51 protein-coding genes (2 of these 51 running past the window's edge) are annotated in these 57,671 nt (G+C 69.7%); 32 read left to right on the top strand and 19 right to left on the bottom strand.

What is annotated here, in order from left to right; all coding sequences use genetic code 11:
• On the bottom strand, positions 1-347 hold the 5' portion of the coding sequence (locus tag OHA58_RS32300) for an FAD binding domain-containing protein (RefSeq protein ID WP_405483130.1). The gene continues 646 nt to the left of window position 1, outside the view; the window shows 347 of its 993 coding nt (coding positions 1-347); its start codon is at positions 345-347; the stop codon falls past the left edge of the window.
• Complete coding sequence (locus OHA58_RS32295) at positions 344-883, bottom strand: (2Fe-2S)-binding protein (RefSeq protein ID WP_116500233.1); 540 nt, start codon at positions 881-883, stop codon at positions 344-346. Before OHA58_RS32295 ends, OHA58_RS32300 begins: the two co-directional genes overlap by 4 nt.
• A 279-nt stretch (positions 884-1,162) precedes the next feature.
• Between OHA58_RS32295 and OHA58_RS32290 the strand changes: the two genes are divergently transcribed.
• Positions 1,163-1,741, top strand: coding sequence for a TetR/AcrR family transcriptional regulator (locus OHA58_RS32290; RefSeq protein ID WP_405483128.1), 579 nt, complete (start codon positions 1,163-1,165; stop codon positions 1,739-1,741).
• 43 nt (positions 1,742-1,784) lie between these two features.
• On the opposite strand, the gene OHA58_RS32285 is transcribed toward OHA58_RS32290, so the two are convergent.
• The 4 genes from OHA58_RS32285 to OHA58_RS32270 all read right to left on the bottom strand — a co-directional run bounded on the left by OHA58_RS32285 (position 1,785) and on the right by OHA58_RS32270 (position 4,677).
• Positions 1,785-2,273, bottom strand: a complete 489-nt coding sequence (locus tag OHA58_RS32285; protein ID WP_405483127.1) for an STAS domain-containing protein — start codon at positions 2,271-2,273, stop codon at positions 1,785-1,787.
• Positions 2,274-2,723: 450 nt separating this feature from the next.
• Entirely contained in the window at positions 2,724-3,392 is a 669-nt protein-coding gene (locus OHA58_RS32280; RefSeq protein WP_405483126.1) for a DUF305 domain-containing protein, read from the bottom strand.
• Between the two features lie 86 nt (positions 3,393-3,478).
• The gene (locus tag OHA58_RS32275) at positions 3,479-3,940 is read right to left on the bottom strand and encodes a DUF6153 family protein (RefSeq protein WP_405483125.1); all 462 of its coding nucleotides are present in this window, start codon (positions 3,938-3,940) and stop codon (positions 3,479-3,481) included.
• 176 nt (positions 3,941-4,116) lie between these two features.
• Complete coding sequence (locus tag OHA58_RS32270) at positions 4,117-4,677, bottom strand: NAD(P)H-dependent oxidoreductase (RefSeq protein ID WP_405483124.1); 561 nt, start codon at positions 4,675-4,677, stop codon at positions 4,117-4,119.
• 125 nt (positions 4,678-4,802) lie between these two features.
• On the opposite strand from OHA58_RS32270, the gene OHA58_RS32265 reads away from it, so the two are divergent.
• The gene (locus OHA58_RS32265) at positions 4,803-5,456 is read left to right on the top strand and encodes a TetR/AcrR family transcriptional regulator (protein WP_405483122.1); all 654 of its coding nucleotides are present in this window, start codon (positions 4,803-4,805) and stop codon (positions 5,454-5,456) included.
• An 84-nt stretch (positions 5,457-5,540) separates the two neighbouring features.
• Here OHA58_RS32265 and OHA58_RS32260 read toward each other — a convergent pair whose 3' ends face one another.
• The 3 genes from OHA58_RS32260 to OHA58_RS32250 all read right to left on the bottom strand — a co-directional run bounded on the left by OHA58_RS32260 (position 5,541) and on the right by OHA58_RS32250 (position 7,812).
• Positions 5,541-5,756 (bottom strand): hypothetical protein, encoded by a 216-nt coding sequence (locus tag OHA58_RS32260; protein WP_405483120.1) that lies wholly within the window; start codon positions 5,754-5,756, stop codon positions 5,541-5,543.
• A gap of 159 nt (positions 5,757-5,915) precedes the next feature.
• The gene (locus tag OHA58_RS32255) at positions 5,916-6,854 is read right to left on the bottom strand and encodes an AraC family transcriptional regulator (RefSeq protein ID WP_405483118.1); all 939 of its coding nucleotides are present in this window, start codon (positions 6,852-6,854) and stop codon (positions 5,916-5,918) included.
• Positions 6,855-6,888: 34 nt separating this feature from the next.
• Complete coding sequence (locus tag OHA58_RS32250) at positions 6,889-7,812, bottom strand: NADP-dependent oxidoreductase (protein WP_405483117.1); 924 nt, start codon at positions 7,810-7,812, stop codon at positions 6,889-6,891.
• Positions 7,813-8,184: 372 nt separating this feature from the next.
• On the opposite strand from OHA58_RS32250, the gene OHA58_RS32245 reads away from it, so the two are divergent.
• From OHA58_RS32245 to OHA58_RS32225, 5 genes are all read left to right on the top strand, one after another.
• Entirely contained in the window at positions 8,185-9,315 is a 1,131-nt protein-coding gene (locus tag OHA58_RS32245) for an NADH:flavin oxidoreductase (RefSeq protein ID WP_405483115.1), read from the top strand.
• 278 nt (positions 9,316-9,593) lie between these two features.
• Positions 9,594-10,190: a hypothetical protein gene (locus OHA58_RS32240; RefSeq protein ID WP_405483114.1), complete on the top strand. Its 597-nt coding sequence runs from the start codon at positions 9,594-9,596 to the stop codon at positions 10,188-10,190.
• Positions 10,187-10,861 carry a hypothetical protein gene (locus OHA58_RS32235; protein WP_405483113.1) on the top strand — a complete coding sequence of 225 codons (675 nt, stop codon included), beginning with the start codon at positions 10,187-10,189 and terminating at the stop codon, positions 10,859-10,861. The genes OHA58_RS32240 and OHA58_RS32235 overlap by 4 nt, the downstream gene beginning before the upstream one ends.
• Complete coding sequence (locus OHA58_RS32230; protein WP_405483112.1) at positions 10,861-15,510, top strand: putative T7SS-secreted protein; 4,650 nt, start codon at positions 10,861-10,863, stop codon at positions 15,508-15,510. The genes OHA58_RS32235 and OHA58_RS32230 overlap by 1 nt, the downstream gene beginning before the upstream one ends.
• Complete coding sequence (locus OHA58_RS32225) at positions 15,510-15,932, top strand: hypothetical protein (RefSeq protein WP_405483110.1); 423 nt, start codon at positions 15,510-15,512, stop codon at positions 15,930-15,932. Before OHA58_RS32230 ends, OHA58_RS32225 begins: the two co-directional genes overlap by 1 nt.
• A gap of 130 nt (positions 15,933-16,062) precedes the next feature.
• Here OHA58_RS32225 and OHA58_RS32220 read toward each other — a convergent pair whose 3' ends face one another.
• Positions 16,063-16,842: a GntR family transcriptional regulator gene (locus OHA58_RS32220; protein ID WP_405483108.1), complete on the bottom strand. Its 780-nt coding sequence runs from the start codon at positions 16,840-16,842 to the stop codon at positions 16,063-16,065.
• A 204-nt stretch (positions 16,843-17,046) separates the two neighbouring features.
• On the opposite strand from OHA58_RS32220, the gene OHA58_RS32215 reads away from it, so the two are divergent.
• The 5 genes from OHA58_RS32215 to OHA58_RS32195 all read left to right on the top strand — a co-directional run bounded on the left by OHA58_RS32215 (position 17,047) and on the right by OHA58_RS32195 (position 23,345).
• Positions 17,047-18,402 (top strand): MFS transporter, encoded by a 1,356-nt coding sequence (locus OHA58_RS32215; protein ID WP_405483107.1) that lies wholly within the window; start codon positions 17,047-17,049, stop codon positions 18,400-18,402.
• Between the two features lie 46 nt (positions 18,403-18,448).
• Positions 18,449-19,537, top strand: a complete 1,089-nt coding sequence (locus tag OHA58_RS32210) for an alcohol dehydrogenase catalytic domain-containing protein (protein WP_405483106.1) — start codon at positions 18,449-18,451, stop codon at positions 19,535-19,537.
• Between the two features lie 2 nt (positions 19,538-19,539).
• Positions 19,540-21,063, top strand: coding sequence for a mannitol dehydrogenase family protein (locus OHA58_RS32205; protein ID WP_405483105.1), 1,524 nt, complete (start codon positions 19,540-19,542; stop codon positions 21,061-21,063).
• 81 nt (positions 21,064-21,144) lie between these two features.
• On the top strand, positions 21,145-22,359 hold the full coding sequence (gene manD / locus OHA58_RS32200; protein WP_405483104.1) for a D-mannonate dehydratase ManD: 1,215 nt from the start codon (positions 21,145-21,147) through the stop codon (positions 22,357-22,359).
• A gap of 392 nt (positions 22,360-22,751) precedes the next feature.
• Positions 22,752-23,345: a TetR/AcrR family transcriptional regulator gene (locus OHA58_RS32195; RefSeq protein WP_405483103.1), complete on the top strand. Its 594-nt coding sequence runs from the start codon at positions 22,752-22,754 to the stop codon at positions 23,343-23,345.
• A gap of 1 nt (position 23,346) precedes the next feature.
• On the opposite strand, the gene OHA58_RS32190 is transcribed toward OHA58_RS32195, so the two are convergent.
• A complete protein-coding gene (locus OHA58_RS32190) occupies positions 23,347-25,392 on the bottom strand; it encodes a discoidin domain-containing protein (RefSeq protein WP_405483102.1) in 2,046 nt (681 codons plus the stop codon).
• Between OHA58_RS32190 and OHA58_RS32185 the strand changes: the two genes are divergently transcribed.
• From OHA58_RS32185 to OHA58_RS32145, 9 genes are all read left to right on the top strand, one after another.
• The gene (locus OHA58_RS32185) at positions 25,280-25,834 is read left to right on the top strand and encodes a transposase (protein WP_405483101.1); all 555 of its coding nucleotides are present in this window, start codon (positions 25,280-25,282) and stop codon (positions 25,832-25,834) included. The genes OHA58_RS32190 and OHA58_RS32185 overlap by 113 nt on opposite strands.
• A gap of 358 nt (positions 25,835-26,192) precedes the next feature.
• Positions 26,193-26,522, top strand: a complete 330-nt coding sequence (locus OHA58_RS32180) for a hypothetical protein (RefSeq protein ID WP_405483099.1) — start codon at positions 26,193-26,195, stop codon at positions 26,520-26,522.
• Positions 26,523-26,574: 52 nt separating this feature from the next.
• Positions 26,575-28,032: a hypothetical protein gene (locus OHA58_RS32175; RefSeq protein ID WP_405483097.1), complete on the top strand. Its 1,458-nt coding sequence runs from the start codon at positions 26,575-26,577 to the stop codon at positions 28,030-28,032.
• On the top strand, positions 28,029-28,538 hold the full coding sequence (locus tag OHA58_RS32170) for a hypothetical protein (protein WP_405483095.1): 510 nt from the start codon (positions 28,029-28,031) through the stop codon (positions 28,536-28,538). The genes OHA58_RS32175 and OHA58_RS32170 overlap by 4 nt, the downstream gene beginning before the upstream one ends.
• 902 nt (positions 28,539-29,440) lie before the next feature.
• Positions 29,441-30,733, top strand: coding sequence for a helix-turn-helix domain-containing protein (locus OHA58_RS32165; protein ID WP_405483094.1), 1,293 nt, complete (start codon positions 29,441-29,443; stop codon positions 30,731-30,733).
• 16 nt (positions 30,734-30,749) lie between these two features.
• Positions 30,750-31,505, top strand: a complete 756-nt coding sequence (locus tag OHA58_RS32160) for a toll/interleukin-1 receptor domain-containing protein (RefSeq protein WP_405483093.1) — start codon at positions 30,750-30,752, stop codon at positions 31,503-31,505.
• A complete protein-coding gene (locus tag OHA58_RS32155) occupies positions 31,502-33,511 on the top strand; it encodes a hypothetical protein (protein WP_405483091.1) in 2,010 nt (669 codons plus the stop codon). Before OHA58_RS32160 ends, OHA58_RS32155 begins: the two co-directional genes overlap by 4 nt.
• Complete coding sequence (locus tag OHA58_RS32150; protein ID WP_405483090.1) at positions 33,508-34,590, top strand: hypothetical protein; 1,083 nt, start codon at positions 33,508-33,510, stop codon at positions 34,588-34,590. Before OHA58_RS32155 ends, OHA58_RS32150 begins: the two co-directional genes overlap by 4 nt.
• Positions 34,591-34,608: 18 nt before the next feature.
• Positions 34,609-35,052, top strand: coding sequence for a hypothetical protein (locus OHA58_RS32145; RefSeq protein ID WP_405483088.1), 444 nt, complete (start codon positions 34,609-34,611; stop codon positions 35,050-35,052).
• A gap of 333 nt (positions 35,053-35,385) precedes the next feature.
• Here the strand turns inward: OHA58_RS32145 and OHA58_RS32140 are convergent, their stop codons facing one another.
• Entirely contained in the window at positions 35,386-35,811 is a 426-nt protein-coding gene (locus OHA58_RS32140; RefSeq protein WP_405483086.1) for a YjbQ family protein, read from the bottom strand.
• Between the two features lie 132 nt (positions 35,812-35,943).
• Between OHA58_RS32140 and OHA58_RS32135 the strand changes: the two genes are divergently transcribed.
• From OHA58_RS32135 to OHA58_RS32110, 6 genes are all read left to right on the top strand, one after another.
• Positions 35,944-36,027, top strand: a complete 84-nt coding sequence (locus OHA58_RS32135; RefSeq protein WP_350495123.1) for a putative leader peptide — start codon at positions 35,944-35,946, stop codon at positions 36,025-36,027.
• 147 nt (positions 36,028-36,174) lie between these two features.
• The gene (locus tag OHA58_RS32130; RefSeq protein WP_405483085.1) at positions 36,175-37,077 is read left to right on the top strand and encodes an ABC transporter permease; all 903 of its coding nucleotides are present in this window, start codon (positions 36,175-36,177) and stop codon (positions 37,075-37,077) included.
• Positions 37,050-37,832: an ABC transporter ATP-binding protein gene (locus OHA58_RS32125; protein WP_405483084.1), complete on the top strand. Its 783-nt coding sequence runs from the start codon at positions 37,050-37,052 to the stop codon at positions 37,830-37,832. Before OHA58_RS32130 ends, OHA58_RS32125 begins: the two co-directional genes overlap by 28 nt.
• 164 nt (positions 37,833-37,996) lie before the next feature.
• Entirely contained in the window at positions 37,997-39,040 is a 1,044-nt protein-coding gene (locus OHA58_RS32120) for an ABC transporter substrate-binding protein (protein ID WP_405483082.1), read from the top strand.
• A 2-nt stretch (positions 39,041-39,042) separates the two neighbouring features.
• The gene (locus tag OHA58_RS32115) at positions 39,043-40,224 is read left to right on the top strand and encodes an LLM class flavin-dependent oxidoreductase (protein WP_405483081.1); all 1,182 of its coding nucleotides are present in this window, start codon (positions 39,043-39,045) and stop codon (positions 40,222-40,224) included.
• Between the two features lie 70 nt (positions 40,225-40,294).
• Complete coding sequence (locus tag OHA58_RS32110; protein ID WP_405483080.1) at positions 40,295-41,419, top strand: NAD(P)-binding domain-containing protein; 1,125 nt, start codon at positions 40,295-40,297, stop codon at positions 41,417-41,419.
• 63 nt (positions 41,420-41,482) lie between these two features.
• On the opposite strand, the gene mltG is transcribed toward OHA58_RS32110, so the two are convergent.
• On the bottom strand, positions 41,483-42,346 hold the full coding sequence (mltG, locus tag OHA58_RS32105; RefSeq protein ID WP_405483079.1) for an endolytic transglycosylase MltG: 864 nt from the start codon (positions 42,344-42,346) through the stop codon (positions 41,483-41,485).
• A 91-nt stretch (positions 42,347-42,437) separates the two neighbouring features.
• Positions 42,438-44,252 carry an ABC transporter ATP-binding protein gene (locus tag OHA58_RS32100; RefSeq protein ID WP_405483077.1) on the bottom strand — a complete coding sequence of 605 codons (1,815 nt, stop codon included), beginning with the start codon at positions 44,250-44,252 and terminating at the stop codon, positions 42,438-42,440.
• 93 nt (positions 44,253-44,345) lie between these two features.
• Here OHA58_RS32100 and OHA58_RS32095 point away from each other — a divergent pair, with 93 nt between their 5' ends.
• On the top strand, positions 44,346-44,789 hold the full coding sequence (locus OHA58_RS32095) for a MarR family winged helix-turn-helix transcriptional regulator (RefSeq protein WP_405483076.1): 444 nt from the start codon (positions 44,346-44,348) through the stop codon (positions 44,787-44,789).
• 52 nt (positions 44,790-44,841) lie between these two features.
• Positions 44,842-47,760: an FAD-binding and (Fe-S)-binding domain-containing protein gene (locus tag OHA58_RS32090; RefSeq protein ID WP_405483075.1), complete on the top strand. Its 2,919-nt coding sequence runs from the start codon at positions 44,842-44,844 to the stop codon at positions 47,758-47,760.
• A 309-nt stretch (positions 47,761-48,069) separates the two neighbouring features.
• Here the strand turns inward: OHA58_RS32090 and OHA58_RS32085 are convergent, their stop codons facing one another.
• The gene (locus tag OHA58_RS32085; protein ID WP_405485289.1) at positions 48,070-48,390 is read right to left on the bottom strand and encodes a zinc ribbon domain-containing protein; all 321 of its coding nucleotides are present in this window, start codon (positions 48,388-48,390) and stop codon (positions 48,070-48,072) included.
• Positions 48,272-49,261, bottom strand: a complete 990-nt coding sequence (locus tag OHA58_RS32080; RefSeq protein WP_405483074.1) for a transposase — start codon at positions 49,259-49,261, stop codon at positions 48,272-48,274. The genes OHA58_RS32085 and OHA58_RS32080 overlap by 119 nt, the downstream gene beginning before the upstream one ends.
• A 406-nt stretch (positions 49,262-49,667) precedes the next feature.
• On the opposite strand from OHA58_RS32080, the gene OHA58_RS32075 reads away from it, so the two are divergent.
• Complete coding sequence (locus tag OHA58_RS32075; protein ID WP_405483073.1) at positions 49,668-51,158, top strand: Gfo/Idh/MocA family protein; 1,491 nt, start codon at positions 49,668-49,670, stop codon at positions 51,156-51,158.
• Positions 51,159-51,210: 52 nt separating this feature from the next.
• On the opposite strand, the gene OHA58_RS32070 is transcribed toward OHA58_RS32075, so the two are convergent.
• The 3 genes from OHA58_RS32070 to OHA58_RS32060 form a co-directional block, all read right to left on the bottom strand.
• Positions 51,211-52,596, bottom strand: coding sequence for a cation:dicarboxylate symporter family transporter (locus tag OHA58_RS32070; protein ID WP_405483071.1), 1,386 nt, complete (start codon positions 52,594-52,596; stop codon positions 51,211-51,213).
• A 190-nt stretch (positions 52,597-52,786) separates the two neighbouring features.
• The gene (locus OHA58_RS32065; protein ID WP_405483070.1) at positions 52,787-54,442 is read right to left on the bottom strand and encodes a peptide-N4-asparagine amidase; all 1,656 of its coding nucleotides are present in this window, start codon (positions 54,440-54,442) and stop codon (positions 52,787-52,789) included.
• A gap of 87 nt (positions 54,443-54,529) precedes the next feature.
• The gene (locus OHA58_RS32060; protein ID WP_405485287.1) at positions 54,530-55,276 is read right to left on the bottom strand and encodes a L,D-transpeptidase family protein; all 747 of its coding nucleotides are present in this window, start codon (positions 55,274-55,276) and stop codon (positions 54,530-54,532) included.
• Positions 55,277-55,463: 187 nt separating this feature from the next.
• Here OHA58_RS32060 and OHA58_RS32055 point away from each other — a divergent pair, with 187 nt between their 5' ends.
• Together OHA58_RS32055 and OHA58_RS32050 are read left to right on the top strand one after the other, a co-directional pair.
• The gene (locus OHA58_RS32055; protein ID WP_405483069.1) at positions 55,464-57,521 is read left to right on the top strand and encodes an ABC transporter transmembrane domain-containing protein; all 2,058 of its coding nucleotides are present in this window, start codon (positions 55,464-55,466) and stop codon (positions 57,519-57,521) included.
• Positions 57,518-57,671, top strand: partial view of an ABC transporter ATP-binding protein gene (locus OHA58_RS32050; RefSeq protein WP_405483067.1) — the 5' end (the start) only. Its footprint extends 1,637 nt past the window's final position; 154 of the gene's 1,791 nt are visible here — the first part of the coding sequence; it begins with the start codon at positions 57,518-57,520; its stop codon lies off the right edge, out of view. Before OHA58_RS32055 ends, OHA58_RS32050 begins: the two co-directional genes overlap by 4 nt.

Here is a 57,671-nt window from a genome sequence, read left to right as displayed (position 1 = left end):
CGCTGGAGCAGATTGCCGCCGACGGTGGCCATGTTGCGCAGCTGGCCCGAGGCGCCCGCGAGGACGGCCTGCGCGAGCATCGGGTAGCGGCGCCGCACGTCGGGATGGGCCGCGAGGTCGCTGTTGGTGACCGTCGCACCGATGCGCAGGCCGCCGTCCGGCGTCAACTCGATCTCGCCGAGCGGCAGTTCCCGTACGTCGACGAGCCGGGCCGGCCTCTCGACGCCCGTCTTCATCAGGTCGACGAGGTTGGTGCCGCCGCCCAGACAGCGCGCGTCGGGGTCGGCGTCGAGCAGGGCGACCGCGGCGGGCACGTCGAAGACGCGCTCGTAGCCGAACTCCTTCATGCGACTGCCTCCGTTCCGGCGGCGCGTGCGACGGCGTTGACGATCGACACGTAGGCGCCGCAGCGGCACAGGTTGCCGCTCATCCGCTCCCGGATCTCGTCGGCGGTCAGCGGTGGGACACCGGCCTCCGGCCGTACGTCGGCGGTGACAGCGCTGGGCCAGCCCGCCGCGTGCTCCTCGATGACGGCGAGGGCCGAACAGATCTGGCCGGGGGTGCAGTAACCGCACTGGTACCCGTCGAGGTCGAGGAACGCCTGCTGCACCGGATGCAGTCCGTCGGCGTCGGCCACCCCCTCGATGGTGGTGATCTCACGCCCCTCGGCGGCGACCGCGAGCTGCAGGCAGGAGACGGCGCGGCGGCCGTCGAGGAGCACGGTGCAGGCGCCGCACTGGCCCTGGTCGCAGCCCTTCTTGGTGCCCGGCAGATCGAGTCGCTCGCGCAGGGCGTCGAGCAGGGTGGTGCGGTGGTCGACGGGCAGCGTGTACTTCTCACCATTGATGTTCAGCGTGATGACGCTGGACGTCGATGGGGCCATGATCAGCCTTCTTTCGCTCATGGGGTGCGAGGGCTGTACGTATGCGAGGGGTGTGCGTAGAGGGAGAACTTCGGGATGGCGCGCCTGCCGCGCGCTCGTCGGCCGAAAGGCCGCTTGCGGTGGGCGGCGGCCGTTAACTCGAGCCGGATCTGCCGCTATGGTGGACCTAAGCGGACAAGTGTCCACTACGTCGAACCTAGCGGACACCTGTCCGCTTAGCAAGGGCGTACCGGTTCCTGGCACCGGCGTACGGATTCGTGATTCCCGGAAGGGGGACGCGTGCAGCCGAAGAAGGACGCGCCGCTGCGCTCGGACGCGCAACGCAATCGCGACCGCATCCTGGAAGTGGCGCTGGTCGAGCTGACGCAGTCGGCGGACGCCCCGCTGAGCGCGATCGCGAAGAAGGCGGGCGTCGGCCAGGGCACGTTCTACCGCAACTTCCCCAACCGCGAGTCCCTCGTCCTCGAGGTCTACCGCTACGAGATGCAGCAGGTCGCCGACGCCGCGTCCCAGCTGCTCGCGGCCCGCCCTCCCGACGAGGCCCTGCGCGCATGGATGGACCGCCTCGCCCAGTACGCCATGGCGAAGGCCGGTCTGGCGGACGCACTGCGTCAGGCCACCACGCGCGGCAGCCTGGCCGCCCTCGGCCACGGCCCGGTGACCTCCGCCATGTCGCTCCTGGTCAAGGCGAACGAGGAGGCGGGCACGATCCGCCCCGGGGTGACACCGGAGGACTTCGCACTCGCCATCGCCGGGCTCTGGCAGATCGACCCGCACGGCGACTGGCAGTCCCGCGCCGGGTGGCTGTTCGACCTCGTGATGGACGGCCTGCGCGCCGGTGCGCCGGGGGCCGCCTGAGGCGGGTGAGTCCCGCGTGTCCCCGGGCCGGGGCCGGGGCCCCTCAGGGTGAAGGAGGCCGGGGATGCGGGGGTCTGGGCGGCCCGTCGTCCAGTGCGCCGGGGCTCGTCACGGGCGGCCCGTCGTCCAGTGCGCCGGGGCTCGTCACGGGCGGCCAGACCGGCCGGTGCGAGGGAGGCAGCGACAACAGGGCCTGGCCGACGGACCGTTGGGCGGGGAGCAGATCGACACTGCCTGTCTGGGCGAGGAGTTCGGTCAGCCGGCGCCCCGCCCCGGCCAGGAGGAGCTTGCCGCCCCGGCGGTCCAGCAGCCACCGCATGGCCAGCAGACAGTACAGACCGCGTGAGTCGCAGAAGGAGAGCGCGGTGACGTCGAGGACGAGGTACGGGTGGCCCGCGTCGACGCAGGCACCGAGCGTGCCCAGGAAGAGTTCCTCACCACTCTGGTCGAGTTCGCCGCTGACCCGCAGCACCGCGCAGCCTTCGCAGCTCGCCAGCTCGGTGATCATCAAACGGTGGCTCTGCGTGGACATCGCACCTCCATCCGGCCGACGTACGAAGGCCCTTGGCGTCGAGCCTCGCACACACCGGCGCCGGTTCCCGAACCGGACGAGTGCCCCGGGTCGGCACGATCAGGCCGTGGCGGGTCCCGGTTCACGGTCGGCGCGGGTGCCGGGCGGCCGTTGCGGTGAGGGTCTCCCACCATGCCCCCGATCGCGCGTGCCGTCACGGGTCCGGCGGCGAGCAGCCCGTGCGTACACCCCGCCGGGGTGTGGCCGACAGCGTGCCCTGTCGGCCACACCCCTGGGGTGTACGGCGCGTCCACCCAGGGCGTTTGGCCAGATCTTTCAGACCTGTCAGCCCTTTCGGACCCGTCAGCTCTTTCGGATCCGTCAGCCCTTTCGGATCCGTCAGCCCTTTCGGATCCGTCAGCCCTTTCGGATCCGTCAGCCCTTTCGGATCCGTCAGCCCTTTCGGATCCGTCAGCTCTTGCCGAGCATCTTGTTCATCTGCTCGATCTCGGCGGTCTGCGCGGTCACCACGTCGGCGGCGAGCCGCGTCGCGGGGCCGTACTTGCCGTCGGACTTCTCGGTCCTGCCCATCGCGACGGCGCCCTCGTGGTGCTTGACCATCATCGCGAGGAACTTCTTGTCGAAGTCGCCGCCGGAGGCCTTCTTGAGCTCGTCCATGTCACTTGCGCTCATCATGCCGGGCATGGACGAGGACATGTCGTGGCCCATGCCGGACATGTCGGCGGGGACTTCCTCACCCCATGCGGTGAGCCAGCCGGACATGTTCTCGATCTCGGGGTCCTGGGCTCCCTCGATCCTGGCGGCGAGGCTCTTGACGTCCTTCGACGCGGCGCGGCCCTCGGCCAGTCCGGCCATCTCGACGGCCTGGCGGTGGTGCTGGATCATCTCCTTGGCGAAGGAGACGTCGGCGCTGTTGTGACCGTCGGCGTTGTTGCGGCCTTCTGCCTTGTCGTGACCGTCGGCCCGGGTCGAGGTGGCCGGAGACGAGCCGGATTCCTTCGCCCCCTTGTGGTGTTCCCCGGCCGGCTTGTCGCTGCCACAGGCAGCGAGTACCAGGGCGGCCGCCCCTGCGGTGGCGGCGACGGCGGCGCGGCGTACGAACGTGCGGTGTGCGGTCATGCGGAACTCCTGGTGCTGATCTTGGGTGAAGGGCTCGCGCGAGCGCGGCGCCGCCCCTTGGGGCGTGCGGTACCGCGCGGGCCGTTCTAGATCCGCAGGAGTTGCAGTTCCGAGAGTGACGGCGGGGCGCGGCCGCCGTCGGGGCCACTGCCGGCCGACGAGGTGCGGGCTTCCGGGCGGGCGGGGCAGGTGATCACGTCGGGGAACATCGCGGGCGCGACCACCGGGGGCCCGGCGACGGAGGCGGAGGCGCAGATCGAGTCGGCGTGCGCCATATGCCCGCCGCAGCCACCGTCGCCGTGGTCGCACAAGTCAGAAGCAGAGGCCTTGACGCCCTGCTGTCCGGGCCCGGCATGGTCACCCGCGTGTGCGGCGCCACTCGCGCCCATGGCGGACGCGGCCGCGGGGTGCATCTCGCTGTGGGCGCCTGCCGGTACGGGTCCCAGGCCGTGCATGCCGAGCAGGCCCAGGAGCACGGTGCCGACGAGCAGCCCGAGGAGCCGCAGCGTCAACTGCGGTCGCGCGGGCGGGCCGAGGCGAGTGGTCACCGCTGCATCGTAGGCAGAGAGGATGGGCGTGCGCGCTCCGGGGCTGCCACGGATCAGCCGTTCGTGGCCCGGCCGGGCTTCGTCCGGAACCCGTAAGGGCTCCCCCGGAACGGGAGCGGCCGGAGGCCCGGGACAGCCGTCGTCCCGGGCCTCCGGCCCCACTCGTGTCAGGAGCCTCAGGCAGCGGCGGGGGTGGCCTGCTCGCTCAGGCGGCCGACGACCTCGGTCAGCGCGGTCGCGACCTCGGAGTCGTCGGCGGGGTGGGTCTCGGCGAAGCGCGTCACGGAGCCGGGGATGGACAGCTTCACGTCCTCGAGCACCGCGGCACCGGCGATGCCCGCGGCCTTGCGCACGTCGTCCTGCGCCCACACGCCGCCGTACTGGCCGAACGCGGTGCCGACGACGGCGACCGGCTTGCCGGAGATCGCGCCGGCGCCGTACGGGCGGGACAGCCAGTCGATGGCGTTCTTCAGGACGGCCGGCATGGTGCCGTTGTACTCGGGCGAGAAGAGGAGGAAGGCGTCGGCCTGACCGGCGGCCTCGCGCAGCCGCTCGGCAGCGGCGGGGACGCTGCCCTCGACGTCGATGTCCTCGTTGTAGAAGGGCACGTCGGCGAGGCCCTCGAAGAGCTGGATGTCGGCGCCGGCGGGCGCGTGCTTGGCGGCGGCCTCGGCGAGCTGACGGTTGTGGGAACCGGCGCGGAGGCTGCCGACGAGGGCGAGGATGCGAACAGACATGGCATAACTCCAGATAAGGGCGTACGGATCTCATGCACGGTACAACCGGACCGAAGTCCGTTTAAAGTTGTACCACCTATCCGGACCGCGGTCCACTTGTCGGTTCCCGGCGCTACTCTGAAGCCATGACCGCCCCCATCCCTCCCCTCGTCACGACGTCCGGCACCCAGGGCGGACCGACCGACCTCGCCCTGACACCGGCGGGCGAGCGGCCCGCGCTGCGGGCGGACGCGGCACGCAACCGCACGCGCCTGCTGGAGGCCGCATCACGCCTGATGTCCGAGTGCGGGGCGCCGAACCTGACCATGGAGGCGGTGGCGACGGCGGCCGGGGTCGGCAAGGGGACGGTCTTCCGGCGCTTCGGCGACCGGACCGGGCTGCTCATCGCCCTCCTGGACCACCGGGAGCAGCAGCTCCAGGCGGCGTTCCTCTCGGGCCCGCCGCCCCTGGGCCCGGACGCGCCCGCCCTGGAGCGCCTGCACGCCTTCGGGCCCGCCCTCATCCGCCACGAGCGGGACCACCACGAGCTGATCCTCGCCGCCCGCACCGACCCCCTGCGCAACTACTCGGTCCCGGCGAACCGCCTGCGCCACACACACGTCAAGCTGCTGCTGCGCCAGGCGGGCGTGCGGGGCGACACCGATCTCCTCGCGCACACGCTGCTGGCCGCCGCGGACACCGCGCTCGTCCGCCATCTGACCGTCGAGCGGGGCATGCCGCTGGACCGCGTGGAGGCGGGCTGGCACGAACTGCTCGACCGGCTCACGCGAACGTCCTAGTCGACCGGCTCACGCGAACGTCCTGGTCGACCGGTTTACGCAAATGTCCTGCACCAGCGCGCGCAAGCCCCTATGGCTGACCGGTCACGAAGCCGTCCCCGGCCCGTCCGGGCCCCAGGAGTCGGGCCCCGCATCATGCCAGTCGATCAGTTCCGGGTCGTCGACGGCCGTGTCCGCCTCGGGAAGGCCCGCGGCGCGCAGGAATTCCAGGACGTCCAGCAGGTTGTAGGCGGTCCCCACGTCCTCGCCGCGAATCGTCACCCGCCGACCGCCGTCAGGCAGGGGCGGGTGCACGGTCACGGGCGCACCTTCGGCCATACCTCCAGAATGGTCCGGTCAACCCGAAAATGCACCCCCACTCGAACTCGCACTCGAAAACTCGGCCCCGCCTGCGCCGCCCCCGCGGCGCCACCCCGCCGGCGCCACCCCGCCGGCGCCACCCGGCCTGCGCCGCCCTGCCTACGCCGCTCTGGTCTGCCGCCGGTAGCCGCCCGGGGCGAGCCCGTACTCCCGCTTGAACGCCTTGGCGAAGGCGAACTCCGAGCCGTAGCCGGTGCGGGCGGCAACCGTCGTCAGGGGCGCGTCGGACTCCCGTAGAAGCCGGGCCGCCGTCGTCATGCGCCAGCGGGTCAGATACGCCATGGGCGGCTCCCCCACCAGCGCGGTGAACCGCCTGGCGAACGCGGCGCGGGACAGCCCGACCCGCTCGGCCAGCGCCTCGACGGTCCACTGGGTCGACGGGTCGCCGTGCATGGCCGCCAGCGCGGGCGCGACGGCCGAGTCGCCGAGCGCCGCGGCCCAGCCCTGCGCGGCGGAGGCGGGCTGGTCGTCCAGCCAGGCGCGCAGGATGTAGAGGAGCAGCGAGTCGATCAGCGTGGGGACGATGCCGTCCGAGCCGATCCGTGGATTCTCCAGCTCGGAGCCGAGGAGCTGGACCGCGGCGCTCAGCTCCGGGTGGCGCCCGTGCCGCGTCGGCAGGTGGACCACCTCGGGCAGTTGGCGTACCAGGGGGTGCGGGCGGCCCTGGTCCAGGTGGTAGTTGCCGCACAGCAGGCTGGTCTCGGGGCCGTCCCCGCCGAGCGTCACCGAGCCGATCGGCGACCCCTCCCGGAAGTGCTCGGCCGTGGGCTCCTCGGCCGCGCTGGACGGGTGGTCGGCGAGGATGTGGCCCCGCCCGTCGCGCAGGAAGACGACATCGCCGGGGCTCAGCGGGATCGGCTCCAGATGCGGGGCCGAGTCCTCCAGCGGGACCAGCCAGCAGGTCCCGTACAGCACCACGTGGAATCCTGCGCCGGCGACCGGGGGCAGGCGCAGGCCCCAGGGGGCGCGGCCGTTGGTGCGGACGGACGCCGGGCGTCCCGTGCGCATCGAGGCCAGCGCCTCGGTGAGGATGTCCATCCGGCCTCGCCCTCCCTGGTGCGGCCCGTCCCGGTCAGACCGTCAGGACAATCTTGCCCTGTACATGTCCCGAGGCGACCAGCTCGTGGGCCTTGCCCGCCTCCGCCAGCGGGAACGTCTCCTCGACGTACGGACGGATCGCGCCCGCGTCGACGAGTTCGGCGATCGCCTCGAGCGCGGCGTAGTCCGGCTCGACCGAGATGCCGGCGAAGCGCCGCCCGGCCGCCTCCACGCGCGCGGCGAGCTCCGGGTCACCGTGTTCCAGGATGCTGATGAGCACGCCGCCGGGACGCAGCGCCCCGAGCGACCGGTCCCCCTGGGCGAGCGAGTCGAGGACGATGTCGGCGTCCTTGACCACGTCGGTGAAATCGGTGGTCCGGTAGTCGATGACCTCGTCGGCACCGAGGCCGCGGAGGAAGTCCTGCCGGGCCGCGCTGCCTATGGCGGTCACATGGGCGCCCCGCGCCTTGGCGATCTGCACGGCGAAGTGGCCGACACCGCCTGCCGCCCGCTGGATGAGGACCCGGTCCCCCTCCTTCACGCCCGCGGCCTGTACGAGGCCCTGCCAGGCGGTGAGCGCCGCGAGGGGGATGGCGGCGGCGTGCACGTGGTCGACCGACGCGGGCTTACGGGCCAGCTGACGGGACGGGGCCGCGACGTACTCGGCGTAACCGGTGGCTGCGCGGGGGAAGAACGGCATCCCGTAGACCTCGTCGCCCACGGCGAACCGGCTGCCGGGCGCGGCCTCCTCGACGACTCCCGAGATATCCCAGCCGACGCCGAACGGGGGCTCGCCGAGCAGCGGGAAGGCGCCGGACCTGACGGCCACGTCCACCGGGTTGACCGCGCTGGCGTGCACCTTGACGAGAACCTCACCGGAGAGCGGCTTCGGCCGCCCGGTCTCGACGACCTCGAGAACCTCGGGACCGCCGAAGGACTTCTGGATCACTGCGCGCACGGTAACTCTCCCTGTTCCAGGTGGGGTTGAGGGCGCCGGCCCGGTGCCCCGCTTGATGTCCTCAACCCTAGGGAGATCGAATGAGCCGCTGAATAGCCTTCCGTCTCAGCTACATGTCCCAGCGTCTCGATGTCCGGGACCCCCGGGCATGCTCCCCCGGAGGGACACTCGCGCCGCCGGCCGGCGTACTGAGGAGCAACTCGCCTCGACACGCCTCAGCACCGCCGCCGACCCCCCCTCAGATCCTGGGGCCGTGGCCTGGATCACATGAGGACGAGGCTGACCTGCGGAATGTCATGGAAGCCGGAACGGTTGGCACACGCGGATTGCATGCTTGTGCACATACCGACTGGTACCTAAGAGGAGCACTCTGTGACTGACGCCGCGTCGCCTGTTTCCCGCGCTGCCGAGATCCTGTCCCGCCCTGTCGCCCTGAACGGTCTGAAAGTCCCGAACCGCATCGCGATGGCGCCCATGACGCGCATGTTCTCGCCGAACGGCGTCCCGGGTGAGGACGTTCGGTCCTACTACTCCCGCCGCGCCGCCGCGGGCGTGGGCCTGATCGTCACCGAGGGGACCTACGTCGGCCACGAATCGGCCGGCGAGAGCGACCGGGTGCCGCGCTTCCACGGCGAGGAGCAGCTGGCCGGTTGGGCGAAGGTCGCCGAGGACGTGCACGCGGCGGGCGGCACGATCGTGCCGCAGCTGTGGCACATCGGCATGGTGCGCCAGCAGGGCAAGCCGCCCTTCGCCGAGGCCCCGGCCGTCGGCCCGTCGGGCCTTCGCCTCGACGGCACCGAGGGTACGGGCAAGGCGATGACCCAGGGCGACCTGGACGACGTCATCGGCGCGTTCGCGCAGGCCGCCAAGGACGCCGAGCGCATCGGCTTCGACGGCGTCGAGGTGCACGGCGCCCACGGCTACCTGCTCGACCAGTTCCTCTGGGCCGGGACCAACCGCCGTACCGACGGCTACGGTGGCGACGCCGTGGCCCGCACGCAGTTCGCCGCCGAGATCGTCGCCGCGATCCGTGAGAACGTCTCCCCCGAATTCCCGGTCATCTTCCGCTACTCGCAGTGGAAGCAGGAGGCCTACGACGCGCGGCTCGCCGAGACCCCGGACGAGCTCGAGGCGATCCTCGGCCCGCTCACCGCGGCCGGCGTCGACGCCTTCCACGCCTCCACCCGCCGCTACTGGAGCCCGGAGTTCGACGGCTCGGACCTGAACCTGGCGGGCTGGACCAGGAAGCTCACCGGCAAGCCCACCATCACGGTCGGCTCCGTCGGCCTGGACGGCGACTTCATCCGCGCCTTCATGGGCGAGGGCTCCGCGGTCAAGGGCATCGACGACCTCCTCGACCGCCTGGAGCGCGACGAGTTCGACATGGTCGCCATCGGCCGCGCCCTGCTCCAGGACCCGGAGTGGGCGGCGAAGGTCCTGGAGGGCCGTTTCGACGAGCTGAAGCCGTATGACGCGGCAGCAGCGCTCAAGACCCTGAGCTAGGGCCTGCTTCCAGTCCTGCGGTCGTCCTCCACGACGCCCACCGCGACGCCCTCCACGAGCAAGGACAAACCCGCCTAACGCCCCGGTTTGTCCTTGTTCGTGTCGTCGGGACTCTGTTGGGACAACCCGTTGGGACAAGCCGTCGCCCTGCCGACTCGGTGTCACGCGCTCGGACCGCTCAGCGACCGTGCCCGCTCGGGCCGATCGGAGGGTGCTGTGACAGGGGTGTGACGCCGACGCATTGCGGCGAGCGACGTGGGCTTGTGATGATGCGTGGTATGTCTGATTACGGGGGCGCGGTGGACGAACCGCCGCAGACACCAAGGTCACGTCTCGCCGACTACGCGGAGATGAGCGGCGTGCCTGCCGCCGAAGCGCCGGTGACGCCATCACCCTCGCCTTCGCCCCCGCAGCCGGATCCGCCCGCGGCCGTCCGGAGCGCAGAGCCGGTCGTCGCGGATCCGGTGGCCGATGATCCCGAAGTGGACGCACGCAGGCGGGCGTTCGCCGCGTTGCTGGGCGAGTTCCGGCGGACGGCGGTGCTGGTCCCGCTCGGCGACGAGGGCGGCCCGGGCGGTGAACTGGGGCTGCTGACCGCGGACTTGAACGGCATCCGCTTCATCCTCGCCTTCTCCGACGAGCAGGCACTGGCCCGGTATGCGCAGGCCCGGGGCGAGTTCGCGCGCGAGTGGACCTACCGAACGATTCTGGGCGCGAAGCTGCTGGACGTGGCGGTACCCGCGGCCGGGGTGCCGTGCGGGGTAGCACTTGACTGTGCGGACGGGCCGGACGGCATGGTGTTTCCGCCGGTGCGGGGCATCGTGCCGGACGAGGCGGCGGTCGACCGTGACGAGGGCGAGGGGGGTATCGCATGACCGGCGACGGGGGCGGTGGCGGCGGCAAGGACCTGAAGACCGGTGGCCTGGATCTGATCGCCAAGGGCCTGACCGAGGCCCTGGCCGAGCTGAAGGAGCTCGGCATGGTCGGTGAGGCCGGGGCCGGGCGCGGCTTCGGGGACATCGCCCTGTCCGGCCTGGAGTTGGGGCACGAAGGGCTGACCGGGGAGTTCAAGTCGTTCTGTGAGCGCTGGGAGTGGGGCGTGCGCTCGCTGGTGAACGAGGGCAACGGGTTCGCGGTGAAGACCGGCCTGTCCGCCGGTACGTACTACGAGACCGAGCAGTACGTCGAGGGATCGTTCAAGGTCGTCACGAACGCCGCGATCGGGAACCCGTACGCCTCCGAGGACGAGGTCACCAAGAAGGGCTGGGGCGACATCGCCACGTCGGGCGTGCTCTCCGCCCCCGACTACAGCAAGGAGTCCTTCGACCAGGCGCTCGCCAACAGCGGCCAGGGCTGGAAGGACGCGGGCCGAGACGTCATGACGTCGCACACGCTGGGCCCCGCGGGCCTCAATCCGGAGAACCTGCACAACGCCCTCGGGGTCTCCGACGACGAGTACGACCAGATGCTCGACGACACCTTCGGCCCGTCCCCCGAGGAGCGGGCCGAGGCCGCCGGACAGCAGCAGGGCGGGGGCGAGGGCTGATGGGTCTCGGCGACATCGTCGACGGCGTCAAGGGCGGTATCAACAAAGGGCTTTCGGTCGGTGAGGATCTCATCGACGAGGGCAAGAAGAAGGTCGGCGAGGGCGTCGACTACGCGACGAACAAGGTCGGCGACGGTCTGGACTACGTGGGCCTGCACGGGGCGGCCGACGCGGTGGAGGACTGGGGCGACGACGTCGCCTCGGATCTCGGTGCCACGCCCGGCGAGCAGCAGCTCGGCCAGACCGAGGAGGCCAACGAGCTCGTCCACGGCAACCCGGACAAGATCCGCGAGTCCTCGAAGCATCTCAAGGACTTCCACACCGCGTTCGACCATGTCTCGCAGGGGATGAAGAAGGTCGACTCGTCCGGATGGGCGGGCGAGGGCGGCGACGCGTTCCGCAAGAAGTTCGGCGTGCACCCCACCAAGTGGGCCGAGGCCTCCGACGCCTGCGACAAGGCGGCCGGCGCCCTGGACGCGTACGCCGATACGGTCAAGTGGGCGCAGGGCAAGGCCAAGGAAGCCGTAGACCTGTACAAGAAGGGCCGGCAGGCGTCGAAGGACGCGGTCGACGCGTACAACAAGAAGGTCGACGCCTACAACGCCAAGATCAAGGCGAACGAGGACCCCGGCGCGAAGCCCGAGCCGTTCCAGGATCCCGGCAAGGCCGACATCAAGAAGGCCCACGAGACGCTCACCGAGGCGCGCAAGCAGCGCAATACTGCGGCCTCCGACGCCCAGGGCAAGGTCAAGGCGGCCCTCGCGCACGCTCCCGCCGAGCCGCCGCCGCTCGACCGCCTCGGCAACACCATCGTCGACGGCTACCAGGCCTACAACACCGAACTCACCCACGTCGTCGGCGGCGCCCTCAAAGGCACCGCGGGACTGCTCAACTTCGCCCGCGGCCTCAACCCCACCGACCCCTACAACCTCACGCACCCGGCCGCGTACATGCAGAACGTCTCCATGACGCTCTCCGGCCTCGTCTCCACCGCCGCGCACCCCGAACGCATCGTCACCGCCGCCGTCGACGGCTTCAAGAAGGACCCCTCCGAGTTCGTGGGGCGCCTCATCCCCGAACTCATCGGCACCAAGGGCGCGGGCCTCGCGCGCAGCGGACTGCGGCTGGGGCTCAAGACGGGAGCGAAGGACGGGCTGGAGAGCGCGGTGCGCCGCGAAGCCCGCGGCGCCGCCGAGAAGGAGCCGCTGGGTACCTCACGACGGCCCGGCGACAAGACATGTGCGAAGGACCCTGTCGACGTGGCCACCGGCCGGATGGTCCTGCCACGCACGGACCTCGCCCTGCCGGGACTGCTCCCTCTGGAGTTCAAGCGCGAGTTCGAGTCCTCCTACCGCTGCGGTGGCTGGTTCGGACCGTCGTGGTCGTCGACCGCCGACCAGCGCCTGGAGATCGACGACGAAGGCGTCGTCTTCGTCGGTGAGGACGGTCTGCTGCTCGCCTACCCCCACCCCGCGCCCGGCGTCCCCACCTTCCCGCTGCACGGTCCCCTCCGCCCGCTCGACCGGACGGAGAACGGCTACACCCTCACCGATCCGGAGACGGGCCGCGTGCTGCACTTCGTCGACCGGAGTGAAGGATCGGCACTCCTGACGGAGATCGAGGACCGCAGCGGTGCACGCATCGACTTCGAGTACGACTCCGCTTCCGGAGCCCCGCGCTCGATTCGCCACAGCGGCGGTTACCACCTGCAACTCACCACCGCGGACGGACGGATCACCGCGCTGAGGCTCGCGGGTGCCGCTCCCGACGGGAGCGCGGAGGCCGTCGTCCGCTACGGGTACTCCGAGGACGGCCATCTGAGCGAAGTCACCAACTCGTCAGGACTGCCCGTCCGGTTCGGATACGACGACGCGGGCCGCATCACGTCCTGGACCGACACCAACGGCAGCCATTTCACCTACGCATACAACGACGCCGACCGCTGCACGCACCAGTCGGGCAGTGCCGGTCATCTGCGCTCCACGTTCACGTACGAGCCCGCCGACGCAGCCACCGGGCACAGGACGACCGCCATCACGGACTCCCTCGGGCACACCTCCCGCTACGTCGTCAACGCACGGTGCCAGGTGGTCGCGGAAATCGATCCGACCGGTTCCGTCACCCGTTACGAGAGGGACCGCCACAACCGTCTGCTCTCACAGACCGACCCGCTCGGACACACGACTGTGTTCCGCCACGACGACGCCGGGCTCCTGATCTCGGTGACCCGTCCCGACGGCCGCGAGACGAGGGCCGAGTACAACTCGCTCGGTCTGCCGGTGAAGGTGACGGGTCCGGACGGAAACACGCACCGCCAGGAGTACGACGAACGGGGAAACCGGGTAGCGGTGATCGCTCCCGCGGGCCTTGTCACACGCTTCACCCATGACGGGGCCGGGCATCTCGCGACGGTGACGGACCCGCTGGGCCACACGACGGAAGTCCGTTGCGACGCCGCCGGGCTACCGGTCGAGACCAAAAACCCCCTGGGGGCGGTTACCATCTGCCGACGGGACGCCTTCGGCCGTCCGGTCGAGATCACGGACCCGACGGGCTCGACGACCCGGTTGCAGTGGACGGTCGAAGGACACCTGGCACGCCGGACATCGCCGAACGGCGCGGTCGAGTCCTGGACCTATGACGGCGAAGGCAACTGCGTCGCCCACACGGACCCCATGGGCGGTGTCACACGCTTCGCGTACACCCACTTCGACCTGCTGACCTCCCGCACCGGCCCCGACGGAGTCCGGCACGAGTTCCGTCACGACACGGAACTGCGTCTCACTGAGGTGTCCGACCCCCAGGGCCTGACCTGGACGTACTCGTTCGACCCGGCCGGGCGACTGATCGCCGAGAAGGATTTCGACGGGCGCGAGGTCGCGTACTCCCTGGACGCCGCGGGCCGCGTCGCCGCCAGGACGGACGCGCACGGCCGGACCGTCACCTTCGACCGAAACGCGCTGGGCCAGGTCACGCGGAAGGACGCCGCCGGTCGAGTCACCACCTATGCCTACGACCTCACGGACCAGCTCGCCCAAGCCGAAGACCCCGACGGCTCACTCACCCGGCTGCGCGATCGATACGGCCGCCTGCGCACAGAGACCGTCCACGGACGCGAACTCAGCTATGCATACGACAAGTTGGGCCGTACGACAGGCCGGCTCACCCCTGGTGGAACCAGCAGCACGTGGACCTACGACGCGGCCGGCAACCGAGCCGGCCTGACGACCTCCGGTCACACCATCGGCTTCACCTATGACGCTGCGGGCCGTGAGATCGGCCGCGTCGTCGGCGGCTCTCTCTCCCTCGACCACACCTTCGACGCCGTCGGCCGCCTCACGGCGCAGACGGTCAGGACAGCCGACTGCAAAGGAGTGCAGCACCGCCGGTACACCTATCGCGCGGACGGCCATGTGACCCGTGTCGACGATCAGCTCTCCGGCAGCCGCAGCTTCGACGTGACGGCGGCGGGCCGCGTCACCGAAGTCCGCGCGGAGGGCTGGACGGAGACGTACGCCTACGACAACGCCGGCAACCAGACCTCGGCTTCCTGGCCGGCCTTCCATCCGGGGCAGGAGGCCGCCGGGGCACGCTCGTACCGGGGAACCCGCATCGTACGGGCCGGCGACACACGCTACGAGCACGACGAACTCGGCCGTGTGGTGATGCGCCAGAAGATCCGGCTCTCCCGCAAACCCGACACATGGCGTTACACCTGGGACGCGGAGGACCACCTCACCTCGGTCACCACCCCGGACGGCACGGTCTGGCGCTACACGTACGACCCACTTGGCCGCCGGACCTCCAAGTCGAAGATGGCGGCCGACAGCGGTGAGGTCGTCGAGCGCATCGACTTCTCCTGGGACGACAGCACGCTGTGCGAACAGGTGACGAACACCGTGGATTCGCCGAACCGGGTGGTGCTGACCTGGAACCACCAAGGTCTGCGCCCCGTCGCCCAGACCGAACGCATCACGGCCGCCACCGCGCCTCAGAGCGAGATCGACTCCCGCTTCTTCGCCATCGTCACCGACCTGGTCGGCGCCCCCACCGAACTCGTCGACACACAGGGCGAGATCGCCTGGCGCTCGCGCAGCTCGCTCTGGGGCCGCACCACCTGGGGCAGGGACAGCACCGGCTACACCCCGCTCCGCTTCCCGGGGCAGTACTACGACCCGGAGACCGAGCTCCACTACAACGTCCACCGCCACTACGACCCCGAGACGGCCCGCTATCTCAGCCCGGACCCGCTGGGCCTCGCGCCCGCGCCCAACCCGGCAACGTACGTCGACAATCCTGTGACCTGGAGCGACCCCCTCGGCCTCACTCCCTGCCCGCCGCAGGAAACGGTCGTCCAGACCCCGGAGGTGGTCGCGCCCAAGCCCCTCAAACCTCACCAGGTGATGGACGAGTGGGAGAAGTTCCTGGGCGAGGGGCCCTACACGAACGTCCACCCACGCACCGGGCTGCCGGACGCGGACCGGCTTGTCTCCGCCGACGGCCGGCGAAGTATCCGACTCGGGTCGCACGAGATGAACAGCAAACCGACCAAGTTCCACTTCCACATGGAAACCTGGACGTTCGTCTCCCCCACGAACACCTGGATCGTGGACAACACCATGGTTCGCGTACCACTAGGACTGAAGTAATGCGCATTGAGATTCTGGACGTTCTCGACGACACGACGGGCGAACACGGACCCGACATCGTCTTCAGGGCCCCGGCCGGCCGGGCCTGGGCCCGCTGGCTCGGGTCGGAGGTGCCCCGGGCGGGGGATGCCGTGGACGTCGAGATCGACGTCCCGGACGACATCGAGAACTGGGCACTCGCAAACGCCCCGGACGCCCTGCTGGCCGACGCACCCGGGGACCCGGTACGCCTGAGGGGTGTCGTCGCCAGCGTCGACGCCGACGACCCCGTGGTGGCGGTCCGAATCGACACCGACATCATCCTCGTGGAGTTCACCCCCACCGACCGCCCAGGACAACGCACCGACCCGGCCAGGCCTTCCGCCGGCGACCACATCGAATTCACGACCGCCCGCATCGACGTCTATCCCTATTCGGTCTGAGCCGCCTACAGCCGCCTACAGCCGCCTCCCGGCCGACAGGACTCCACCGGACGCGTAGACGAGAGGGGTACGTCGGAGTCTGCTGCTCGGCCCTCGACCGGCAGACGAGCCGCCCCCGGGGTGAGTGACGTCAGGCGCGCAGCCCGGGATGGACCCGCGGGCGGGCCGGGGCGCTGCCCGGCTGCTCGTGCGGATCCGCGAACAGCTCCGGATGGCTTGCCCTGATCGTTCCGATGTCGTCGAAGACGCCCTGAAGGTGTCCGCGCAGCGCGTCCTCCGCGCCCGCCGCGTCCCGCCGTTCCAGGGCGTCGACCACCGCGGTGTGCTCGTCGACCAGCGTCTCGATCCGGTGCGGCAGCGGCAGACTCAGCCGGCGGGCCCGGTCGAGGTGCGCCTTGGCAGTCGCCACCGTGCGCCACAGCGTGCGGTGACCGCTCGCCTCCATCAGGCGACGGTGGAAGGCCTCGTCCTGCTCGAAGAACACGTCCGCGTCCCCCGCCTTCAGCGCGGCCCGCTGTGCGTCGAGGATGGCGCGCAGCGCCGTGATGTCCTGCGCGCCGGACTTCGTCACCGCCTCGCGCAGCGCCGCCACTTCGAGCGCCTCCCGCATGAACTGGGCTTCCAGGACGGCGTCGACGCTGATCCGTGAGACGAACGTACCGAGCTTGGGGAAGACGTCGACCAGCGACTCCTCACCCAGCAGGATCAGCGCCTCGCGCACCGGGGTGCGGCTGACGTCCAGCTCCGCGGCCAGCTCGTTCTCCGACAGGGGCGCGCCCGGCAGGAGCTCGAGGGAGGTGATGCGCGCCCGCAGCAGGGCGTGCACCCGAGCCCGGACGGACTCGCGCGGACGCGACGCCTCCGCTTCGACCCGTCGCGTCTTTCTCGGTTCCCGCCGCTGAGCTGCCATGACGCTCACTTTCTCACCTCAGCTGCAAGGTTACTTACATACAAGGCTTGTATGTAAGTGCGTACGGGCGTAGAAAATGACGCGGGGGTTAACGGACCCCCTGGCCACGCCCGTGTCCCTGTCCCCACTGTGGACACTCCTGTGCCCCGGTCTCGCGAACCGCTTCCGTCACGTCCGCACGTCCCCCTCGACCGGAGGTCAACGATGACCAGCCGCTCCGTCACCGAGAGTGAGGCGCCGGCTGCCCCGCCCGGCACCTCGCTCCCCGCCCGCCCGCGCGGCCGGGGGAAGAACGTCCGCTGGGGCATAGCCGTCCTGTGCTTCGGCGGCCTCGCGGTCAACTACCTGGACCGCTCCACGCTCAGCGTCGCGTTGCCGTCCATGTCGGACGACCTGCACATCGGTCCCGAGACGCAGGGCTTCATCCTCAGTGCCTTCTTCTTCACGTACGCGCTGTGCCAACTGCCCGCCGGGGCACTCCTGGACAAGTACGGCGTGAAGCGGGTCTTCGCGATCGGTGCCATCTGGTGGTCGGTGGCCACCGTCGGGATGGGCCTGGTCCGCGGCGTCGGCTCGCTCGTCGGCGCCCGGATGCTGCTCGGCGCCGGTGAGGCCGCCGGATATCCCGCACCCGCGAAGGCCGTCTCCCGCTGGTTCCCCCGTCACGAACGAACCCTCGCCAACAGCGTCTGGGACAACGGCGCGCGCGTCGGCACCGCCATCGCCCTGCCGCTGGTGACGATGCTGGTCTCCGCGTTCCACTGGCGGGTGGCGTTCATCGCCTGCGGCCTGCTCGGCTTTCTGTGGATCATCGGCTGGTGGCGGCTCTACCACGAGCCCGCCGACCACCCGAAGCTGACCGCCGAGGAGCGCGCCTACATCGAGGCGGGCGGCGCTCACACCGACGAGACGGCCGCGCAGGAGGCGGACGCGCCCGAGGTGCGCTGGCGGGACCTGTTCCGCTACCGGACGGTCTGGGGCATGATGCTCGGCTTCTTCTGCCTCAACTACGTCATCTACTTCTTCATCACCTGGTTCCCCAGCTACCTCGTCGACGAGCGCGGCTTCGACCTCCTCAAGCTCGGCTTCTTCGGCACGGTCCCGGGTCTGGTCGCCATCTTCGGGTCGCTGCTCGGCGGCTTCACCGCCGACCGGCTGCTCCGCAAGGGCTGGTCCACCACCAGGGTCCGCAAGACCTGCCTGGTCTCCGGCACGCTGTGCTCGTCCGTGATCGCGCTCACCGTCGTCGTGCCGACCGCGTCCGGCGCCCTCGCGCTGCTCTCCCTCAGCTATGCCTCGCTGACCTTCTCGACCGCGTCCGTGGCGTCGCTGCCCGCCGACGTGGCGCCGACCGCCGGACATGTCGCCTCGCTCGCCGGCATCCAGAACTTCGCCTCGAACGTGGCGGGGATCCTCGGCCCGATCGTCACCGGATTCCTGCTGGCGTCCTCCGGAGGCTCGTACCTCGTGCCGCTCCTGGTGTCCGGCGCCCTGTCCGTCGTCGGCGCCCTCACCTACGCGTTCGTCATCAAGCGCGTCGAACCGCTGCCGGTGCGCTAGCCCGCCCCGGCCCGCTCCATCCCCGTACGAAAGAGAGGGACGCCCCGTGGCCCAGTCGGTCGAGTCGGCCCAGTCGGTCGAGCCCGTCGAGTCCATACACCGCGCCGCCGTGCTGCACGGCCCCAAGGACGTGCGCGTCGAGGACCGCCCGGTGCCCGAGCCCGGGCCGGGCCAGGTCCTGGTCGCCGTCCGTGCCGTCGGACTGTGCGGGTCCGACCTGCATTACTACGCCCACGGCGAGAACGGCCCGAACGTCCTGCGGCAGCCGACCGTCCTCGGCCACGAGCCGGCCGGCGTGGTCGTCGGCCACGGCGCAGGCGCCGACGACCTGCCGCACGGCACGGCCGTGGCCATCGAACCGGCGCACCCGTGCGGCACGTGCGCGCTGTGCCGGGCCGGGCGCTACAACCTCTGCCCGAAGGGCACCTGTTTCGGTTCGCCGCCGACCGACGGCGCGCTCGCCGAGTACGTGTGCGTGCCGCGGGACTTCGTGCATCCGCTGCCCGCGTCGACGGACGTCCGGCTCGGCGCGCTGATCGAGCCACTCGCCGTCGCCGTGCACGCGGTGCGCCGCGCCGCGCTCACCCCCGGTCACCGGGTGCTGGTCACGGGGGCGGGGCCGATCGGTGTGCTGGTCGCGCAGGTCGCTGCGGCCGTCGGCGCCAGGTCCGTGACGGTGTCCGATGTGGCGGCCGAGCGGCGGGATTTCGCGGCGCGGCTCGGCCTGCACACCGTGGACGCGGCCGGCCTCGCGCCCGATCCGGAGCGGGCCCACGCGCTCGCCTCGCCGGACGGCTACGACGCCGTGTTCGACTGCTCCGGCGTGGGGCCCGCCCTGGTGTCGGGGATCCGCGCGCTGCGCCCCGGCGGCACCGCTGTGGTCGTCGGCAATCCGAGCCGGCCGCTGACCGAACTGCCGCTGGCGTGGATGCAGCGTCAGGAACTGTCCCTTGTGACGTCGTTCCGGTACGGGGCGGGGGACTTCGCGGCGGCGGCCGCGTTGGCGGGCCGTGTCCAGCTGGCTGAACTGGTCACCTCCGCCCTCCCGTTGGAGCGGGCGGCCGAGGCGCTCGAGGTCGCGCTGACCGACCCGTCGCAGATGAAGGTCCTGGTCGAGCCGGCGCGGGAGGCCTGACCATGACCTCGCGCACCCTGCCCCGCCTGTCGCGTAGCGCCCTGCCCCGCCTGTCCCGTACCGCCCTGCCCGTAGCCGGTCTGAAGCTGCCCCCGCCTCTCCCCGAACCCGGCATCGTCCATCTGGGCCTGGGTAACTTCCACCGCGCCCACCAGGCCGTCTACACGGCCGACGCCCTGCGCCACAGCCCCGGCCCCTGGGGCATCACGGGTGTCTCGACGAGCGCGGCACGAGGTCCGCGCCCGGTGCCGACCGGAATGGCGGAGCAGGGCCAGCTCTATACCGTCCTCACCCTGCGCCGCGACGCGGGCGTCGCCGCGACCGTGCCCGGGGTACACCATCCGGGCCTCGTCGCCGACGGGCAGGGCGCCGAGGTCGTCGCCGCGATCGGCAGCCCCACCACGCGCATCGTCTCGGTCACGGTGACCGAGAAGGGGTACACCTTCGGCGCCGACGGCCGCCTCGACCTCGACGACCCGCTGGTCCGCGCCGACCTCTCGGGAGGCACGCCCCGCACCACCCTCGGCCTGATCGTGCGCGGGCTCCAGCACCGGGCCCGCACCGACGGGTCGCCGGTCACCGTGCTCAGCTGCGACAACCTCATGGACAACGGGCACCGACTGCGCGTCCTCATCGACGAGTTCGTCGCCGCGCTGCCCGCCGCGGAACGCCCCGAGCTGCAGGCCTACGTCGCGACCTCGCTGGCCACGCCGAACACCATGGTCGACCGGATCGCGCCCGCCACCACCGACGAGCACCGCGCCCTCGTCGCCCGCGCCTTCGGCGTCCGCGACTCGGTGCCGGTGCCCGCCGAGCCGTACCGGCTGTGGGTCATGGAGGACGACTTCCGCGCCGGACGCCCGGCGTGGGAGCACGCGGGCGCGCTGTTCACGGACGATGTCGCCCCGTACGAGCTGATGAAACTGCGGCTCCTCAACGGCGCCCACTCGCTCCTCGCCTACCTCGGCCTGCTGCGCGGACACCGCTGCATCGACCAGGCGGTGACCGACGAACTCCTGGGCGGTGCCGTGGAGTTCGCAATGCGGGAGGAGATCCTGCCCACGGTCCCGGAGCCCGGGGGAATGCCGGGCAAGGCCTACGTCACCGAACTCCTCGACCGGTTCGCCAATCCGGCGCTCGGCCACCGCACCGCGCAGGTCGGCTCCGACGGTTCCCTGAAGATCCCGGTCCGCTGGGCGGGGGTGCTCGCCGAGTCGCTGGCGGCGGGGCGCGTCCCGCGCGTCCTCGCTCTCGGCCTCGCCGCGTACGTGCGCGTCATCACGGCCGACGACGCGTACGACGAGCGTGCGCTCGGCACGGTCCACGACGGAGCCCGGTCACGCCTGGCCGAGCTCGCGGCCCGGGCCGGTGGCCCCGCCGACGCGGCCCGCCTCCTGCTCTCCGAAGGCGACCTCCTGCCGCCGGACGTCGCTCAGCACCCCGAACTCAGCGATGCGGTCGGCGAGTTCGCGCACACGCTCGCCGTGCACGGCATCGAGGCCGCGCTGCGTTCCGCGCTCACCTGATCCAGGTGCCGGCCGCCGAACCCGTGCGCCGGCCGGCACCTACCCCTGCCCCGCGCTCCCCCATCGAGAAGAACGGCACCCATGGCCACCATCACCTCGGCCGAGGTCTTCGTCACCTGCCCCGGCCGCAACTACGTCACCCTGAAGATCACCACCTCGGACGGTGTCACCGGCATCGGCGACGCCACCCTCAACGGCCGCGAGCTGTCCGTCGCCTCCTACCTGCGCGACCACGTCTGCCCCACCCTGATCGGCAAGGACCCGGCCCGCATCGAGCAGGTGTGGCAGTACCTGTACAAGGGTGCCTACTGGCGGCGCGGCCCGGTCACCATGACGGCCGTCGCCGCCGTCGACGTCGCCCTGTGGGACATCAAGGGCAAGGTCGCGGGCCTGCCCGTGTACCAGCTGCTCGGCGGCGCGGCCCGCGACGGCGTCACCGTCTACGGCCACGCCAGCGGCAACACGGTCCCCGAACTCTTCGACGACGTACAGCGTTTCCTCGACAAGGGCTTCCGCGCGGTGCGCGCGCAGGCGGCGGTGCCCGGTCTGGAGCGGGTGTACGGCATGCGCAAGGGCGACGGCGACACCTACGAGCCGGCCGACGGGGCGCTGCCCACCGAGGAAGTCTGGGACACCGGCGCCTACTTGGACTTCGTGCCCACCTACATGTCCGCCGTCCGCGAACGGTTCGGCTACGACTTCCACCTGCTGCACGACGTGCACCACCGGCTCACCCCCATCGAGGCGGGCCGCCTGGGCAAGTCCCTCGAGCCCTACCGCCTGTTCTGGATCGAGGACCCCACGCCGGCCGAGGACCAGGAGGCCTTCCGCCTCATCCGGCAGCACACCACGACACCGCTCGCGGTCGGCGAGATCTTCAACTCGATCTGGGACTGCCAGCACCTGATCACGAACCGCCTCATCGACTACATCCGCACGTCCGTCTCGCACGCGGGCGGCATCACGCACCTGCGCAAGATCTTCTCCCTCGCCGAGCTGTACGGGGTCCGCTCCGGCTCGCACGGCGCGGGCGACCTCTCCCCCGCGTCGCTCGCGGCCGCACTCCACGTCGACCTGTCGGTCCCGAACTTCGGCATGCAGGAGTACATGGCCCATCTCCCGGGCTACGAGGAGGTGTTCGAGACGTCCTGGACGTTCGAGGATGGTCTGATGCACCCCGGCGACCGCCCCGGCATCGGCGTCGAGTTCGACGAGAAGGCCGCCGAACGCTTCCCGTACGAGCGCAAGTACCTGCCGGTGAACACGCTGCGGGACGGATCCGTGCACGACTGGTGAGGCGAGTGGCCACGGCGGCTGCCCGCCGTGGCGCCGATCCGCCCGGCGGCCGCTCCTGACCGGGACAGGGCACCCCGGCGACCGCCCCGGTCCCCTTGAGGAGATCGCGCCGCGTTGGTTTGCCCATCTCCAGCAGCCTCCCGGCTCGAAATGCCCTCGGTGGAGCACCTATTACGGCCGCCAAACCGCATCAATTCAGACATTCAAACAAACGGCGCGCGGAACGGTGCCGCCGGGACATGAAGGACCGTGGCCGTGCGAGCGTCGTGTGGCCCTACGGGACATCCACCCTGCACGATCAGTGGGGCGAGGAGAACGCGGGGCCGTCACAGCGACCCGCTGCGCCGCACCCCCCGCGGCGTATGCTTGCGCAGGTCAGGGGAGGAGGCACCATGGGGCGGATGCCGTCGGCGCAGCGGCGCAGGCAACTGGTCGAGGCTGCTATCCGGGTCATGGCCCGCGACGGCGTCGCGAAGACCACCACGCGGTCCGTGGTAGCGGAGGCGGGCGTCTCGCTGAGCGTTTTCCACTACTGCTTCGACTCCAAGCAGGAGTTGCTCGAAGCGGTGATGGACACCATCTCCGAGCACTCCGAGTCGGACGTCCTCACCACGCTCACCCGCAGGCCCACCCTGCGCGAGACGATCCGCGCCGGGCTCCAGGCGTACTGGGACCACGTGCTGGCCAATCCCGGCGAGCACATGCTGACGTACGAACTCACCCAGTACGCCCTGCGGGAGCCCGGCTACGAGCATCTCGCCCGGCGGCAGTACGAGCGCTATCTCTCGGCCCACACCAAGGTGATCCGTCAACTCCCCTCGGTCATGGGCGTGGAGCTGACCGTGCCCGAGCCCGCGGCCGCCAGGTATCTGGCCGCACTGACCGACGGGCTCACCCTCAACTTCCTCGTGCTCGGCGACGAGGAGAAGGCGGGCGACGTGCTGGACGTCGTCGCGGACCAGATCCTGACGTTGGTACGGGAGTAGCTCAGCGGCTGTACACCGCTGCCTCGTTGATCGAGTAGCCGTACTTGGTGGCGCGTGTCACGCCGTGGATACGGACGTACCGCGCCTGCACCGGGCTGAACACCGCGTTGTCCAGGCCCCCGTCCCCGCTGTCCGTGGACCACACGGTCCGCCACGTGATCCCGTCGTCCGAGACCTCGACCCGGTAGGCCCGCGCAGAGGCCCGTTCCCAGTCGAGGGAGACCTTGCCGACCGTACGGGAGCTGCCCAGATCGAGCCGCAGCCACTGGTCGTCCGACCAGCCGCTCGCCCACCTCGTGCCGGTGTCGCCGTCCACGGCCCGCCCTGCGGCGTAGCTGGTGAACGGGTTCCACTCCGTCGAGCCGGCGCTCGCCGGGACGCCGGCGGCGAGGTTGGGCGCCGGCTTGTGGAGTTCGGTCGCCTTCCAGGTGCGGAGGTAGGACTCCGCGCCGCCGAGCAGGTCCTGCACCGTGTCCTTGCCGCCACTGAGCCGCATCTGCTCGATCCAGTCGGGCACCATGCCGACATGGGCCGCACCGTCGGTATTGAAGTCCCAGGTGCGTTCGCCGGTTTGCTGCCGGTCGATGACGGAACCGCCGTCGGCGCTGCGGAAGGGGTACTTGACCGCGTTGGGGGCGTCGGGTCCGACCGGTCCCGGCCAGCCGCCGACACCGTTCATGTCGGTGCCGTAGCCGAGTCCGACGCCGTACTTCTGGCGCAGCGCCCTGGTCCCGGCGGACTCCTTGGCGAAGCTGTCGGCGCTGGACATGTACGAGGCCTTGAAGCCGCCGAGGCGGTAGACGCGCTCCAGCCAGCCGTCGTCCATCCAGCTGTGGCTGGAGAGCACGCCGGGGTAGTCCGCCGACTCCAGCAGGTCCAGGGTGCGGCCGGCCGCCTTGACGCTCATGTGGTCGACCTCGACCATCATGTTGCGCTTCATCAACCCCTTGACCGCGTACTCACCGAGTCGGGTCAGACCGCGCCTGTTGCACTGCGCGTTGCTGTCGTACGTGGGCACCTTGGTGCCTGCGGGGAGCAGCTTGGTCACCTCGGCCGGGGCGGCCGCATTGCCGGTGGGGTTGTCGTGCTGCGGACCGCTGCACTGCTCCGTATTCCAGAAGGTGCCGGTGGAGAGGAACTGGCCGATGTCCACGGCCGTTCCGATGGTGCCGGAGTCCATCCGCACCCCGCACAGGGCGTTGTCGAACTTGTGGCACAGGAACATGCTGCGCACACCCAGCTTGTACAGCTCGTCCAGACCGCTGTCGATGTCGGCCTGGCTGCACTGGGGGACGTCGAGGATCTGCTTGCAGCCGAAGGGCTCCGAGGTCTCGACGCCGAGCACCACGGCGAGCTTGCCCTCCGCGACGACCTGGCGGGCCTGGGTGGAGTCGGTGACGATACGGAAGAAGCCCTTGCCCTTTCCGCCGTAGATCTTGTCGATGTAGTCCTGCATCTCGTAGGTCTTACGGGCCTCGAGGCGGATGGCGTCCATCTCGTTGCAGCCGCGATCCCTGACGTAGATCGAGCACAACAGGCCGTTGGTGACCAGGTCGTTGACCAGCACCCGCTGGCCGCCGCGCCAGGTGCGCTCCAGCCACGCGTAGTAATTCTGCTGGTGGCTCAGGGAGTTGTGGGCCGGCCAGTCCTTGAACGTCGGCCAGCCCACCGGGTCGTGGTGGCCGTCCGCACCGCCGGTGACGTTCTCGAAGAGGGCGAGCGAGCCGTCGGGATAGTGCTCGGGGCAGTCCTTGAGGGCGTCGGCGATGCCCTCCTCGGAGAACGGCTTGCCGCAGATGATGCGGCCGCCGAAGCCCTCGTTGGACATCAGGTGATTGTGCGCGTCGATGAAGCCGCGGACCCGGCCCTGGCTGTCCGTGCCGTGGAAGGGTTCGCCGGTGACGTTGATCTGAGAGTCGGCGGCGGGCCGCGCCGTGGGCTCCCACCAGGGAGTGTCGGCGACTGCGGCCGGAGGGGAGCCCACGCCGAGAGCCAGCAGGAGGGTGACGACGACGGCAAACAGGCCGCGTCTGCGGAGGAGGGTCATCCGGGCTACCTTCGCTGTCCGGGATGGGCACGCGCTAACTTACTCGCGCGTAGGTCCCGTCGAGGATGGCGCTGACCTGACAACGAGTCAAGAGTCCGGGACGGATGACCTATTTGATGCATCGTCAGCTCTGCTGGCTGAAAAAGGCCCTCTCAGACGGCCTGCTGCCGGGGCCGAGGCGGCCCCTGGATGCGCCACAAAGGGGAACTCACGCAATGGCACCTCGCGCAAGCGCGTGCCGGCCGATGTCGGTGCGGGCAACATCGAGGTACCGCGCGATCGCAACGGGAGCTTCGGCCGAGCCGTGGCGCCCAGGCATGCGAGGGCGAGCGGGACGCGCAATCGCACGCAGTGCAAAGGGAATCGACAGCCAACCCCAGGACGATCTTCATCCGCCCGCCGAGGGCCCCCGGCTCACCCCAAGAAGCTCAACCGCACCTGACGGTCGGGGTTGTCCCTGTTCGTATCCGCGAATCTCCGTTAAGACAACCTTCACCGTAACCGGCGATCCCCCTGGGCTCCCCGGACTCCCCAACGGCTCCTGCACCGCGGTCGACACGTCGGACACGGAGCACGTGATTCAGCCCAAGTGCTGGGTATGACAGAGGAGTTGGCGCGCATTCTGTCGCCCCGACTCTTCACAGCGCCCCTTTGCCGACCGAGGCATGCCTCTCGTAAAGTGACGAATAATGATCACACTCGGGGGAGGGATCGTGACCCGAAGCGACGAGTCTGCGGGCGGCACGGCGTCGACGCAGATGCACCTTAACCATCTGGCCCCGCTTGACGGTGGCGGAGGCATGCCCTCAGGCAACAGGGACCTCGCGTCGAGCCCTGCGCAGAAGAAGAAGGCGGCCGAGGCGATCGAGAAGCACTTGGAACCGGACACCCGCAGGGACGGCACCCAGACTCGCGAGAGCACGGGCGCAGCCGCCAGGGAGTTTGAAGGCTGGCTCACCGGGCCCGCTTTGAAGACCGCGCGTAAGACGTGGAACGAGCAGCTCACGACACTCATGAACCGCCTCGGCTCGGAGAAGACCGCACTGCGCGCCACGAACACGATCTTCCAGAACACCGACACTGGCGTGGACCTGGGTATCCGGAAGTCCTCCACGCTCGACTCGTTCTGATGTCGCAAACTCATCCCATTCGAACTTCGAGCTCTGTAAAGGGAGTTCATCAGTGGCGACGTACTACGACATCATGGGCACCGACCTGTCGAAGCTCACGACGGCCGCCGATGACTGGGCCGCCATGGCCAAGGACTTCGACACCCTCGCTGGGATCTACAGGAAGGAAGTACACGGCATCTCCCTCGGCGACACGTGGGTGGGCATCAGCGCGACCTCCGGCTCCGCGCGCTTCGACGTGACGCTGAAGGAGTACCAAGGGGCGCAGAGCGAGGCGAAGGCCGCCGCGAAACTACTCCGAGACGCACACGCCGAGTTCGACCGACTACGGAAGCAGATCGAGCACGTCCGGGAGGACGCCGTGAAGGCCGGCATGAAGGTGTCGGAGCGGGGCATCGTCGCCTTCGATACATCGAAGCTCGACCACTCCGCGTACATCGCCTACGTCCACGATCCCGGTTACCAGGAGAGTGCCCGCACCGCGGCCGGCAGCTGGGGCGAACAGCTCGACACCGCCGTAAAGGCGGTGAACGACGCCGACGAAGGGTTCAAGCTCGCCCTCGCCGCCTTGACTCAGGACAAGAACCTCCTGGACGGCACGGTCGGCGGCTTCAACCGAGAGGCGACATCGAACCCCTACCCATCTCTTGAGGAGACGGCGAAGGCGGAGCACATCCCCAAGGGCAAGAAGGCGGTCGCCGAGTGGTGGCGCGATCTTAATCCGGTCACGCGCGGCATCCTGCTCCAAGAGAAGGGCGACGAGCTGCGCAAGGCGGGCGTCATGAGCCCGCTGTACAAGTGGCACAGCCCGGACGAAGGCTCAGGAGCCTTCAACACCGAGGACCCCACGGCCAAGGACCTGTGGTACCTGGCCCGGGCCCAGGGCATCGCGGCCGGCGGCGACTTCACCGGGGAGAACGCGGCGTCGCGCAACATGGAGCACTACCTCGGCAAGACCGGTGAGCCGCTGGATCTGGACATCGACCGCATCCTGCAAGACGACTCCGGCTTTCGCAACGACGTCTCGGTCCACATCGACCAGAACCAGGACGTGTGGCGCAAGCAAGGGCTCGACGCTTTCGAGAAAGCCGGCGGCGACAAGACCGTTGTCGTGCCGGTGGAGAGTAAGGCGGTCGGCCGCACGTTCCAGAGTGACGAGTGGTTCCACGCGGTCGGCTCGCACCAGCAGAACGTGTCGGGGATGGTCACTGTCAGCCCCGGGGAGGACGGCAAGCCGAAGGTCTCGCTCGACTACCAAGCCAATGTCTGGGACCGGTACAACTGGGACGCCGGCAAGTCGACCACCTTCCCCGGCATCGGCGAGATCCCGGACTCCGAGATGGGTCGTCTGCACAAGACGGGCCTCGCCCAGGAATTCGACATGCGGGGCAGCAGCTCGACCTACACATACGACCTGAACAGTGACGCGAACCCAACGGTGAACCCGCCGGACCAGGGACGCGAAGGTACCCGTGGGGACGTTTCCCGCGGCGACGAGGAGAACCGTTGAAGATCCGACATGCCGCCCACCTCTTCGCGGCGCTGGCGTCCGTCCTTCTCCTTGCCTCGTGCTCCAGCTCGGACGGGGACGATCGCCGCGTGACCGAGGGACGTGACTGGCACTGGGACAAGGAGGCGGGCGCAGCCGAGGCATCCGCGTTCATGAACGTGGCTGTACCCAAGGACGCCACGCAGTCCAAGGGCGCTGTCCAAATCAATCCGCAGGAGAACATCTACCTCCTCTCCTTCGTCACCAACGAGAAGAACGCCGAGAGCATTGCGGAAGACCTGCGCTCCGAAGAGCCCTTGAAGGTGAAGACGAAGGACTTCGCTCCGGAGGGAGAGCGCTTCGGGTACCTCGGGCTGGCCGAGCCTCAGACGCTGGAGGGGGCGCGCTGGACGGGGGTGTGCCCTCCGTGCGTGAAGGACGACCGCCGCAAGAAAGTGCAGTGGATCGACATCTACGTCCAAACGCTGAAGGCCGACCAGGCGCGGGTCTACCTACAGGCGTTCTGAGAAGCCCGCACCCCTGGATGACTACACGCTGGGACTTCGCTCTGACAGTGGGGTGGCGTGCTCCGTCGACGGTGGCCGACATGGGCAGTTCAGCGTCTGGGACGCCTTCAGCAAGTGTCCGCCTGGCGCATCGGCCCAGCGCGGAAACTGTGGAAGGTTCCAAGGCGAGCGGCTGCGTGCGGCCTTGGCTGCCCGACCGCGAGGCAGCCACCGTCGCCGCCTGGCGTGCCGAACGCCCCGGGATCGCGTGGTCTGCCGCGACCATGCCCCCCTTCTTCGCCGAAGGTGCCAGCATCGGGGCACCCACCGCGGTGCAGGTCGCAGGCCGCTCATCTCTGGCGCAACTCGGCGAGGCCGCCGAGCGATGCGTATCGCGCCATCGGGCTGCCTGCGAGCACCATTCGCGGAGCCCGGCACTGAGAGCGTCACCACGCCGCCGGCTCCCGAGGCTGGCGCGTCGCCCTGGCCGACTGGACACCGGTTCGCCGACCGAACCCGCGAGAAACACGCCATTGTCCACGGAATGCTTGGCGAAGGAACAGCAGCCGTCGAGCGGTCGCCCGCGAACTCCGGATGACCTACCGAACCGTGCAGCGTCTGGCCGACGCGGCCGGCCCGGACCGTGATGCAGTCCGGCAAGCTGTCTGGGCTCTGACCAACACTGGCCGGCGCGTCGGCCACCCCACCTACATCCGAGGTGCAGACCGACAACGCAATGCGCTGTGGCCAGCCCTCTCAGATGTGTGATCTCGGCGCAACTTCTGTTCCTGCTCCGGGGACTAGTGAGCCCGGCCAAGGGAGAAGGAAACGGGAAACAGTATCGATCACCTTGTCCATCCGGCAGGTGCTGCAGCAGTCTTTCGTGCGGGCCTTCGCCTGGATGGATGGTTAGGGAGGATCTCGTGCCCCTGCTGTCCACCACGTTCGGTGAGGAACTGAGGAGGCGTCGTCTGGACGCAGGACTCAGTCTCACAGCACTGTCCGCGGCCGTGCACTACAGCAAGGCGCAGCTGAGCAAAGTCGAGCGGGGTATCAAGGCGCCGAGTCGTGATCTCGTCCGGCTGTGTGATGCCGCGCTCCAGGCTGATGGAGCACTGATTGCTCGGGGGGCGGTAGGCGTTGCCGCCGTACCGGTCGAGTCGAGGTCGGGTGGGATCGATGAGGAGGGGTGGACGATGCAACTGTCACCGGATGGCCCGAGCTGGTTTCAGCCCGTGGGGCGGCGACAGGTTGTAGGCGCCGGCGCGGCCTCGTTCCTGAAGTTGCAGATGGGCGGGCAGGGGCCGGTCAGCCGGGCGGCAGGGGTCGGGATGCTGGAGGCGTCCCGTTCTCTGTTTGCGCACTACCGGAGGCTGGGCCAGAGCGTTGAGCCGGGGTTCTTGCTGCCCGGGCTGATTGCGCAGACGCACACGCTGCGGGAACTGTCCGCGCATTCCGATGGCGGTACCCGTCAGGAGTTGCTGGCGCTCGGCTCGCGGTACGCCGAGTACGTCGGCTGGCTGGTGCAGGAGTCGGGTGACGACCAGGCAGCACTGTGGTGGACGCAGAGAGCTGTGGCCCTCGCGGCGGCCAGCGGTGACCGGGATCTGGGCGGCTACGCGTTGGTCCGCAGGGCTCTGATCACGCTGTACCAGGATGACGCCGAGCAGACGGTCGCCCTGTCACAGAGGGCGCAGAACGGGGCGCTGCCGCCGAGGATTCGCGGTTTGGCTGCGCAGCGTGAGGCGCAGGGTCATGCGCTCGCGGGTGATCACGATGCGTGCCTGCGCGCGCTGGATCGTGCCCGCGGGTTCCTGGCCCGTCAGGAGGACAGTCCTGGCGCGCTGGTGATCGGCAGTATGCACTTGCCGGATTCGGTGGGCATGGTCACGGGCTGGTGTCTCGTAGATCTCGGGCGACCGGGAGAGGCAGCTGAGGAACTGGACCGGCAGCTCGCTGTGGTGTCCGACGACGCGTTGCGTACGCGGGTGCGGTACGGGGTGCGACGTGCGCTCGCGTATGCGGCTGACGGCCAGATCGACCAAGCCTGTGCGTTGACGGAGCCGCTGCTCGACGGGGTGGCGGCGGTGCGGTCGGCGACCGTGACGATCGATCTCCGCCGCCTCGCCCGCGTCCTGGCACGCCATCCTGATCAACCTTCGGTCCGCCAACTGGGACCCCGGCTCGGCACGTTGTCGCGCTTACCCGCTTCCTGAAGAGAGAGGCACCGTCATGACGGACGTATTCATCAACTACCGCACCGGGGACGGCGAGAAGACCGCCGCGCTGATCGACCAGGAGCTCTCGCGTCGTTTCGGCCGGGATCGGATCTTCCGGGCCTCGAAATCTGTCCTGCCGGGCGAGGCATACCCTCAGGCCCTGTTGACCGGTCTGCGCCGCAGCGCCGTCCTCCTGGCTGTCATCGGGCCGGACTGGACGAACTTCCAGGCCCGGCTCCGCGATCCGGAAGACTGGGTACGCAAAGAGATCCTGGAGGCGTTCGCCTGTGAACTTCCAGTCGTTCCCGTACTGGACGGCCGGAAAACCGACCGGCTGAACAAGACCGACCTGCCAACGGAACTGGCCCGGCTCGCCGATCTTCAGTCCATCCCGTTCGGGACACACGACACCGAAGCAGGCCTGAAGCGCCTCGGTGATGTGGTCGCAGACATGGTCCCGGGTCTACGCGACCTGGACCGGGACGCCGCCGTGCCGCTCGTACCGAACTCCGTGGCCAACTCGATCAGAGACGTCAGCGGGACGGCCGTCCAGAGCCGCGACTTCACGGGAGACGTCGGCAGCACCGTCATCAAGGGCACCAGCGGCCCCGTTCACACGGGCAAGGGCGACATCTACCAGAACTCCTCCCACGTCTCGGGCGGCCGGCACTTCTCCGGCGACGGAATGACGTACTTCGAGGGCGACCACCATGGGGACATCCAGCACCGGTTCGGCGAAACGGACCGGCACGAGGACGACAACCGGTGAGCGAGCACAGCGGCACCCGGGTCGACAGCGCACAGGGTCCGATGCATACCGGCAGCGGCAACATCTACTTCACTGCCGGCCCCGACCTTCGGGAATCGGACAGACCGTCCTTCCGGAGCATCGCCGACGACCAGCTCGCCAGGCTGAGGCGCTTCCTGGTCGCCCCAGATGGCATGGGCGAAGCCCGCTCCAGACTCGCCGACACCGGCACCGTCATCCTGGACGGCACCCCGGGGAGCGGCCGGACCTCCGCAGCCCGAGTACTCCTGCGCGAATACCACCAGGACGCCGGCGTCCTCCACGAACTCCTGCCAGGCGAAGAAGGCGAACTGTCCCTCAAGCACCCGGACCTGGTCGGATCCGGCGACCGATTACTACTGGACCTCTCGGCAGCCGACACCGCCCGCTGGGCCGCCGCGCAGGCCGACCTCCCCACCCTCCGCAAGGCCGTACACGACCAGCACGCCCATCTCGTCGTCATCATGTTGCACGACAGCGCTCTCGACCCCGACCTTCAGCACTTCCGGGTCGAGATCAAACGCCCGCCAGAACGCGACGTCCTCCGGCGACACCTCCGCATGCACGGTGTGCCACGCGAGCATTACATCCCATACATCCAGTCCGACCCCACCGTCGAAAACTTCCTGCACGAACGGAGGACGATGCGGGAGGTCGCCGACTTCGCCGACCTCGTACGACGAGCCCGGGAGGCTGCCCCGCCGGGTGACGGATTCACCCAGTGGTGTGCGACGGCCCGGAAGGCACAAGCAGATCGACGCAAGAACGTCGCCGCGCTCGTCGCCCGGTTACGGGAGAGCCCTCAACGGGCACTCCTGATCACGGTCGCCATGCTGCACGGAGCCCACGCCGACATCATCCACCGCGCCACGCAACTCCTGCTGCGTACCGCCGGTTCCCCGTCTGACAACCTCCCGCTCCTTCAGCACAAGGATCTCGCCGAGCGCCTGGCGGAGATCTCCGCCGATACCGGACCCGACGGTCACGTGCGGTTCACCGAACTCGACTACGACACCGCGGTCCGTGCCCACATCTGGGACCACCTACCAGACCTGCGACAGCATCTGGGCACCTGGTCCGCGCGCAGCGTGGACCTCAACGACCCCCACCTCACGAGGGAACTCCGTGACACGCTGGTGGCACAGCTGGCAGGCCAGTATCTACGGACCGGCCACGGCGCGGGGCTGGCATCGCTCGCCGAGACCTGGAGCTCCACAGCCACCGGCCGCGCCAGGCTGGAAGCCGCCGTCCAGGCACTCACCTGCGGATTGAACGATCCCGTTCACGGAAGGAGCTTCCGCGAACGGATCTACCAGTGGTGCGTCAACAAGCAGCCCAGGGACGAATTCGCCCAAGTCCTCATCCGTGTCTGCGCCGACGTCATCGCAGTCAGCCACCCGGACCAGGCCATGCTCCGGTTGTACCACCTGGCACGCCGCGAGCGCGGCACCAGCCGCGCCCGCGAGGCACTGTGGGACCTGGTCGGGACGAGCCACCGACTGCGCAGGAGGTTGCTCGCCCGACTCGCACGCCCCGGACGCACATCGGCGGAGCTCGACATCTTCCTGCGCGTCTGCGACCCGGACCCACTGACTGCCCCGTACGACAACGCCCGCACGCTGGTGGAGGAATCCGGCGTCCAGGACTCCTTGACGGCCTGCTGGCGTGCGGTGTTGAGCGAATTGCAACGAGCGACATGGCAACCGTACGTGGAGCACTGGCTGCACACTGCGACCGTCACCGGCCACCGCGGCGACATCCTGCTCGACCTTCTCGTGGCAGCGGCTGCCCAGTGCGACAACCGACGCGGCGCCGCCTTCGCCGCGCTGTACGCAAGCGCACGCCATGCCGAGCGCACCCCTCCCGCCGGACCCGCACGCGCCACAGCAACCACCGACCGGCTCCTCCAGAAGATCAGCGCAGCCCAGGGCCTCGGCCCACCCACCACATCGCCACAGGCAGAACCAGCCAGGGGGACCGAACAGTGACGACCGGACGCAAGACGACCACCGTCTTCCTCACCATCCTTTCCGGGCTGCTCCTGACCATCCTCGGACTGACACAACAGTGGCCCGCATGGGCATGGCCGGCCCTTGCAGCACTCCTCATCGCCCTCCCCGCCGCAGCCTTCAGGACAGCCGCACGACGCCGCGGACAAGTGCCGATCACCTTCGAGGAACAACTCACCGCAGCCCCCATCGAACGTCAGGAACAGCACGTCAGGCACGTCGCTCTGCCCAGCCACTGGGACGACTACGACTTCCTGATCTCCGCGACGGTCCGCTGGCACCCCCTCGACACCTCTGACCCCAACCCCGTACTCAACCCGGCCGGCCTTGCCGTCGAAGCCGTCCTTGACCGCGCCCGCGCCATCACCGAACAGCGGGAGCCCAGCCGCGCCTCACTTGTCCAACACGAGCTGAGCGGCGTGCTCAGCCGCATGCTCCCGGACAGCATGGGCCACCTCCACGCGATGGCGGAGAACGTGACACTCACCCTCCATCAACACGACCAAGAGCGCCTGGACAAACTCGCCGGCGTACGCAAAGACAAAGCGGTCTGGGAGCACCAACGGAAGTACGAGCAGAGCAAGCGCAAATACCTGGGCGAAGACGTCCTCCGGGACACCGGCAGCGCCGTGGTCTGGTGGCTCGCCAAAAACGACGACCACGTAGAAAAGACCGTGGCCGACCTCGGCCTCCTCGCCCAGCTCACCTCCGCAGCAAACAACACCGACGTCCCCGAACGACTGCGCGACCTCATCCCTCAACCACGCGGCGAGCAGGACAACTTTCCGGGACGAGATAGCGCCCGCTACGAGCAGGAAGAAGCACCAACTGCCGCAGACCACTTCGCCGACGCACTGAACGCCATGGACTTCCCCCAGGGAGACCCCCGACGAAGCATGCTCGCCAAGCAACTGGCTGACGTCATCCGAACCCAGGAACAGCACGAAACAGCCGACGACGTACTGCGCCGATTCGACCCGCCGGTCACATACACACCGAACCACACAGCTCCGCCGGACCACACCGACGGCGAGACCGGCCCACCGCCCAGGACCTGACCCCCGAGAGGAAAAGCAATGGACATCGAACTCGCTGCTCTCGCCGCGTCGGGAGCGACCACACTCGTCTCCCTCATGGTCACCGACTCCTGGACACAAGCGCGTGATCTCATCGGGAGGCTCCTCTCCCGCACCGCTCCCGCCGCAATCGCTGACCTGGATGACATGCGGACCAGACTGCTCGCCGCCGACGAGCGCAACGGCGCGCAAACCGCCCGCGAAATCACCACCCAGTGGCAGGTCCACCTGCACCACCTTCTGCAGACCGGGTCCTTAACCAGCGACAACCTGCGTGATGTGCTGACCTCCCTGCAGCAGCTCGCCGACACCTCCGCTCCACACCCCGCCGTCGTGCACAACGACATCAACGGAGGAGTTCAACACGGCCCCGTGATCCAGTCAGGCCAGATCACGGGACTCACCCTCCACGTCCAGGATCGCTCAGCTCCCAGGCAGGGCTGACCACGGTCGGCCCGGGCAAGGAAACTGCCGGTTCAGCTGTGCGCGTCTGTATTGGATCGGCAGTCACGTCGTGATCGACCGGGTCGACACGGCGTACGCGGCGCGGCTGGATACGGCCGCGCCGCCCGCGTCTGAACGCCGGGCCTCGCGCGGCTACCAGCACCCTTCGACGGCTGCCGCACGCGCCACCCCTACTACGACCACACGCGGGTACAGCACGTGCACCCCAGCAGACGAAGAACCTGCCGTCAGGCTCCACACGACCATGTGGCGGCTGCGCGCCCTCTCACTTGGTACGGCCGGACTTCCCCTCTGCAGTCCCACCGAAGCGACTCACGAGCCGAGGAAGCTCAACCGCACCTGACGGTCCGCGTTGTCCTTGTTCGTGTCCACCAGGCACACCGACTGCCACGTGCCCATTTCCAGGGTGCCGGCGATCACCGGGAGGGTGGCGTGGGGTGGGACCAGGGCCGGGAGGACGTGGTCGCGGCCGTGGCCCGGGGAGCCGTGGCGGTGCTGCCATCGGTCGTCCGCGGGAAGCAGGGAGTGGAGGGCGGTGAGGAGGTCGTCGTCGCTGCCCGCGCCCGTCTCGATGACGGCCACGCCGGCCGTCGCGTGGGGCACGAAGATGTTGAGCAGGCCGTCGCGGCCCGCGGCGACCTCGCTCAGGAAGGTCTCGCAGTCGTGGGTCAGGTCGACGACCCGCTCCGCGGAGCCGGTGGATACGTTCAGGATGCGCGTGGTGAAGGCGTCGGACATGCGTCCATCCTCACTCATCGGGCTCCGTCCGCGCCCGATCCGCGCCCGATCCGGGCCCGCCACCTGATACAGCACGTCCATCCATCGAGACAGCATTGACCTTGCGTCGACAAGGTGGCTACTTTCTGCGGCATGTTGCGTTCAGTTCTGCTCACCACGCGCGGTCACATCGACCTGCTGCGGGTGGCCTCCGCCGCGTGTCGCCGCGGCTGCTGACGCCCTTTCCCCGCATCTCCGGCTACGTCGCGTAGCCCCGTACGCCCCTGCCTCGACCCCGCGTGAACTCACGCGGGGGCGCTGACGCATACGCGTACCCCTTTCCCGTTCACCGCTGCCCTCCCCTGCCTTCTGCGTGGAGCACCCATGAGCATCAGCCATGCCCCGCCGGATCCGGACGTCGTCGCCAAGTCGCCTGCCCCGGAAGCCGTCCCGGCCGATTCCGATGCCGATTCCGTCGGCCGTCCCGAGCTCGTCCGTCTCGTCCCCTCCTCCACCCGACGCACTCGGGTCCCGCGGTGGCTGCGCCGCACCTCCGGACCCGTCCTGCTGCTCGTCCTGTGGCAACTCCTCAGCAGCACAGGCGTGTTGACCCCCGATGTCCTGGCCTCGCCCGGCACCATCGCCCGGGTCGCCGGTGAACTCGTCTCCGACGGGTCGCTGCCCAACGCCATGGGGGTCTCGCTCCAGCGCGTCGCGATCGGCCTGCTGTTCGGCGTCGTCGTCGGGACCGGACTCGCCCTCGTCTCAGGGCTGTTCCGGGTCGGCGAGGACCTCGTCGACGCAAGCGTGCAGATGCTGCGGACCGTGCCGTTCGTAGGGCTGATCCCGCTGTTCATCATCTGGTTCGGGATCGGCGAGGCGCCGAAGATCGCCATCATCACGCTGGGCGTCTCGTTCCCGTTGTATCTGAACGTGTACGCCGGAATCCGCGGCGTGGACGCGCAGTTGATCGAGGCAGGGGAGTCACTCGGACTCTCCCGCTGGGGTCTCGTACGCCATGTGGTCCTGCCGGGCGCGCTGCCCGGCGCCATGACCGGGCTGCGGTACTCGCTCGGCATCTCCTGGCTGGCCCTCGTCTTCGCCGAGCAGATCAACGCGGACGCCGGCATCGGCTTCCTGATGGTGCAGGCCCGCGACTTCCTGCGGACCGACGTCATCGTCGTCTGCCTGATCGTCTACGCGTTCCTCGGCCTGCTCGCCGACTTCGTCGTCCGTACCCTCGAAAGGCTGCTGCTGCAATGGCGACCGACGTTCACCGGCCGGTGACCACCCCCAAGTCCCCGTCCACAGAGACCCGTTCGGCCGTACGCGTGGAGGGGCTCACCCGCTCCTTCAACGGGCGCGCCGTCATCGACCGCCTCGATCTCGACGTGAAGCCGGGCGAGTTCGTGGCGCTGCTCGGCCGCAGCGGCTGCGGCAAGTCCACCCTGCTGCGCATCCTCGCCGGTCTTGACCGCGACATCGAGGGCACCGTGCTCGTGCCGCGCCGCAAGGCCGTCGCGTTCCAGGCACCGCGCCTCATGCCGTGGAAGCGGGTGTGGCGCAATGTACTGCTCGGGTTGCCGGGCAAGCCCGAACGGGCCCTCGCCGAGCGGGCGTTGGAAGAAGTCGGCCTCGACCATCGCACGAACGCGTGGCCCAAGACCCTGTCCGGCGGCGAGGCCCAGCGCGCATCGCTGGCCCGCGCTCTGGTGCGCGAGCCCGATCTGCTGCTGCTCGACGAGCCTTTCGGCGCGCTCGACGCGCTCACCCGCATCAAGGCGCAGCGCCTCGTCGACGAGCTGTGGCAGCGGCGCGGCTGCGCCGTCCTCCTGGTCACGCACGACGTCGAGGAGGCCGTCCTGCTCGCCGACCGTGTGCTCGTGATGGACGAAGGCGTCATCGCGTACGAGACCGAGATCGATCTGGAGCGTCCGCGCGGGATATCCGACCCGCGCTTCGGCGAACTGCGCGCCGAGCTGCTCCACCGGCTGGGGGTCGACGCGCCGGAGACTTCCTCCCCTGCCGCTGCCCCCGCCTGACGCTTCGTCAGATTTTCCACTCCTACACAAATCACCCCTGCACGCACCACCCGTACCGGCGCACCACCCCTACCGGCGCACCGCCCTACGGCCATTCCGGCCTGCGCCGACAGACCGACTCAGGCCATGACTGGCCGGCCATGAACCCACGAAACGGACTCCCCATGCGACGACGCCTCGCCCCCGCTCTGCTGCTCCCCCTGGCCCTGCTGCTCGCCGCCTGCTCCGGTACCTCCGCCGCCGACACGTCCACCGGTGGCTCGGGCGGCGGCAGGACCGACGGCAAGGGGGCCCTCACGCTCAACGTCGGTGACCAGAAGGGTGGTTCGGAAGCCGTGCTGCGGGCTGCCGGAGAGCTCGACAACCTCGACTACAAGATCCACTGGTCGACCTTCACTTCCGGGCCACCGCTCTTGGAGGCCGTCAACGCCAAGGCCGTCGACATCGGCGGTGTCGGCAACACCCCGCCCGTCTTCGCGGCCGGCGCCAACTCGAAGATCACCGTGGTGGCGGCCAGCCACGGGACCGCGAAGGGCGACACCATCCTCGTCCCGACCGACTCGAAGCTGAAGAAGCCCGAGGAGCTCAAGGGCAGGTCCATCGCCGTGGCGCAGGGCTCGTCCGCGCACTACCAGCTGGTCGCGTCCTTGAAGAAGGCCGGTCTTTCCCTGAAGGACGTGCAGGTCAAGTACCTCCAGCCGGCCGACGCGCTCGCCGCGTTCACCGGCGGCAAAGTGGACGCCTGGGCGGTCTGGGACCCGTACACCTCCCAGGTCCTGCAAGGGAAGCAGGGGCGGGTGCTCACCGATGGGGACGGGCTCACCAATGGGCTCGCGTTCCAGGTCGCGGCGCCCTCCTCGCTCAAGGACAGCAAGAAGGCCGCGGCGATCGGCGACTACCTCAAGCGGCTCAAGCGCGCCCAGGACTGGGTCTTCAAGCACCCCGAGGCATGGGCGAAGGTCTGGGCGAAGGACACCGGGCTGCCCTACGACGTCGCTCTGGACGCGGTGAAGCGCACCAACGGCACCCGGGTCACCGTCGCCGTCGACAAGCCCGCCATCGCCTCGGAGCAGCAGATCGCCGACACCTTCGCGAAGCTGAAGCTGATCCCCCGGAAGGTCGACTTCGCGTCGTTCGTGGACACCCGGTTCAACGGTGGTCTGCCGGCGTCGACGACCGCACCCCGCACCTTCGGCAAGGAGTCCTGACGATGAGCGTCCACCTTCACTGGTTTCTGCCGACCGGCGGCGACGGCCGCACGCTCGTGGACCGGCACGCCTACACCGACGGGGGCGTCAGGCGTTCGCGGATCGCTCCGGTCAGCGGCGTGCGCGCGCCCGACATCGACTACCTGACCCAAATAGCCAAGGCCGCCGAGCAGTTGGGGTTTGAGGCGGTTCTGACGCCGACGGGCACATGGTGCGAGGACGCGTGGCTGACGACGATGGCCCTCGCCCAGCACACGGAACGGCTGAAGTTCCTGGTGGCGTTCCGGCCCGGGGTGATCTCGCCGGTGCTCGCCGCCCAGATGGCGGCGACGTATCAGCGGATCACGCGCGGGCGGCTGCTCCTGAACGTGGTGACGGGTGGTGACTCGACCGAGCAGCGGCGTTTCGGCGACCATCTGGACCACGACCGGCGCTATGCGCGGACCGACGAGTTCCTGTCGGTCGTGCGGGGTGTGTGGAGCGGGCAGCCGTTCGACTTCGACGGTGAGCACTACCAGGTGGAGGGCGGTCTCACCGCGCTGCCGCCGGACCCGCTGCCGGAGATCTTCTTCGGCGGTTCTTCGGCCGCGGCGGGTCCGGTCGCCGCGCGGCACACCGATGTCTATCTGACCTGGGGCGAGCCGCCCGAGCAGGTGAAGCAGAAGATCGACTGGATCCGGGGGCTCGCCGAGAAGGAGGGGCGCACGGTCCGCTTCGGTATCCGGCTGCACACCATCTCGCGCGACTCGTCGGCGGAGGCGTGGGCGACGGCGAACCGGCTGCTCGACGACCTGTCGCCGGAGACGGTGGCCGCCGCTCAGGAGGCGCTCGGCCGCAGCGAGTCGGTCGGGCAGCAGCGGATGCTCGCGCTCCACGGGGGCTCGCGCGACGACCTGGAGATCTCCCCGAACCTGTGGGCGGGCGTCGGTCTGGTGCGGGGCGGCGCGGGCACGGCGCTCGTCGGCAGCCACTCCGACGTCGCGGACCGGATCGAGGAGTACCACGCGCTGGGCGTCGAGCACTTCGTCCTGTCGGGCTATCCCCATCTGGAGGAGGCGTACTGGTTCGGGGAGGGCGTGATCCCGGATCTGGCGGCGCGCGGTCTGCTGCCGCGGATACCGGCGTCGCCGCTCACCAGGCCGGCCGTCGGTGGCGCGCCGCTTCTGGTCGCCGGGGGCCGCTGAACCGTCGCGCGCTCACTTCGGGAAGATCCACGACCCCGGTGCAGTTAGTAGAAGCGTGAACGATATCGGGGTGCGGGACACAGCGGACGTACGCGAGGTCGACGTGGTCGTCATAGGCGCTGGACAGGCAGGACTGTCCAGCGCCTATCACCTGCGCCGGGCCGGCTTCGAGCCGGAGCGGGACTTCGTCGTGCTCGACCACTCCCCGCGCCCCGGCGGCGCCTGGCAGTTCCGCTGGCCTTCGCTGACGTACGGCAAGGTGCACGGCATGCACTCGCTGCCGGGCATGGAACTGACCGGCGCGGACCCGGCCCGGCCGTCGTCGGAGGTGATCGCGGCGTACTTCGCCTCGTACGAGGAGACGTTCGACCTGCGGGTGCGGCGTCCCGTCGATGTGCGTGCCGTGCGTGAAGGGGGTGGGGGTCCCCCCTGGACGGAGCCTGTCGGAGTCCTTGGGGGAAGGAGGCTGCTCGTCGAGACGTCCGACGGGACGTGGTCGACGCGGGCGCTGATCAATGCGACGGGGACCTGGGACCGGCCGTTCTGGCCGCGCTACCCGGGACAGGAGACGTTCCGCGGGCGTCAGCTCCACACCGCGATCTACCCGGGCCCGGAGGCGTTCCGCGGACAGCGGGTGATCGTGGTGGGCGGCGGCGCCTCCGGGACGCAGCACCTGATGGAGATCGCGCCCTACGCTGCCGCGACGACCTGGGTGACGCGCCGGCCGCCCGTCTACAACGAGGGCCCCTTCGACGAGAACCTCGGGCGCGCGGCCGTCGCCCTGGTCGACGAGCGGGTCCGGGCGGGGCTGCCCCCGCAGAGCGTGGTGTCGGTGACGGGGCTGCCGCTGAACGACGCGATCCGGCAGGCCCGCGCCGACGGTGTGCTCGACCGGCTGCCGATGTTCGACCGGATCACGCCGTCAGGCGTGGAGTGGGACGACGGCCGGCGGGTCGACGCGGACGTCATCCTGTGGGCCACGGGCTTCCGGCCCGCGATCGAGCATCTGGCACCGCTGAAGCTGCGCGGGCCCGGCGGCGGCATCCAGGCCGAAGACACCCGGGTGGTCGCCGATCCGCGGATCCACTTGGTGGGCTACGGGCCTTCGGCCAGCACAATCGGCGCCAACCGCGCGGGGCGCGCGGCCGTACGGGACATCAAGCGCCTGCTGGCCGGGGCGCCGGTCGCTGTGTGACGCCCCCCGAACGGGACGCCCCTGCACGGCCCGATCAGGCGCGCTCCCTCAGGCACGCCCCGCTCAGGCGGACGACGGCTTGCCGCTCGTGCGCAGCTTGTTGGACTCCGCGACGTTCTTCTGCTGTTCGTCGAAGTCCGCCGTGAAGCGGGTGTCCCCGGGCTTGACCGTCACGAAGTACAGCCAGTCCCCCTGCGGCGGGCTGATCGCGGCCTTCATGGCCTCGGCCCCGGGGTTGGCGATCGGGGTGGGCGGCAGCCCCATCCGGACATAGGTGTTGTACGGGTTCTCGGCACTGGTGCCCTTGGTGCCCTTGGTGGTCGTGGTGGTCGTGGTGAGCGTGGCGCGGTTGAGCCCGAACTTGATGGTCGAGTCCATCTGGAGCGGCATGCCTCGGTCGAGCCGGTTGTAGATGACGCGGGCCATCTTCCCCATGTCTTCCTTGGTGGCCGCCTCGGCCTCGACAATGCTCGCGATGGTGAGGGTCTGATAGGGGTTCACGGTGTCCCGGTCGGCTCCCGCCGTCACCTGGCTGCCGTTCAACTTCTTGTTGGCGGTGTTGACCATGCTGGACAGCAGGCCCGCCGGAGTCGACTTGTCGTCGAGTGGATACGTCGCCGGGAAGAGGTAGCCCTCGGGGTTGCCCCCCGCGTCCCCGGGGAGCTTGAGGCCGGCCTTGGGCACGGCCTTCTTGGTCGTGCCTGCCGGGACACCGAAGGCCTTGTCCAGGGCCTCGTAGACCTGGCCCGCCCGCCAGCCTTCGGGGACCGTCAGCGCCTGGGACTTCTTGACACCCCCGTCGTCCGGGAGCAGGAGCGGCACCGCCACGGCGGCGGCCGCCGCCACAAGGACCCCCATCGCGATCAGGGAGGCGCGGCCTCTGCGCGTCAGACGCATCGCGCTCCTTTGCGGAATCTCGTTCAGCATGGCCGAACGGTAACCCGCAGAGGGTGCCAAACCAGACATATCGTAACGTCGGCGGCTCCACTTGGGCGTCACCCGCATGCCCGCCCACGGCCTAGCGTGCGGTCTCCAGTTGGGAGTCTCTGCGGACCAGGGCGGCATAGCGGCCGTCCCGCTCCAGAAGCTCCTCATGGGTGCCGCGCTCGGCCACCCGCCCGCCGTCGAGAACGACGATCTGGTCCGCGCTCCGGATCGTGGAGAGCCGGTGGGCGATGGTCACGGTCGTGCGATTGGCCGACAGCGCGTCGATGGCCTCCTGCACGGCGAACTCGGTGCGGGTGTCCAGTGCGCTCGTCGCCTCGTCGAGGATGAGGATCGGCGGGTCGCGCAGGATCGTGCGGGCGATGGCGAGGCGCTGCTTCTCGCCGCCGGAGAACCGGTGGCCGCGCTCGCCGACGACGGTGTCGTACCCGTCGGGCAGGGAGGCGATGTGCTCGTGGATCTGGGCCGCCCTGGCCGCCGCGTGCAGCTCCTCCTCCGTGGCGTCGGGCTTGGCGAAGCGGAGGTTCTCCGCGACGGAGGCGTGGAAGAGGTACGTCTCCTGGGAGACGACGCCGACGGCCCTCGCGAGGGTGTCGAAGTCCAGGTCACGCACGTCCACTCCGTCGAGAGTGACGCGGCCGCCCGTGACGTCGTACAGACGCGGCACGAGGTAACTGAGCGTGGACTTACCGGAACCGGTGGGGCCGACGACGGCCAGGCTGCCGCCCGCGGGGACGGTGACGTCGATCCCGTCGAGTATCGCCGCGCTCTTGCCGTCGGCGGCGTCGTAACGGAACTCGACGTCCTCGAAGCGGACTTCGCCCTTGATCGTGTCGAGGCGGACGGGCTTCTCGGGCTCGGTGATGTCGATCGGCAGATCGAGGTACTCGAAGATGCGCTGGAAGAGCGCCAGCGAGGTCTGAATCTGGACGCCGGTGGCGAGCAGGCTCACGGTCGGCCGGAACAGGCCCTGCTGGAGCGAGACGAAGGCGACCAGGGTGCCGATCGAGACCGAGGGACCGCCCAACTGGAGCGCGACGCCCGCGACCCAGTAGATGACGGCGGGCATGGCGGCCATGACGATCGTGATGACCGCCATGCGCCAGCGCCCCGCCATGTTCGACCGGACCTCGAGCCCGACGAGCTGCTCGGACTCGTCGGCGAACGACCGGGTGAGCGAGTCGGCGCGGCCCATGGTGCGGCCGAGGAGGATGCCGCTCACGGAGAGGGACTCGGTGACCGTGGCGGCCATCGCGGCCATCTGCTTCTGGCGTTCCGTGGTGATCTTCTTACGCTCGCGGCCGACGCGGCGGCTGATCCACACGAAGACGGGCAGCAGGAGCAGCGAGACGGCCGTGAGCCGCCAGTCGAGCGCGACCATCGCCACGATGGTGGCGACCACACTGGTGAGGTTCGAGACCAGGGACGTGGCGGTGGAGGTGACCGTCGCCTGCATGCCGCCGATGTCGTTGGCGATGCGGGACTGGACCTCGCCCGTGCGGGTCCTGGTGAAGAAGGCGAGCGACATGCGCTGGAGCCGGCCGTACACGGCGGTGCGCAGGTCGTGCATGACGCGCTGGCCGACCGTCGTGGAGATCAGGGTCTGCAGGACGCCGAAGATGCTGGTCATGACGGCGCTGAGGATCATGCCCAGGGCGAGCAGGCTCAGCAGGCCCGTGCGGCCCTGCGGGATCGCGGTGTCGAGGATCTCCTTGAGCAGGAAGGGCGTGGCGACCGAGACCAGCGAGGCGGCGCCGACGAGCAGGCCGACCAGCGCGAGGCGGGCGCGGTAGGGACGGAAGAGGGCCAGGATGCGGCGCATCTGCCGCGGCTCCGGCGACGTGGCGTCGGAGGGCGACGGCGTCCAGCCGGATTCGTCGTGATGCATGAGCCTCCTACGAGTGGCGATTCAAGGTCTCAGGGAGCATAGCTCATTGTTACCTATACTCACAATGCACAAGGTCCTGATATTGTTCCGCACATGAGTACCCCGGACGCCGACGGCCTTCTCGCGGAACAGCTGCTCCGGCTGACCCGGCGGCTGCAGCGGATCCAGAAGCGCTATCTGGAGCCGGTCGGGATCACGCCCGCCCAGTCCCGGCTCCTGCGCACCCTCGTGCACTACGACACACCGCCGCGCATGGCCGACCTCGCCGAGCGCCTCGAAGTCGTGCCCCGTGCCGTGACGACCCTGGTCGACGGCCTGGAGACGGCCGACCTGGTGCGCCGGGTGCCCGATCCCACCAACCGCAGGGTGATCCGCATCGAGCTCACCGAACAGGGCCGCAAGGCGCTGCGTGAGCTGCGCAGCGCGCGCAGGACCGCCGCAGAGGACATCCTGGCTCCATTGACCCCCGACCAGCGCGCCCAGCTCGGCGTCCTGATGAACGCGCTGTTCGAGACGCCGTACGACCACCGCTGTTAGGCCCCGGGTGTTAGGCCCTGGGCCGCAGCGTCCGAGGAGAGGCTGGAGAGGCATGCCCCTGCTGGAGCCGAAGCCGGAAGCGCTGCGCCCGGGACCTCATGCGGAAGGCCCGGCGCCCGACCGGGTGCCGGACGCGCAGGCCGGCGGGACCCCGGAGCCGCTGCGCTCCGAGCTGTCCGGGCTCCTGGGGGCGGACAAGGTCCTCACGCACATCTCGGACCTCGTGCGCTACGCGTCTGACGCGAGTCCCTACCGTTTCGTGCCGCAGGTCGTGGTGGTCGCCGAGGACATCGACGACGTGTCGGCCGTCCTGTCGTACGCGCACGGCAAGGGCCGCGAGGTGGTCTTCCGTGCGGCGGGCACGTCGCTGAACGGGCAGGCGCAGGGCGAGGACATTCTCGTGGACGTCCGCAAGCACTGGGCGGGCATCGAGGTCATCGGCGACGGCGAGCGGGCCAGGATCGGCCCCGGTACGACAGTCGTGCGCGCCAACATCACGCTCGCGCGGCACGGGCGAGTGCTCGGCCCCGACCCGGCAAGCGCCATTGCCTGCACCATCGGCGGGGTCGTCGCGAACAACGCCTCGGGCATGACGGCGGGCACCACCAGGAACTCGTACCGGACGGTCGCCTCGCTCACCTTCGTCCTGCCCTCGGGCACCGTGGTGGACACGGCCGACCCCGACGCGGACGCGCTGCTCGAGCACGCGGAACCGGCGCTGTGCGTGGGCCTGTTGGAGATCAAGGGCGAGATCGAGGCCGACGCGGAGCTGGTCGCCCGTATCCGCGCCAAGTACGAGATCAAGAACACCAACGGCTACCGCCTGGACGCGTTTCTGGACGGCGCGACCCCGGTGGAGATCCTGCGCGGCCTCATGGTGGGGTCCGAGGGGACGTTCGGATTCATCTCCGAGGTCGTCTTCGACACGCTGCCCCTCGACCGGAAGGTGTCCACGGCGCTGCTGTTCTTCCCCTCGCTGCCCGCGGCGGCAGCGGCGGTCCCGCTGTTCAACGAGGCGGGCGCGATCGCCGTCGAGGTGATGGACGGCAATACGCTGCGGGCCTCGGTGCGTGTGGAGGGGGTGCCCGCCGACTGGGCACGCCTGCCCAAGTCGACGACGGCGCTCCTGGTGGAGTTCCGTGCGCCGGACGAGGCCGCCCAGGAGCGTTACGAGGCGGCGGCCGCCGAGGTGCTGGGCGGGCTGGAACTGGTGGCGCCCGTGGCCTCGGTGACCAACGCGTTCACGCGGGACGCGAAGACGATCGGCGGGTACTGGAAGGCCCGCAAGGCGTTCGTGACAGCGGTCGGCGGATCGCGCCCCTCCGGGACGACGCTGATCACCGAGGACTTCGCGGTGCCGCCGTCGCGCCTGGCCGAGGCGTGCGAGGCGCTCCTCGAACTCCAGACGCGGCACGGCTTCGACGCCGCCGTCGCCGGTCATGCGGCGCACGGCAATCTGCACTTCCTGCTCGCCTTCGACGCGGGCAGGCCCGAGGACGTCGAGCGGTACGCGGCGTTCATGGACGAGTTCTGCCGGCTCACCGTCGAGCGCTTCGACGGTTCACTCAAGGCCGAGCACGCCACGGGGCGCAACATCGCGCCGTTCCTGGAGCTCGAATGGGGCGCGAAGGCCACGGAGTTGATGTGGCGCACCAAGCAGGTCATCGACCCGGACGGCGTCCTCGCGCCGCGTATCGTCCTCGACCGCGACCCCAAAGCCCATCTGCGCGGCCTCAAGACGATCCCCAAGGTGGAGCTGATCGCCGACCCGTGCATCGAGTGCGGCTTCTGTGAACCGACCTGTCCCAGCAAGGACCTGACGACCACGCCCCGCCAACGGATCGTCCTGCGCCGCGAGATGATGCGCCAGCCGTCCGGTTCGCCGGTCGAGGACGGGCTCGTCGAGGCGTACGGGTACGACGCGGTGGACACGTGCGCGGGCGACTCGACCTGCAAGCTGGCGTGCCCGGTCGGCATCGACACGGGCGCCTTCATGAAGGAGTTCCGGCACGCGCGCCACACCCCGCGCGAGGAGAAGGTGGCCGCGTTCACGGCGAAGAACTTCAAGGCTGTGGAGGCGTCGGCGCGGCTCGCCGTGGCGGCCGCCGGCAAGATCGGCGACCGGCTCCTGACCTCCGTGACCCAGGCCGCCCGCAAGGCCGTCCGCCCCGACCTCGTGCCGGAGTGGCTGCCGGAGATTCCCGCTGCCGCCGCCCGGAAGCTGCCGCGCACAGCGCGCGTGGGGGCCGCCGCGGTCTACTACCCGACCTGCGTCAACCGCATCTTCGGCACCCCGGGGGACGTGTCCCTCGCGCAGGCCATGGTCGCCGTGTCCGCGCGCGCGGGGCGGCCGGTCTGGATTCCGGACGATGTCGCGGGGACATGCTGCGCCACGATCTGGCACTCGAAGGGCTACGACGAAGGCAACACCGTCATGGCCAACCGGATCGTCGAGGCGGCCTGGGGCTGGACCGCCGGCGGCAGACTGCCGCTCGTCGTCGACGCCTCGTCGTGCACGCTCGGCATCGCCCATGAGGTCGTCCCCTATCTGACGGACGACAACAGGGAGTTGCACAAGGAGCTCAAGATCGTCGACTCGATCGTGTGGGCGGCGGACGAGCTGCTGCCGCACCTGACGGTGCACCGGACGGTCGGTTCGGCGGTCCTTCATCCGACGTGTTCCATGGAACACCTCGGCGATGTGGCGCAGTTGCGGGCCGTCGCCGAGGCCTGCGCCGACGAGGTCGTCGTCCCGGACGACGCGGGGTGCTGTGCCTTCGCGGGCGACCGGGGCATGCTCCACAAGGAACTCACCGAGTCGGCCACCCGCAAGGAGGCGGCCGAGGTGACCGCCCGTGACTTCGACGCGCATCTGTCGGCGAACCGGATGTGCGAGGTGGGCATGGACCACGCGACGGGCCGCAGCTACTACTCCGTGATCGTGGAGCTGGAGCACGCGACCCGTCCCTAGGGCCCGTCGAGCCAACTTCCCGTCGTCTGCCCGGAGGGGCCTGGATACCAGGTTTCAGGCCACGCTCGTGGACCTGGTCCCGCCCATGGGTGGGGGCCGCGGTGAGCTGCGCGGCGGCGTCCCATGGGGAGCCGGGGTGAGCCGCGGGGCGGCGAAAGCAGCAGTCAGGATCCGCTTCATGAGGCGGCAGTCACCTTCTCGGCCGCAAACGACTGAGCTTGTTCGCTCCGAATCATGTACACCTTGTCGCGCTCCCGACTGTCCCCTACGACGGGACTGTCACGGGTCGCATCTCCCCTTCGGCTCCGGCTATGCGGGGGTGGCGGGGACGGGCATGGTGACGAACGCCCACGCCGAGCGTGCGCGATCACGCACGTTGACCCCGGCGACGACGTCGGCGGGTCCAGCGAGACCGCACCGACGACAACAGAAGTGGTCCCGAGTGGGCCGGTTGGCCTTCCCGGTGTGGCCGCAGCGCGGGCAGCACTGCGAGGTATAGGCCGGATCCACCTCAAGGAAAGCCACCCCGGCCTGTCGGGCTTTGTAGGCGAGCTGCCGGCCGAGCTGGTGGAAGGGCCAGGAGGAGAGCGTGCCGCGCTGGTCGCGTCGAAGCCGTACCCGGTCCCGGATCCCGTCGAGTTCCTCGACGGCGATGCCGCGACCGGTGCTCCCCCACTGCCTTAAGGGCGTGGGAGGTACCCCCAGCAACCGACACGATCTCCTTGCTGATGCGGTGGTTCAGGTGGGTGGCATGCCGCTGCTCTCTTGTCGATCGCCGGGCCAGGCGGCGGGTGGCCGAGCGGGTCTGCTTCTTCTGCAGCTCGGCCCGTTTGCGGGCGCACCAGTTCCGGTACCGGCGCAGGCCGCGGCCCTGGTAGTTGACGGCGTCGGAGGTGGTGGCGAGGTTGACGATCCCGCGGTCGACACCGATCCAGTCAGCCGGCTCGGACACACCGGGTTCGGGCAGGTCGCAGGTGGCGATCAGGAACCACTTCCCGCCGCGCTGCACAAGATCGGACTCGCCCTTTCGGTGCTCGCGCAGGACCTTCAGCTGGTCGGCGGAGCCGGTATAGCGGAGGGTCTTCATCCGGCCGTCGACGGTCCAGATCGAGACGGTGCGCGCACCGCTCTGCCAGGACAGGCAGCGGTCGTCGAACGGCTGCGCCGCCTCGGGCCGGAAGCTGACCGGGCTGCTCATCGCCCTGCGGTAGCGCTTCGAGGATGCCTTCCCGAGGAGCCCGGCCCTGGCCTGGGCAGCCAGCGTGGCGTAGGCGTCGACGACCTTCTTCACCACCCGCACCGCGGGGTGCGCCGACAGTCCGAAGGTCGCCTTGATGTCTGCGTAGAGGAGTTTCTGCAGCCCGTTGCGGTCCTTCACACCCTTGTCGAACGCGACGGATGCGACGTGGGTGGCGGCCCGGTTACAGGCGCGCAGGGTCGCTTCCAAAGCCGCCGCCTGCTCGGGCGTCGGCAGCAGCTTGACCTGCACCACCAGCTTCATGACACCTGACGCTAGAACCAACTCCCGTACACACAACCGACTTTCGTATTCTTGTCCGCGATCCGGTGACGCCCTGGACGGGTGTTCGCTTTTCCCGGCGCCGCCGGGCAGAACCGATCGCGCGCCCGCGCCCTTACGAAACCGACGAGATACGGCGACGCTCCGCGTCGCGAACACAGGAGCCGATTCCTCCCTGGCGCGAACGCCAGGGCCTCCTCGACAGAACCAGGTGAACCCTGCGCACGCGGGAGGCGCCGGAGCGGGCGACTCCCCCGCTACCCATGAGTCCCAAAGAGTCCGTAAAGAAAGTCCAACTCCCCGACCACTTCCGCCCCTTGCGCCCCCATGTCGTCCCCCTCCAGGGTGGCAAGCGCTTGCAGCGCACCCACCCATCGATGGAGGTCCGATGCACGACGACAACGCGACACCGGCACCCGACGCGAGCCACGAGCACCCCGAGCAGCCCGAAGACGACACCGCCGGACAGTCCCGCAGGTCCGTCCTGCGGACGGCCGGCATCGCGGGGGCGGGGCTCGGGCTCGGCGCGTTCACCGGTGGCACGGCGCAGGCCGCCGGCGGGCAGTCCGAGGCCGGGCGGAGCGGGGCCGGGCAGGCCGGGGCGACGGCCGCCGAGGCTCCCGCCCCGAAGGGCGAGACCATGGTCGGCGTGCCCTTCGAGGGGCGTTCCACCGTGCGGGTCGGCATCATCGGGCTCGGCAACCGCGGCGGCAGCATGATCGATCTGTTCCTGGCGATCCCCGGGGTCCAAGTGGTCGCGCTCTGCGACCCGGTGAAGGACAAGACCGCGAGAGCGGCGGCCAAGGTGACGGCCGCGGGGCAGCCCGCCCCGGCGACGTACACCAAGGGCGATCACGACTTCGAGAACCTGTGCAAGCGGGGCGACATCGACTTCGTGTACGCGGCGACGCCCTGGGACTGGCACTTCGAGATGGCGAAGACGGCGATGCTGAACGGCAAGCACGTCGGCGTGGAGTGTCCGATCGCCCTCCAGCTCGACCAGCTCTGGGAGTTGGTCGATCTCTCCGAGCGCACCCGCAGGCACTGCATGCAGCTGGAGAACTGCTGTTACGGCAGGAACGAGATGCGGGTCCTGCGGATGGCGCACGCCGGCAAGTTCGGCGACCTGCTGCACGGAGCGGGCGCCTACAACCACGACCTGCGCGGCCTGATGTTCGACCCCGACTACTACGAGGGCCCGTGGCGGCGCCTGTGGCACACACGGCTGCGCGGCGATCTGTACCCCAACCACGGCTTCGGCCCGGTCGCCAACTACATGGACATCAACCGCGGTGACCGCGTCACGCACATCTCCAGCTTCGGCACGCCCTCGCTGGGCCTCGCCCAGTACCGCGAGGCCCACATGCCGAAGAGCGACCCGAGCTGGAAGGAGACGTACATCGAGTCCGACCGCACCATCAGCCTGGTCCAGACGGCGAAGGGGCGCGTCATCCGGCTCGAACACGATGTGTCCACGCCCCACCCCTACTCGCGGATCAACAGCCTCGGCGGCACGAAGGGTGTGTTCGAGGACTACCCGGAGCGGATCTATATAGAGCCGGACCACACGAACGACTCCTGGGGTGACTTCTCCAAGTACACCGACTTCGACCACTGGCTGTGGAAGGAGCACGCCAACCCGCCGGGTGGCCACGGCGGCATGGACTACATCATGGTGTTCCGTCTGATGCAGTGTCTGCGGGTGGGCCTGGTACCGGACTTCGACGTGTACGACGCCGCGACGTGGACGTCTCCCGTGCCGCTGAGCCACTTGTCCATCAAGGCGAAGGGTGCGCCTCAGGCGATCCCCGACTTCACGCGCGGGATGTGGGAGAAGGCGCGGCCGGGGGTGGATTCCGAGAAGCCCGACGAGGCCTGACGGTGCGGGGGCCCGGCACACGGGCGCGTGTGTGCCGGGCCCCCGCTCGGGCTCAACCCACTGTCTCCGCAGCGGACTTGGAGTCCTGGGGCTTCGTGAGATCCGGCGACTTGACCGGCTCGTCGCGGTCCTCCTCCCGTACGAACGGGATCTCGCCGCCCAGCACCTTCTTGGCCTTGGCCGTGTCGAGCGCGCCCTCCCAGCGGGAGACCACGAAGACGGCCACGCAGTTGCCGAGCAGGTTGGTGGAGACGCGCATGGCGTCCATGATGCGGTCGACGCCGAGCAGCAGGGCGACGGCACCCGCCGGGATGACCCCGAGTGCGGACGCCGTGGCCGACAGGGCGAGGAAGGCCGAACCGGGCACCCCCGCCATGCCCTTGCTGGTGAGCATCAGGACGATCACCACGGTGATCTGCTGGCCGAGCGAGAGGTCCACGCCGACGGCCTGCGCGATGAACAACGTACCGATGGAGAGGTAGATCGACGCTCCGTCGAGGTTGAACGAGTACCCCGTCGGCAGGACCAGGCCCACGGCGTCGTCGCGGCAGCCGGCGTGGCGCAGCTTCTGCATCATGCGGGGCATGACCGTCTCACTGGAGGCGGTGCCGAGGGCGAGGAGCAGTTCCTCGCGCGTGTAGCGGACGAACTTCCACAGGCTCAGTCCGGTGACCGCCTTCATGGCGAGACCGAGGAGCACGAGGAAGACCGCGGCGACGGCGTAACAGACGCCGATGAGCTTGCCGTACGTCGACAGGGCGCCGAGGCCGTACTCCCCCACCAGGTGCGCCGTCGCGCCGAACACGGCGAGCGGGGCCAGCTTCATGATGAATCCGACGACGGCGAAGACCACTTCCTGGCCCTGTTCGATGGCGGGCAGGATCGCGGGGACCTTGGTGTTGCCGAGATGCAGCAGCGCGGCGCCCACGAGGCAGGCGAGGACGAGCACTTGGAGCAGCGAGTTCTCGGCGAAGGCGCCGACGGCGCTGTCGGGGAGCGAGTGCAGGATGAAGTCGCCGGTCGACGGGAGCGAGCCGCCGCCGGTCTTGTCCTCCACGGCGGACGCGTCCAGCTTGGACGGGTCGACGTTCATTCCGACGCCGGGGCCCGCCAGGTTTCCGGCGAGCAGTCCGACGACGAGGGCGACGGTCGTCGCCACCTCGAACCAGAGGAGCGCCTTGAGCCCGATGCGGCCGAAGGCCTTGAGGTCTCCGGCCTTGGTGATTCCGGCGACGACCACGCAGAAGACAAGGGGCGCGATCATCGCCTTGATGAGACGTACGAAGCCGTCGCCGAGCGGTTGGACGGCTGTGCCCGCGTGGGGCCACAGCCGTCCGACGACGACTCCGATCACGAGTGCGCAGGCGACCTGCGCGAACAATGAGGTACGTAGTACGCGTGCGGCGCGTCGCGGCAGGGACGGTACGGACTGCGGCACGGGGCATTCCTCCGGAGCAACGTCAGTGACTTGTGCGGATTCTGCTATGCGGAAGTTGGATTCCAATATCTGTTCCGCGAAGCGTCACTATGTCGGAGTAGCGGCTTCCGTAGAAGACCCCGATGTCACATCGGCGTAAATCTTGGACATTGCTCCAAGACCTGAGCGCCCGTGCCTGCGGCCGCGCCCCTCAGCAGCGCCTGCGGTCCACCGTCAGCGCACCCTGTGCCGTATTCAGCTCTCGGTCGTAACAGCCGTTGGGGCTGGTCAGACGGTATCGCTCACGGCTGGTGCCGACAGCGTGCCGTTCGTCACGCGGAACGTTCGCCGTGTACGAGGCGTCGCCCGTGTAGGTGTCGTCGAGCACCGTCCACGCCGTGCGGCCCGCGCCCGTGACCCGTCCCGTCTCCGCCCGGTCTCCGAGCTCGATCACGGTCCGCAGCCGGTTGTCCGCGTCGAGCGTGGTGGCGCCGTCCATCGTGTAGGTCCGGTTCGTACGAAGGGTGTGACGGCCGGAGACGACGGTCTGGCGGTCGGTCCATGTCCCCTTCAGCGCATCGTTGTTCTCGCCGTCGGTCCAGCGGTGCGTGGACGTGCTGGTGAGATCGCGGGTGACGGTGGTGGCGACGCGGCCGTGCGAGGTGTTCACGTAGCCGGACACCGTCAGCCTGTGCCCGCCCTTCGCGTCGAGGCGGTACTCGTCGGTGCCGGGCGTGTACGTCGTCGAGCTGTCCGGCTCGCTCTCCTTGTGGCCGGTCAGCGCGCCGGTGACGCGCGAGCTCCCGCCGTCCCGCCAGACGAGCACGTTCACCGGGGCGCTCCAGCCGCTCTGCCCCTTCGGGACACCCACGACGGAGACGTCGACCTGGTGCGGACGGCCGTCGTTGAGGAGTCCGGCGAACGGCGTCAGGTCGTACTGGAGAGGTCGGACGTCGAAGGCGCCGGGGGCCGGAATCACGTACCAGAGGAAGGGGTTGGACCAGCCGCCCGTCCAGACGTTCGGGAACGGCGAGGCGATGCCCGCGAGTTGGCCGTCCACGGAGATCTGCACCTCGCGGTACGGGCCGCCGTCCGCCTTGCACGAGTACGGGACCTCGTTCGGCACCGCCAGGTACCAGAACTCCTCGCAGCCGCCGCCGGATCCGGTGGCGTACACCTCTGCGACGATGCGCTCGCTGTTGCGCGGGGTCGTGAGTCTGCCCTGGTCGAGGGTGAGTACGCGGTCGGGGGTGTCCGTGGCGGGCCGGCCCTTCGCGTGCGGCTCGGCGGCGTAGAAGGTGAGCGTGGCCTTGACCTCGATGACGCCGGTGTACGTGTCGTCGACAACGTTGCCTATGAGCATCTCGACCGGCTGGTCGGCCCGCAGGGTGTCGCTGTAGCGGGTGACGTCCTTTTCCACATTCCAGGCGATGCCGTCGGGCGAGGGCTCGGGAGTGGAGGTGCGCAGGACTTCGACGCCACCGATGTGCAGATAGCCGAGACGGTCGAACTGCCGCCCCTTGACCTTGCCTTCGAGGCGTAGGACGACCTTGCTCCACCGGTCGCCGCAACCCTTGGGCGGGGTGTAACTGCCCTTGTAGGGCGTGAAGTCACGGAACTCGGTCTCCGCGAGCGTCACGCGGCAGGACTTGGTGGCGGGCTTGGCCACCGGCGGCGTGGCGGTGATCGGGTCGTGCCAGTCGGTGCCGAACTCCGTTGGCGGGTCGGCGGGTTGGGGTACGGCGGGATGGCTGTCGGCGGAGGCCTCGGCGGGACGGGCTTCAGCGGAGGCGGCGGTGGCCTGGCCGGCGAGGGCAGCGGCCGCGAGGGTCACCGCGGCCAGCATGGACATGACGCGTCTTCTCATGAGGGGTGTTGTACGGGGCGGACGCGGCCCGCGCAACAGCCCGTGCAGGTGCCGGGCGGCGCGTCAGCACTTCAGCCCTTCTGCACTTCAGCTCTTCAGTGACGCCTTGTCGCCCATCACCACGACCGGGTGCTGCTTGGGGTCGATCGTGCGCAGTAGGTACTCCATGCCGGACTTCGACAGGCTCACGCACGCCGACGTGCCGCTGCCGTGGTCCATGTGGAGCCAGATGCTGCCGCCCTTGGTCTGCCCCTCGGGCCGGGTCGGGTCGTTCGGCGCGGTGCCCTTCACGCGGTTGTAGTCGATGGCGATGACGTAGTCGAAGTCGTGCCAGTGCGACTTGGCCCAGTAGTGCGGTGCCTGGAACGACGCGGCCTGCGTGTACGGCAGCTTCGCTCCCGGGTCGCCGAGCACACCGCCCGCGTCGGTGAGCGTGAACACTCCTATGGGGCTTCGCTTGTCGCCCTCGCGGTGGTCGGCGGTCCAGCCCTTCTTGCCGTTGTGGGCGGGCCAGCTGCGCGTCTTGTCCCAGGTGGAACCGGACTTCGTGTAGAGCACGACGGTCGAGTCACCGGAGTTCCTGCCGTCGCCGTAGACCGCGACGACCTGTCCCGCGTTCTGCGGGATCTTCGACTGGAGCTGGTCCCCGACGTCGGGAATGCGCTTGAGGTCGACGGACGGGCGGTCCTCCTGCCGAGCGTCGGCCGAGCCCGACTCGGCCTTGCGCTCGGTCCCGTCGCCCCCGCTCGAACCGCCGCAGGCGGACAGGGCCATGAGAAGGACGCTGCAGGCCGCCGCAGCGACCGCCGTTCGAACCGCACCCGCGTTACGCATGCGGTCCATGGTCGCACCACGCACCAGGTGCCCCCGACCGGCCCTGCCCCCGGCGTCGAACGCGGGCCGAAACTTTGCCCCACGGCGGAAAACCGTTTGCCTCCGGTGCCTGAATCCCGCGAACCTTGCACGGTTTGTTCCGTCCGTACCCCCGACTTCGCACTCCCCTTCCAAGCCCTGGGACACCATGCAGATCCACGATCTTCCGTATCCCGACCCGGGCCTGCCAGATGCCCGCTCCGGCCCCCGCTTCCTGCTCTGGCTCGGCCGGAACCAGCTCGGCGGCCAGCTCAAGTCCCTCTGCTGGGGACTCCTGCACTTCCTGTCCGTCGCCTCCCTTCCCTACGGTGTCGGCTTCGCCGTGCAGGCCGTCGTCGACGGCTCAGGCTCACGGCTCGCCCTCGCGGGCGGGCTCATCCTGCTTCTCGGCGCCGCGCTGGCCCTCGGCGACACGATGCTGCACCGGACGGCGGTCACCAACTGGATCACCGCGGCGGCCCGGGTCCAGCAGCTCCTCGCCCGCAGGACAGCGGCCTTGGGCGCCGCGCTGACCCGGCGGGTCGCCGCCGGTGAGGTCGTCGCGGTCTCCACGGGCGACGTCGAGAAGATCGGCTGGTTCGTCGAGGCGCTGTCGCGTTTCGCCGCCGCCGCGCTCACCGTCGTCGTGGTCTGCGTCGGGCTGGTCCTCTACCAGCCGGCGCTCGGCATCGTCGTCGCCGTCGGCATGCCGGTCCTCGCGCTCGCCGTCCTGCCGCTCCTCCCCCACGCCACCCGCCGCGCCGACCAGCAGCGCGAGAAGGCGGGCCGCGCCACGGAACTCGCCTCGGACACCGTCGCGGGACTGCGTGTCCTGCGCGGCATCGGCGGCGAGGAACTGTTCCTCGACCGCTACCGCCGCGCCTCGCAGGAGGTCCGTACGGCCGCCGTGCGCAGCGCGCGCATGTGGTCCCTGATCTCCGCGGTCCAGGTGCTGCTGCCGGGCCTGCTGCTGATCGCGGTCGTCTGGTACGGCATCGAACTGGCCCGCCAGGGCCGGATCACCGTCGGTGAACTCGTCACCGTGTACAGCGCCGTGATGATCCTCAACTACCCGTTGCGGCACTTCGAGGAGATCGCCATGGCGTACTCCTTCTCGCGCCCCTCGGCCCAGCGTGCGGCGCGCGTCCTCTCCCTCGAACGGGTCACAGAGCCGGGCGGACTCCGTGCCGCTGAGGCACCGGCCGGTGACCTGTACGACCCGGTGACGGGGCTGCTGGCCCCCGCGGGCCAGCTCACCGCCGTGGTGTGCGGCGACCCCGACCTCGCGGGCCGACTCGCGGACCGACTCGGGGGACACCCCACGGAGGCGGACACCGGGACCGGTTCGGGTTCGGGCTCGGGTACTGGGTCGGGCTCGGGTACCGGGTCGGGCTCGGGTTCGGGTTCGGGTTCGGGTTCGGGTTCGGGTTCGGGTACAGGGTCTGGGTCTGGGTCTGGGTCTGGGTCCGGCTCGGATTCCGATTCCCGCTCCGGCTCCGGCTCCGGCTCCGGAAGCGACCCCGACAAGCCGACAACGCCTGTCACCGCCCTGCCCTCCGTGCTGCTGGGCGGGGTGCCGCTCGACGAGCTGCCCCTCGACACGGCCCGCACCGCCGTGCTCGTCCAGGACAAGGACCCGGTGCTGCTGTCGGGCACGCTCGCCGAACTGCTCGACGTCCCGTCCTCGGGATCCGTGCGTCCCGAGGAGGCGCTGGCCGCGGCACAGTGCGCCGACGTGCTGGACGCGCTCTCGCAGGCGTCGCTCGACGACGACCCGATGAACGCGCGGATCACCGAGCGCGGCCGTTCCCTCTCCGGAGGCCAGCGGCAGCGGCTCGCTCTTGCGCGGTCCCTGGTCACCGACCCGGAGGCGCTGGTCCTCGACGAGCCGACGTCCGCCGTCGACTCGCATACCGAGGCCAGGATCGCCGAGGGCCTACGGGCGCTGCGCAGCGGGCGTACGACCGTCGTACTCACCTCGTCACCGCTGCTGCTCGACCGCGCGGACCGGGTCGTCCTGGTCCACGAGGGCACGGTCGCGGCGGTCGGCGAGCACCGGGAGCTGGTGCTCACCGAGCCCCGGTACCGGGCCGTCGTGACCCGCGAGACCGACGAGGAGGCGGCGTCGGCGGCCCTGTCCCGGAACGCCGGCACCTCTCTGCGCGGCGAACCGGGCATCGGCGACGCCGGCATCGAAGAACTCACCGAGATCGAGGAGACGGCATGATCGGCCTGGCGCCACCGGCCTACGACCCGGCGGCCCCGACCACGGCGAACACCCTGCCCGTAGGCGCCCCGGCGACCGTCCGGTCCTACGTCCGCGAGCTGTACCAGCGGCACCGCCGCGCGTTCCTGCTGCTCATCGGCGTGAACACGA

Source organism: Streptomyces sp. NBC_00009 (genome assembly GCF_045040855.1).
In the GTDB taxonomy this organism is placed as follows: Bacteria; Actinomycetota; Actinomycetes; order Streptomycetales; family Streptomycetaceae; genus Streptomyces; species Streptomyces aureus.
Note: the sequence above shows the minus strand (reverse complement) of the source record. Positions and strands in the feature narration are given on the sequence as shown.

What these genes read in the sequence shown, in the direction of transcription:
- OHA58_RS32230 (WP_405483112.1), top strand. Translation starts at nt 10,861, where the DNA reads ATGGGTCTCGGCGACATCGTCGACGGCGTCAAGGGCGGTATCAACAAA.
- OHA58_RS32125 (WP_405483084.1), top strand. Translation starts at nt 37,050, where the DNA reads ATGGCGACCGACGTTCACCGGCCGGTGACCACCCCCAAGTCCCCGTCC.
- OHA58_RS32265 (WP_405483122.1), top strand. Translation starts at nt 4,803, where the DNA reads ATGACCGCCCCCATCCCTCCCCTCGTCACGACGTCCGGCACCCAGGGC.
- mltG (WP_405483079.1), bottom strand. Translation starts at nt 42,346, where the DNA reads ATGCTGAACGAGATTCCGCAAAGGAGCGCGATGCGTCTGACGCGCAGA.
- OHA58_RS32270 (WP_405483124.1), bottom strand. Translation starts at nt 4,677, where the DNA reads ATGTCTGTTCGCATCCTCGCCCTCGTCGGCAGCCTCCGCGCCGGTTCC.
- OHA58_RS32195 (WP_405483103.1), top strand. Translation starts at nt 22,752, where the DNA reads ATGGGGCGGATGCCGTCGGCGCAGCGGCGCAGGCAACTGGTCGAGGCT.
- OHA58_RS32225 (WP_405483110.1), top strand. Translation starts at nt 15,510, where the DNA reads ATGCGCATTGAGATTCTGGACGTTCTCGACGACACGACGGGCGAACAC.
- OHA58_RS32295 (WP_116500233.1), bottom strand. Translation starts at nt 883, where the DNA reads ATGGCCCCATCGACGTCCAGCGTCATCACGCTGAACATCAATGGTGAG.
- OHA58_RS32145 (WP_405483088.1), top strand. Translation starts at nt 34,609, where the DNA reads ATGGACATCGAACTCGCTGCTCTCGCCGCGTCGGGAGCGACCACACTC.
- OHA58_RS32160 (WP_405483093.1), top strand. Translation starts at nt 30,750, where the DNA reads ATGACGGACGTATTCATCAACTACCGCACCGGGGACGGCGAGAAGACC.
- OHA58_RS32135 (WP_350495123.1), top strand. Translation starts at nt 35,944, where the DNA reads ATGTTGCGTTCAGTTCTGCTCACCACGCGCGGTCACATCGACCTGCTG.
- OHA58_RS32255 (WP_405483118.1), bottom strand. Translation starts at nt 6,854, where the DNA reads ATGGACATCCTCACCGAGGCGCTGGCCTCGATGCGCACGGGACGCCCG.
- OHA58_RS32055 (WP_405483069.1), top strand. Translation starts at nt 55,464, where the DNA reads ATGCAGATCCACGATCTTCCGTATCCCGACCCGGGCCTGCCAGATGCC.
- OHA58_RS32080 (WP_405483074.1), bottom strand. Translation starts at nt 49,261, where the DNA reads ATGAAGCTGGTGGTGCAGGTCAAGCTGCTGCCGACGCCCGAGCAGGCG.
- OHA58_RS32285 (WP_405483127.1), bottom strand. Translation starts at nt 2,273, where the DNA reads ATGTCCACGCAGAGCCACCGTTTGATGATCACCGAGCTGGCGAGCTGC.
- OHA58_RS32180 (WP_405483099.1), top strand. Translation starts at nt 26,193, where the DNA reads ATGCCCTCAGGCAACAGGGACCTCGCGTCGAGCCCTGCGCAGAAGAAG.
- OHA58_RS32100 (WP_405483077.1), bottom strand. Translation starts at nt 44,252, where the DNA reads ATGCATCACGACGAATCCGGCTGGACGCCGTCGCCCTCCGACGCCACG.
- OHA58_RS32120 (WP_405483082.1), top strand. Translation starts at nt 37,997, where the DNA reads ATGCGACGACGCCTCGCCCCCGCTCTGCTGCTCCCCCTGGCCCTGCTG.
- OHA58_RS32060 (WP_405485287.1), bottom strand. Translation starts at nt 55,276, where the DNA reads ATGCGTAACGCGGGTGCGGTTCGAACGGCGGTCGCTGCGGCGGCCTGC.
- OHA58_RS32090 (WP_405483075.1), top strand. Translation starts at nt 44,842, where the DNA reads ATGCCCCTGCTGGAGCCGAAGCCGGAAGCGCTGCGCCCGGGACCTCAT.
- OHA58_RS32280 (WP_405483126.1), bottom strand. Translation starts at nt 3,392, where the DNA reads ATGACCGCACACCGCACGTTCGTACGCCGCGCCGCCGTCGCCGCCACC.
- OHA58_RS32065 (WP_405483070.1), bottom strand. Translation starts at nt 54,442, where the DNA reads ATGAGAAGACGCGTCATGTCCATGCTGGCCGCGGTGACCCTCGCGGCC.
- OHA58_RS32115 (WP_405483081.1), top strand. Translation starts at nt 39,043, where the DNA reads ATGAGCGTCCACCTTCACTGGTTTCTGCCGACCGGCGGCGACGGCCGC.
- OHA58_RS32220 (WP_405483108.1), bottom strand. Translation starts at nt 16,842, where the DNA reads ATGGCAGCTCAGCGGCGGGAACCGAGAAAGACGCGACGGGTCGAAGCG.
- OHA58_RS32190 (WP_405483102.1), bottom strand. Translation starts at nt 25,392, where the DNA reads ATGACCCTCCTCCGCAGACGCGGCCTGTTTGCCGTCGTCGTCACCCTC.
- OHA58_RS32130 (WP_405483085.1), top strand. Translation starts at nt 36,175, where the DNA reads ATGAGCATCAGCCATGCCCCGCCGGATCCGGACGTCGTCGCCAAGTCG.
- OHA58_RS32215 (WP_405483107.1), top strand. Translation starts at nt 17,047, where the DNA reads ATGACCAGCCGCTCCGTCACCGAGAGTGAGGCGCCGGCTGCCCCGCCC.
- OHA58_RS32235 (WP_405483113.1), top strand. Translation starts at nt 10,187, where the DNA reads ATGACCGGCGACGGGGGCGGTGGCGGCGGCAAGGACCTGAAGACCGGT.
- manD (WP_405483104.1), top strand. Translation starts at nt 21,145, where the DNA reads ATGGCCACCATCACCTCGGCCGAGGTCTTCGTCACCTGCCCCGGCCGC.
- OHA58_RS32140 (WP_405483086.1), bottom strand. Translation starts at nt 35,811, where the DNA reads ATGTCCGACGCCTTCACCACGCGCATCCTGAACGTATCCACCGGCTCC.
- OHA58_RS32095 (WP_405483076.1), top strand. Translation starts at nt 44,346, where the DNA reads ATGAGTACCCCGGACGCCGACGGCCTTCTCGCGGAACAGCTGCTCCGG.
- OHA58_RS32075 (WP_405483073.1), top strand. Translation starts at nt 49,668, where the DNA reads ATGCACGACGACAACGCGACACCGGCACCCGACGCGAGCCACGAGCAC.
- OHA58_RS32240 (WP_405483114.1), top strand. Translation starts at nt 9,594, where the DNA reads ATGTCTGATTACGGGGGCGCGGTGGACGAACCGCCGCAGACACCAAGG.
- OHA58_RS32205 (WP_405483105.1), top strand. Translation starts at nt 19,540, where the DNA reads ATGACCTCGCGCACCCTGCCCCGCCTGTCGCGTAGCGCCCTGCCCCGC.